Source organism: Paludisphaera sp., assembly GCF_037189885.1.
Lineage (GTDB): Bacteria > Planctomycetota > Planctomycetia > Isosphaerales > Isosphaeraceae > Paludisphaera.
On the sequence record NZ_JBBCIR010000022.1, the window covers coordinates 1 to 57,671 of the forward strand.

Here is a 57,671-nt window from a genome sequence, read left to right on the forward strand (position 1 = left end):
CACGCGCGAGCCCGGGCCGTGCAGGCGGGACGCCCGCACCACAACTGAAGAGGGTTGTCGGCCCCGCTCCTTCCCGTCTCTCCGCGGGAGAGGGGACGCCCATTGGGCAAGAGAAATCACTTCGAAAACGACGAACGAAGCCAACTTGTTGTGGGTGCAAGTTGACTGTCAGAAAAGGCTTATCGTAAGACTTCGGGAAACCGCGGCGCGCGAACGAAGCCAAGTCGCGGGGCTTCATTCACCCCGGGCGGCGACGCGGGCGCGGGCGTCGGCGAGCATGTCGGCGAGCGTCCGGTCGATGGGGATCTGGGGTTCCCAGCCGACGGCCTCGCGGAGCTTGGAGGCGTCGGCGACGAGGTAGGGGAGGTCCACCGCCCGCACCCGCGCGGGGTCGACCCGGACGTCGACCGGGCGGGTCGCCAGCGATCGGAACTTCTCCAAGGCGTCGGTCAGCCTGAGGCCCCGGCCCGTCCCCAGGTTGTAGACCTCGCCGGGCGTCCCCCCCTCGGCCAGCAGGCGGTAGGCGCGGGCCACGTCGCGGACGTCGGTGTAGTCGCGGACGACATCCAGGTCGCCGACCTCCACGGCATCCTTGAGCCCGGCTTCGACCTCCGCCACCTGCTCGGCCAGCGTCGCCAGGACGTAGCGCGGCGATTGCCGGGGGCCGGCGTGGTTGAACGGCCGGGCGATCACCACGTCCAGGCCGTCGGACAGGTGCATCTGGATGCCCAGCAGGTCGGCCGCCGCCTTGCTGGCCGCGTACGGGACGTTCGGCCGCAGCGGGCACGACTCGGAGACCGGGATCCGGTCCGGCGGCGGGTTCCCGTAGCTGACCCCGGAGCCCACCAGCACGACCCGGGGCGTCGGCGACAGGCCCGCGTCCCTCACGGCCGACAGCAGGTTCAGCGCCCCGCCGAGGTTCAGCGCCCACGTCCCGCGCGGGTCGTCGACGCTGGCCCGGGGGTTGGACTGGGCCGCCAGGTGGTAGACGGCCTCGGGCCGCTTGCGGCGGATCAGGTCGGCGAACGCCGCCGGGTCGGCGTCCGCCAGGTCCAGCCGCTCGATCCGCGCGGAGCGCGCCAGGTGGGAGAGGTCCGCGGGGAACCGGCCGGAGGCCGAGATCCCCACCACCTGGTCGCCGCTATCCAGCAGATGTTCCGTCAGGTGGCCGCCGACGAACCCGCTGATCCCGGTCACGAACGCTCGCACGGCGGCGGTCCTTTCAGCTCAACTCGACGGCGGCCGGGGAGGCTCCGGGTGCCTTCAGCCGGCCTTGCGGCGCCCGTCCGAGGGCCCCTGGCGATACTCGCCGGACTTCACGCGATCGACCCAGGCGGCGTTGGCCTTGTACCAGGCGACGGTCTCGGCCAGGCCCTGTTCGAAGGTGACGGTCGGCTTCCAGCCCAGCAGCCGCTCGACCTTGGAGCAGTCGACGGCGTAGCGGCGGTCGTGGCCGGGGCGGTCGGTGACGTACTTGATGAGGGCCTCGGTCTTGCCGGTCAGGCGGAGGACGGCGCGGGTGACGTCCATGTTGTACCGCTCGCTGAGGCCGCCGAAGTTGTAGACCTCGCCCGCCTCGCCCTTCCGCAGCGCGGCGTCGACGCCCCGACAATGGTCCAGGACGTGGATCCAGTCGCGGACCTGCATCCCGTCGCCGTAGACCGGGACGGGGACGTCGGCCAGGGCGTTGGTGATGAACAGCGGGATCAGCTTCTCGGGGAACTGGTACGGCCCGTAGTTGTTGGAGCAGCGCGTGATCACCACGTCCATCCCGTGGGTGTGGAACGCGGCGCGGGCGAGGAGGTCGGAGCCGGCCTTGCTCGCCGAGTAGGGGCTGTTGGGGGCCAGCGGGGTCTCCTCGGTGAACGCCGGGTCGTCCGGGGCGAGGGTGCCGTAGACCTCGTCGGTGGAGACGTGGACGAACCGGCGGATCCGCGCGTGCCGGGCGGCGTCCAGGAGGGTCTGGGTGCCGATGACGTTGGTCCGCAGGAACGGAGTGGCGTCGGTGATCGAGCGGTCGACGTGGCTCTCGGCCGCGAAGTGGACCACCGCGTCGAAGCCCCCCTCGTCGACCACCCGGGAGACCAGCGCGCGGTCGGCGATGTCGCCGTGGACGAACGTGTAACGCGGATCGTCGGCCAGGTCGGCGAGGTTGTCCGGGTTGCCGGCGTAGGTCAGGGCGTCCAGGTTCGTGATTTCAACGTCGGGTCGTTCCTGGAGTTGCATCCGGACGAAGTTCGACCCGATGAACCCGCAGCCGCCCGTCACGAGGATTCGCCCGTACGTGGATGCCATGATCGTCCCAGCCCCATCCCTAGAGCATATATGGTGGTCCCGTCCGACACGTTCGCGTCAGGGTAATCCGCCCGGGGCTTGACGGCAAGGCGAACCGACGATCCCACGAGAGCCCGGCGCCCCCCGGCCGCTCGCGCGGCCCGGCCACTTCCCCTCCCCGGCGGGAGCATTGCGAGCCTCCCGGCCGGCGGACCAGGCCCCATTGGAGGGCGGGGGATTCCCGACTTTTCGGCCAAGCCGCCGTGGTACGCTGGCGGGCCGGCGAGGCTCGAAGAGGCGCGATCTGGGAGGGGACCCCATGGGCGGGAAGGCGGCGGCCTGGGTCGTGCTGGTGCTGGCGTCCGCGACGGCGGCGGCGGCGGCGGAGGAGCTTCGGCTCCCCGGCGCGGTGGGGCCGTGCCCGGCCTGGCTGAAGGATGACGCCCCCTTCGACGTAGGGACGTTCTTCGCCCAGCCGAGGGCGGAGGAGGACGCGGCGCCGCTCTACCTGGAGGCCCTGGCCGAGTTCGGCCCCGACCTCGAGGCGACCCTGGAAGCCGCCGGCCGGGCCCCCGTGGCCGGGACGAAAGGGCGACAGGAGCGGATCCTTGCCCTCTTCGCGGCGATCGGCCGGGACGCCGACCCCGCCGACCCCGAGGCCGTCGACGCGCTCCTGGCGGAGCTGGACGAGGGCTTCCGCAAGCTGGCCGACGCGCAACGGCGGCCCGCCTGCGTCTTCAAGACGGGCCTGGGGTACGACGCATTGCTCCCGCACGCCCAGCAGGCGAGGCAGGTGGCCCGGGCGGCCACCCTGAGGGCGTGGCGCGGCGCCGACGCGGGGGAGATCGACCGGCCGATCGGCGACCTGGAGATGACGCTCCGGCTTGCCCGCGACCTCGGGCCGCGGGGCGGGGCCATCGTGCAACTCGTCAGCGCGGCGATGGACGGCCAGGTCTTCAACAACGCCGTGCCGCTCCTGCTCGATTCGAGGGGCCTGCGGGTGGAGCATTGCGATCGCCTGATCGCCGCGATGGGCCGGCACGAGGCGGCGGGCGTCGACCGCTTCCAGACCGGCGTCAAGGCGGAGTACGTCGCCCTGCGGACGACGCTCCGGCTGCTCCGCGAGAATCGACGGGCAGTGGCGGGGCCCGGGGGTCGCGCCGTCGACGAGAAGGTCACGCCCCTCCAGGCGGCCGAGGCGCTGGACGCGCTGATGTCGCCGGAGGACCGGAGGACGGATCCGAGGGGCCTCGCGGTCCTGATCCGCGCCCACGGACCCTGGTGGGACCGCGAGCGCGAGGTGATGGACGACTTCACGCGGACGATGCTCTCCCCCGCGGCGTCGCGGTACGCGGACCGGGCGCGGCTGCACGACGAGCTGATGGCGAAGCACCTGGGCGGCCGCTTCCCGAGATCACCCTGGGTGTGCCAGCTCCTCATCCCGGATTACAAGCTGCTCGCGCTGACGGCGGCGCGCGGCGAGTGCTACAACCGCGCCGCGCGGGCCCGGGTCGCGATCGCGCGGTGGCGGCTGACCCACGGCGGGGCCGACCCGGTCGACCTCGCCGCCGCCTGCCGCGAGGCCGGCCTCCCCGGAACCCCGGCCGACCCGTTCGGCGACGGGCCGCTCGGGACGGCTTCCGTCGACGGGACGCTCGTCGTCTACTCCGTCGGCCCCGACGGCGTCGACGACCGGGGCCTGAAGGACTCGAACCTCGGCCGGGAGCCCCTGGGCGACCTGATCTTCGCCGCCCCCGCCGCGCCGAGATGAGCGCCGCGTCCGACGCGGGGACCAGCCCGGAACGCGTTGGCCGATCGGCACTTAACGAGCGCCGTGGGCCCCGCCACGGCGTTGCGGGCGGGGGGCGGATTTGCTACAATCGGACGATTGGAACGGGCCTTGCGAAGACGTGCGCGCGTACGGGCGCGTCGGGCGGGCGTTGACGAGGGGAACGGGGACGCCGTGAGTACCGCCGAACTGCCGACCGAACAGCCGCTCCCGCCCGTGCCGCTGGACATCGAGGAGGAGCTGAAGGAGAGCTACCTCAACTACGCGATGTCCGTCATCATCAGCCGGGCGCTGCCGGACGTGCGCGACGGGCTCAAGCCGTCGCAGCGGCGGATCCTCGTGGCCATGCGGGATCTCGGCCTGGGGCCGAACTCGGCCACCAGCAAGTGCGCGGGCATCGTCGGCGAGACGATGAAGCGCTACCACCCCCACGGCGACAACTCCATCTATCCCACGCTGGCGCGCATGGCCCAGTGGTGGAACATGCGGCACCCGCTGATCACGGGGCAGGGGAACTTCGGCAGCATCCACGGCCTGCCGCCGGCGGCCATGCGGTACACCGAGGCGAAGCTCAACCCGGTCGCCGCCGAGATGCTGGAGGACATCAACTACGACACGGTCGACTTCCAGCCCAACTACGACGAGAAGTACCAGGAGCCCCGCGTCCTGCCGGGCAAGTTCCCGAACCTGCTGGTGAACGGCTCCGGGGGCATCGCCGTCGGCATGGCGACGTCGATCCCGCCGCACAACCTCGGCGAGGTCTGCGACGCGACGATCGCCTACATCGACGACCCGGCGATCGACCTCGACGAGATCATGGAGCACCTCCCCGCCCCGGACTTCCCGACCGGCGGCGTCATCTGCGGCCGGATGGGGGTGAAGGAGGCGTACCGCAGCGGCCGCGGCCGCGTGATCCTCCGCGCCGCCTCCACGATCGAGGAGCAGCCCGACGGCCGCTCGCGCATCGTCTTCACCAACATCCCGTACCAGCTCACCAAGGAGCCGCTCCTCAAGAAGCTGGCCGAGCTGGTCAACGGCGGCCGGATCACCGGCGTCTCCGACGTCGTCGACGAGAGCGACCGCAAGCAGCCCGTCCGGATCGTCGTGAAGCTGAAGAAGGGTGAGGACGCCAACGTCGTCCTCAACCAGCTCTACGAGTACTCGCCGCTCCAGGACACCTTCAGCGTCATCATGCTGGCCCTGGTCGACGGCCGGCCCCGGACGCTCCCGCTGAAGGAGTTCCTCCGGCTGTTCGTCGACCACCGCGTCAACGTCATCCGCCGCCGCACCCGGTACCTCCTCCGCCAGGCCCGCCAGCGCGCCCACATCGTCGAGGGCCTGCTGATCGCCCTGCACTACATCGACGAGATCATCCGGATCATCCGGAGCTCGCGCGACGACCAGGAGGCCCGCGCCCGGCTGATGGGCCTGGAGGTCTCCGCCCAGATCCTCCAGCGGGCGCTCGACGACCCCGAGGCCAAGGCCACCGCCAGCCTCACCCGCATGCAGGCCGACGCCATCCTCTCGATGCAGCTCCGCCGCCTCACCGGCCTGGAGGCCGACAAGCTGGCCCAGGAGTACGTCGGCCTCCGCGCCGACATCGCCGGCTACGAGGCCATCCTGGCCGACGAGCAGATCATCCTCGGCATGATCCGCGACGACCTGCGCGAGCTGAAGGCCAAGTACGCCGACCCCCGGCGCAGCGAGATCTCCGACGAGGAGATCGGCGACTACGACAAGGAGTCGCTGATCCGCGAGGAGTACATGGTCGTCACCATCACGCACGACGGCTACATCAAGCGCCAGCCCCCCAACACCTACCGCGCCCAGGGCCGCGGCGGCCGCGGCATCGCCGCCGCCAACACCCGCGAGGGGGACTTCCTGGAGCACATGTTCGTCGCGCTGACGCACGACTACCTGATGTTCTTCACCGACCGCGGTAAGGTCTACTGGCTGAAGGTGTACGACGTCCCCATGGCCACCCGCACCTCCGGCGGCCGGGCGATCGTCAACCTGCTGCAGCTCGCCGACGGCGAGAAGATCACGGGCATCGTCCCCGTCCGCGAGTTCCGCGACGACGAGAGCCTGATGATGGTGACCCGCCGCGGCACCGTGAAGAAGACCGACCTCACCGCCTTCAAGCGCCCCCTCGGCCGCGGCATCATCGCCCTGGGCCTGGACGAGGGCGACCAGCTCATCGGCGTGGCGCGGACGAAGGCCGGCGACCACGTCGTCCTGAGCACCCGCGGCGGCATGGCCGTCCGGTTCGACGAGTCCGACGTCCGGAGCATGGGGAGGCCGGCGCACGGCGTCCGCGGCATCAACCTGGAGGACGGGGACGAGGTCGTCGGCATGGTCGTCGCCAACGGCGCGGAGGACCCCGCCAGCCTCCTGACGGTCTGCGAGAACGGCTACGGCAAGCGCACCCCGCTGTCGGAGTACCGCTCGCAGAACCGCGGCGGAAAGGGGCTGATCGACATCAAGACCAGCGACCGCAACGGCGGCGTGGTGGCCGTCGCCAAGGTGACCGACGACGACGAGGTCATGATCACGACCACCCGCGGCATCCTGATCCGCACCCGCGTCGCCGACACCCGCTCCATCGGCCGCAACACCCAGGGCGTCCGCCTCATCCGCCTGGACGACGGCGACTCCGTCGGCGGCCTCGCCAAGCTCCCCGAGGAGGAGCTGGGCGGCGACGAGGAGATCGCCATCGTCAGCGAGGCCGAGGCCGCCGACCCCCGCCCGGCCCCCGACGACGGCCTCCCCACCGGCCCCCACATCCTCGACGACGGCGTCGCCGACGCCGACGCCGAAGCCCACATCGACGACGACCCGGAGGCCTGACCCGGACGCCGACCGGGGCGTCCTTTTCCCAGGACCTCGCGCCCTCGCCGGGGGCGCGAGGCCCGGGGCCGTCCGGCGCGCGGCCGTCAGGCCGGACGGTCGCGACGCATGGCGATCCAGGGATATCCCAGCTGGATGATCTCGAAGCCCAGTTCCTCCAGGCGTACCCGCAGCGCCTCGGGGGACTTGCCCTGCATCGGATGGACCTCCATCGCGATCTGATCGATCCGCCCGGCCGACTCGGGCGAGAGCGACTCGAAGATCCCGTACTCGCTCCCCTCGCAATCGATCTTGAGGAGGTTGATCCGGTCGATCCGATACTCCCGGAAGACCTGGTCCATCGTCCAGCAGGGGGACGTCGTCGTCCCCAGGGTCGGGCCGTCGAGCATGTACGCGGAGGCGCGGTCGTTCTTGTGGGTCCACCGCAACGTCAGCGTCCCTTCCTTCTCGTCGATCGCCACGCATCGGCCCTGGACGTTGCGCAGGTCGTTCAGCCTGGCGTTGGCGACCAGCCTCTCCAGCATCGGGGGCATGGGGTCAAACGCGATCACGCGCCCCGAGGGGCCGACCATCGAGCCGGCCAGGATGGAGAAGCATCCGATGTTCGAACCCACGTCGACGACCGTGTCCCCGGGCTTCAGGGTGACGCCGCCGCGAAAATAGTCGCGGTTGAGGACGATCTCGTAGAAAGTGAACGATTCCCCCCCGCCCGGCGAGATCTCCAGCTTGAGCCCATCCCGCGTGACGGCGACGAAAGGGCGCCGCTTCAGCCTCAGGACATCCAGCGACAGGGCGAGGGGGGTCGCCGAGTGTCGATAGAATGTGCGAATCTGCCGCAGTTTCCTGGAGATTCGACCCATCATCTTCGTCGTCCCGTCCACGAGGGGGCCCGGCGCGGGCGATGGCAACTCACCGGCGCGGAAGGGTTCATGAGAATCATATTACATGGGCGGTTGATGTGATGAAACAAAACGGCGGGCGCGGCTCGGCGGCCTCCATCGTCGTCATCCGGGGGGGCCGGCGAACCGAAACCCCGCGACGCTGGATCGGGCGACGTCGGGGCGAGCCCTGGACTCCGGGGCCCTCGCGAGCGAACATTTCGTGAGGTGGTTCATGGACCCGCGCCAAGTCGGGCCGAGGACGCCATCGCCCCCCGGGTCGTCCGAGAGGAGCCCCCGCCATGCCGCGATCGAAGGCCGCCAAGTCCGACGAGGCCGCGAGGAAGCCCGAGGATGGCTGGCGGGGGGTCCGCCGGGAGGATCTGGAGGACTGGGCGGGGGAGAAGGCTCTCAAGCGTGGGGAGGCGTACCGGGAGGAGGGGCGGGTCGAGGACCTGGCCGTCACTGATGACGGCGGCCTGCTGGCGACCGTCTCCGGGACCGAGGACTACGCCACCCACGCCTGGCTCGAAGGCGGGCGGCTCCCCGAGTCGATGTGCTCCTGCCCCGTCGGCCTCTCCTGCAAGCACGCCGTGGCGACGATCCTCGAATACCTCCACGCCCTGGCCGAGGGGCGCGAGGTCCCCCGGGCCGACGAGGACGACCCCCGCTGGCATGACCTCGACGAGCCCCGCGCGGAAGCCTACGACGACGAGTCCCGGCCGAGGCGATCGCGCCGCGCCACGAAGGCCTGGGACGACCGGATCCGCGAGCACCTCCGGGCCCTGTCCCAGGCGGAGCTGGCCGAGGCGGTCTGGTCGATCGCAAACTCCGTCCCCGAGGTCTACGACGCGCTCCGCCATGCCGTGGCCCTCCGCGAGCTGGACCCCGCCGGCCTCGTCTCCGAGGCCAGGCGCGAGATCAGGGCGGCGACTTCCGTCGACCCATGGCTGGACCACTGGGACGGCGACGGCGAGCTGCCCGACTACCGCCCCGTCGAGCGCGTCCTCCGCCGCCTGATGGAGCTGGGCCGCGCCGACGACGTCGTCGCGCTGGGCCGCGACCTGATCGCGAAGGGCTTCCCCCAGGTCGAGCGCGCCGGCGACGAGGGGGAGACCGGCTCTCGCCTCCGCCGCTGCCTGGCGATCGTCTTCGAGGCCGTCTCGAAGTCCTCGATGCCCGGCCCCGAGCGCCTGCTGTTCGCGATCGACGCCCACCTGGAAGACCCCGCCGAGGTCTTGGGCGACGCGGACGACCCCGTCTTCGAGCCCGAGCCCCCGCCGACCGACTGGGCGGCCGTCGCCGACTCGCTGCTCGCCCGCCTCCGGGCGCTCCCCCCGGCGAAGCCCCCGGCCGATTACGGCGCCCGGTACCGCCGCGACGCACTCGCCGATTGGGCCGCCGAGGCGCTGGAGAGGTCGGGCCGCGAGGACGAGCTGCCCGCGCTGGTGGAGTCCGAAGCCCGCGCCACCGGCGATCGCGGCCCGTTCATCCAGTACCTGATCGACGAGGGCCGGCTCGACGACGCCGAGCGCGAGGCCCGCGAGGCGCTGGCGGACGAGGACGGCGCCGACCTGGGCGCCGCGTCCCGCCTGGCGATGACGCTCGCCGACCTGGCGGGCCGCCGCGGGCGCCGCGACGTCGTGGCCGCCCACGCCGCGCGCCAGTTCTTCGACGACCCCGGCGTCTCGACCTTCGGCGCCCTGATGAAGGCTGCGGCGGGCGCGGGGGTCGAGCCGGCCGTCCGCGACGCCGCGATCCAGTTCCTCCGGTCCGGCCGCATGCCCTACGCATGGGGCGAATCGAAGCCCCGCGCGAAGTCCGGGGCCGGCAAGCGGGCCATCCCCGCGGCGCCCGCCGGTTTGAGGGTCGACCCGTCGTGGCCGCTGCCGGTCCCCGACGAGATCGTCGCGCTCCTGAAGCATGGGGACCGCTTCGGCGCCCCCCGCCCGCGCGTCGGCGTCCTGATCGAGATCGCCCTCGACGAGGGGGACGCGGATGCCGCCCTCGGCCTCTACGACGCGCTCAGGGCGGATGCCCGCAAGAAGTCGCCCATCCTTCACGAGAGCCCGGATCGCCACGCCGACCGGGTCGCCGCGGCCGTCGCCGCGACGCGTCCCGACCGCGCCCTGGAGATCTACAAGGCCCAGTTGGATCGCGCCCTCCCCATCGCCGAGGCTCGGGCCTACGAGCGTTCCGCCGGGCTGCTCGCCAGACTGCGGCCGATCCACGACGCGCTCGGCCGCCTCGGCGAGTGGGATGAACTCGTCGCCGCCGTCCGCGAGAGGTACCGCAACCGGCCGAAGTTCCTCCGGCAGCTCGATCGGACCCTCGGCCCCCCCTCGTGACGGCCCGCGCGAGGGGCGGATCGCGCGTCACCCCAGGTCGACCACGAAAGCGCCGGGGATCTCGGCGTCGACGATCAGGCGGGCGAGGTTCAGCCAGTCGCCGCATCGGCCGAGGATGCCCGAGTCCGCGGTGGCGACGGCGGGGCCGGGGAGGCGGAGCAGGGGGTCCGGGTCCGGGACGACCTCGGCGGTCCAACCCGGCGCCGCCTCGCGGACCATCGCGGCCAGCCGGCCGCTATTGGAGACGGGGGCGTCCAGCAGCCACGCGCACGGGCCGATCCCCCATCGCCCCAGCGCCCGGGCCGCCGCCTCCAGGGCGGGGCGGGTCTCCTCGACGCGGCGGTAGGTCCCGTGGACGCTCGCCAGGTCGCGATAGCAGCCGTCGCGGCCCCCCAGCACGACGGCCCCCCCGAGCGCCGACTCCAGCGTGAGGATCAGATTGAAGCCATCGATCCGGATCGGCCGGCCGCGAAGCGCCTCGGGCTCGATCCGTCGGCCGCGACGATCCGCCACCGCCTCGTCGGCCCCGGCGCAGCGGAGCACGGCGATTCTCTGCCGCTCGACCAGCCGGTGGCGGTCGCCGACCAGCTTCAGCGCCGAGGGCTCCGCGTAGCCCCGCGAGAGGAGCCATGACAGGTCGGCCACGGCCGCCGCCAGCGCCGGCCGGGCCTCGACCCCGAACCATTCGCGATCGCCGGGCGCCATGCCCCGATGGGTCCTCGAATCGGGCACGTTGAACCCCCTCGTCCGCGACGGCGTCCGGCGAAAGGTCCCAGGATATCGGCATGTTCGTCGCCGGTCTTGAGGTTGATTCGACATTCCGGGATTCGGGCGTTTTGTCGTCGCCCTCCCGACGCGGCCCACGATTCTCCCCTTGCGGGCGGCCCGCATCCACGTCATATCCACCCTCGACATCCGTCCCGCGCCGAGCCGCGACGATCGCGGCGCCCTCGCTCGCCGAGGAGACGCGGCAGGACGCCCGTCCCGACGGCGCGCGATCCCACGGAAGGAATGACGCGATGAATCAGAGACAGTACCGGCGCCCCTCCCGGCGGGCGACCTCCCCGACGCTCGCCGCGCTGGAGGACCGCCGGCTCATGACCGCCGGGCTCAACCCGGCCGCGCCGTTGGCCGCCCAGGCCCACGCCGGGGAGGTCACCATCCTCCCGGCCCACGACGCGACGCCCAGGACGCTCCCGGCGCGCGTCGGGGAAGCCACGTCCCTCCCGGCGCCCGACGCCGTCTCGGGCTCGGACTGGATCCCGATCGGGTCGGACGCCCAGTTCGGCCCCGAGGGGCTCTACGTCCTGTCCGGGGGCAACGCCTGGCCGATGCCGGCTTCCCCGGCCGGCTCCACGGCCGACGCCTCCACGCCCCAGGGCAAGCTGGACGCCGCCTTCGCCAAGCAGTCGGCCGACATCCAGGCCGTGCAGGACAGGTCCGAGGTCACGCCCAGGCTCCTGGCCTCGCTGCGAGCCGCGCGGGAGAAGGCGGCCTCGGAGGCCGGGACGCCCGACGCCGCCCAGCTCAAGGCGTTCCAGGACGGCGTCGAGGCCGTCCGGGCGTCCGGCACGTTCACCGAGGCCCAGCAGGCCCAGCTCCGCGCCGACTTCGCCGCGACGCTCAAGGGCGCCGGAGTCTCCGACGGCGCGATCGCCGAGCTGTTCGCCGCGCAGGACGCCGTGAGGGTCGCCAGCAACGTCACGGCCGACGACCTCAAGACCCTGGCCGACAACCAGGCCGCCGTCCGGGCGCTGCTCGACGCCATGCCCAACAACGTCGTCGCGTTCGACGGCGACGTGGCCGTCTCGTCCCGCGGCGCGGGCGGCCTCGCGGCCTACTCGCCCATGAACATGGCCACGACCTCGGTCGCGGCTCGGGGCGCCGGCGCGGGGATCGGGAAGATGACGCTAGGCGCCCCGACCCAGGGCCGCGAGCCGGTGATCACCTCGACGCAGGGCACGCCCATCGCGTCGCGGTCCACGGGCTTCGACCCCGAAATCCAGCTCGCCCGCCTCTCCGCCCGGATGACGAACTCGACCCCCGTCCGGGCCCGGAACGTGGCGGAGAACGCCGGGGCCAACGCGCGCCGGTTCGTCCTGAACGCGCGGCCGGTCGGCACGACGCTCGCCCGCAAGGCCCTGAACCTCCAGGGCATGCGGATGACCCCGACGTCCACGCGGCCCTGATCCGCCCGCCGCGCCGCCGGGGTCCATCCTCGGCGGCGCGGCGGATTCGCCGGGCTTCAGGCCCGGCGCCGCCTCGCGGCGACCAGGGCGCCGCAGCCGACGGCCAGGCCGGCCATCGCCAGGGCCGAGGGCTCGGGCACGGCCGCCGGCTGGTCCCCCACGACGAAGCGGAAGGTCGCCGTCGTAGTCAGCTCGGTCCCGCCGATGGGCATCCCGGTCGCGGTGAAGACCAGATCGTAGACCCCCGCCGCGGTGAAGCCCCAGTTGTAATGGTCGTGCCCGAGGGGATACACGCTGATGGTATCGTCCGAGAATCCGTCGGCGGAGTTCATGGCCGGGGAGGACCAGAAGCCGTTCTGGAACAGGACGAATTGGCCGCCGTCCGCCGTGGTGGAGAACCCCGTCAGCGAGATGCTCAGCTCGTCGCCGACGAACAGGCCAGGCCCGATGCCCTCGGCCCCGAAGCCCAGGAAGGGGCGGGTCGCCGAGCCCTGGGCGTTCTGGTTGATGAGGTAGAGCGGGGCACCGGCGAACGGTGAGGGTAGGGACGCGTGGCCGGTGCCCAGGGCCAGCTCGGGCACGACGACCGAGAGGTCGGCGGGCCCGAACTCGGCCCCGCTCCCCCCGACCGGCGAGCCGTTCACGCCGGCCGTCCCGGCGAGCTTGTAGGACAGCCCCAGCGAGGTGCCGTCGTAGCCCACCTGGATGTCGGCGTGGCCCCACTGGTACAGGTTGTCATCGAAGCCGGCCCGGGCCGACGGAGCGGCGGTCGCGACGGCGGCGGCCAGGGCGAAGGCCCCCGCGATTTTGGATAGATGGGTCTTCATGTCGGCGATTCCTTGCGTTATATCGCGGGCCGGGGGTCGGCCCGTCGTCGGGAGGGGCCACCGCGTACATCCGCGGCGGCCGGGGGGCGGGGGCCGTCGGGCCCTCGCGCCTGTCTCTACAGCGCCACGCGCTCGACGCTGGCGAACCAGCCGCGATCGGTGACGAGCTCGCGGACCTGGACCTCGGCCCCGTCCGGGAGCTTCCAGTGGCTGAAGCGGCAGCGAGGCTCCGCCGGCTCGCCCGGATCCAGGCCGGGAGTCCGAGAGCGGAGCACGCCGAGCAGCGCGGAGGGGGGCATGTCGTGGGACTCGACCTGGGGGGCCCCCTTGGCGCGGGGCCGTTCAGCCGGCAGGTCCAGCCAGGTCCCGCCGGGTCGTCGCAGGATCCAGATCCGGTAGTCACCGTCGGCGCGGGCCTCGTCCAGGCAAAGGACGGCGTCCTCGGGGACCAGATCGGCGACCTCTGGAGGGAGCCTCCGCAGGGCTTCCGCCCCCGACCGCTCCACGAACCCGCCCCCCTCGCCGCAGCCGCCGGCCGCCAGGGCCAGCGCCCAGGCTAGGGCCGCCAGCCGCGCCGGCATCCCGGGGTCAGAACGCATCGGAGCTTACCACCTCGCCGGTGCCGCGAGTCCCCAGGGCCCACCAGACCTGATGGGACGTCGAGGCCTTGACGAACCGGACAGAGCCGTCGCCGAACAGCACGTTCAAGCCCCCGCCGTGGGCGCTGCCGGGCGTGATCAGGATGTTGCCGTCCGTCTCGCCGCCGTAGATGTGGCAGCTCCGGCCGTTGATCGGCAGGACGTGCATGTAGATGCCGCCCGCGTGGCCCCAGCCAGAGATCCAGGCGCGCCCCGGGAAGACGGTCCAGGCCGGGTCGGGGAAGCTGACCGTCCCGCAATACCGCTGCCAACCCGTCAGGGTCCGCGAGACTCCGGCCCCCCCCGCGCAGAAGGACCGCGAGGACTCGGGCTCGGAGAGCATGGCCTCCACGTCGTTCGGATCGGTGCCGCGGGGTATCCGGCGCTCGGCGGCGGCGGCCGTGTTGCTGAGGCCGTCGGTCACCATGGCCACCGAGATGGGGCCGACGTGCCAGGACGCATGGCCGGCGGGGTCGGCCAGGCCGATGAACCCGTTGTGCCGCCCGATCCTGGCACCGGCGATCGCGCCCGACGTGTCGGGAGTCCAGCCGGCGTTGCCGGCGTAGCTCTGCGGGGCCGGCCGCGAGCTCCCCATGGTCTCCGAGATCTGATACGACTCCGACGGGCAGAGATAGGCCCCGACCACGGCCCGCGCCGCCGTCCCGTTCGGGTGGGACGCCGGGATGGTCGCGGCGTACATGCCGACGTTCGGGTCGGAGCAGTCGGCGGCGTTCCCCACCCAGAAATTGATGGAGTTGTACAGCGGCTGCCGCTCCATGCTCGGGAGGATCGTCGCGTGCCAGCTGAACAGCCCGTTGCGGCACGACCCATCGGGCGCGGCCTGGGCGGACGTCGTGCTCATGGGGAAGACGCCGTTGGCGTCGTGATAGTTGTGCATCGCCAGGCCGATCTGCTTCAGGTTGTTGGCGCACTGGGCCCGGCGGGCGGCCTCGCGGGCGGCCTGCACGGCCGGCAGCAGCAGCGCGATCAGCACGGCGATGATCGCGATCACCACCAGCAGCTCGATCAGCGTGAAGCCCCGCGGCCGCCGATGATTTAGCAGAGTTCTCATGAAATTTCCTCTGGATACATGAAGGTGGGCGGGGTCGGGCGCCCGGAGATGCGGGGTCAATCCCGCTCGCCGGGGCGGAGTTCCGGCAGCCGGCGGAGCAACTCCGCGCCCAGGGCGGCGCGGGCGCGGTGGAGTCGGGATCGGACGGTGCCGACGGGGACTCCGAGGGCCTCGGCGACCTCCTCGTAGCCGAGGCCCTCCACGTCGCGGAGGGCGAGGATCTCGCGATGATCGGGGCGGAGCCGGGCGAGCGCCTCGCGGACGGACAGGGCGAGGTCGCGGCGTTCCAGCCCCGCGGCGGGGTCGTCGCGCGAGGAGCGCTCGGGGCGGCCGAGGCGGGCCCGCTCCTCGTGGTCGCGGAGCCGCCTGCGACGGCGGGCCAGGTCGAGACTGCGGAGCGTCACGGCCCTTTGCAGCCACGCGCCGGGGTCCTCGGGGCGGACGTCGTGCCGCCATAGGGCGACGAGGGCCTCTTGCACGGCGTCGGCCGCCAGGTCGGCGTCGCGGAGGATGCGGCGGGCCGCTGAAGTCATCCGGGGCAGGTGGCGCCCGGCCTCCCGCGCGAACTCGTCGTCGTCCACGTCCGCCACCCTTCCGAGGGGCCGCGCCGGCGTGGATCGACCCGGGCCGTCGGAGGGCGAACCGGACCCTCGACGCGGCCTCCTTGTCATGGAAACCATCCCAACGCTCATCGGACTCCCCCTCCCCGGCGCGGGCGCGCCGGGACCTTCCCTTCAATCCGTGGGATCGCAAGCGACGCGGTCGGCGCGGGCTGCCGGGGCGGGCGCGCCGGCCCCTCGGAAGGGGGCGCGGGCGGCCTCGGTCAAGCGTGCGCGGGCGTCGGAAGCGGCGGGGCGCGGGGGCGGGAGGGGAGGGGGGCGACGGCGAGAGGTTCGACCGCGGCGCGGGGCTCGGGCGCGTGGGCGACGCGCCCGGCGTCCTCGGTCGGGGCCGCGTCGGGCGCGGCCTGGACCTGGGATAGGTAGGCGCAGACGGGGCAGTGCCCGTCGTCGTCCGCCGGGGCGACCTCGATGGAGGCGACCGACGAGGAGGGCTCGCCCCGCGTCGGCCCGCAATCGTCCGGGTGCCCGGCGGCGGAGACATGGCCGTGGTCGTCGCCCGTCAACTGGTGAAGGCCGGGGCCGCACAGCGTGATCGCCGTGTAGATGGCCAACCAGAGGATGATGGACGTGCGACGGAGCGGCATCGGCGCGAGTGATCCTGAGAAGCGGGCGGGTCCCGCGGATCCTACCGCGAGGGCCATCTATACGGTAGTTGCCGGCCGAGGCCGAAAAGTTCCCGGAGATCCGCGATCCGCCCCCGACCGGCGCGGGCGCCTCACCTCAACCGGATGGAGAAGTGGTGAAAGTCGTGGCCGGACGGGAACAGGGCGTCGACCACGTCGTCCTGGATCGACCCGTTCCTGGGCGACGAGATCGCGAGCCCGGCGTAGGACGGGTTCACGCCCGCGGCCAGCCGCTTCTCCGTCAGCAACTCATACTCCCGGCTGTCGGCGTCGACCGCCCCCCAGACCTGGATCCGGGCGGGGCCGTCGTAGGGCATCGCCGCGATGTGGTGCCGGCCCCCCTTCGACTGGAACATCCGCATCGACGCCCCCTCCTGGAACGAGAGCAACTCGTTCGAGACGACCCGGAGCCCCGGGTCCAGGACGGCGTGGCGATTGAAGCTCCCTTTCGTCCGATTGTTGTCGGACGATCGGTAGAGGACGTGCATGAACCCCCGCGCGTCGATGAACGTGTCGCCGCCGAAATTGTTCTGGACGTTCGGGTAGAGCCCGGCCGGCTTGTCGTAGACGGCGGCTTCCACGTCGACGGCCCGATGGTCGGGACGCCCGAGGTCCGGCACGTGGAAGGCGCGCAGCTCGTCCCAGACGTAATTCGCGTGGCCCCTCCAGCCGGGGTCCCCGGGTGAAATGCCGGCGGTCTCGACCTTGATGTCGCGCTCCGACACGATGACGGCCCCGCCGGCCCCGTCCGGGAAACCGTAGCTGTAGCAGTGGCGGAACGGCATCTCGGCCACGACCGCCGCGTCGGCCCACCGCCTCGCGTCCAGGTCGAACCGGACCCAGGCGAAGTAGCCGGGGGCGTCGCCGCCGCTGTACAGGGCGTAGGCCGCGCGGCGGGGGGCGTCGAGCAGGGCCACGCCGTAGCCGAAGCTACGCCCGCCCTCGAACGGGACCGTCGCCCGGTAATCCGTCGTCGCGCCGGTGTCCCGATCGACGTGGTACGCCGTCAGCGCGGCGCGCTCCTTCCCGTCGGCGTAAACCGTGCCGGGGGCGATGATGAACACCTCATCGTCGGCGTCGCGGACGACCTGGACGCTGTTGCTCCCCGCGAGGCTCGTGGGGAGCGAGGCGAGCCGCTCGGGCCGGCCGTCGCGAATCCGGACGACGTGGATGACGACCTTCCCGTCCTCGCCCTTCCCCAGGAAGGCCGCGTAGGTCCCGTGCGCCGTCCGACAGATCCGAGTCTGGGTCCCGCCGTGGCAGCCCTCCTCGCTCGACTTCGCGCCGCAGGCCGCGGCCAGGCTCACCGGCTCCGACACGTCGACCGTCGCCCCGTGCTGGGCGTGGGCCGCGCCCGCCAAGAGCCATGAACCGAGGAGGAGCGTCGCCGTGGACCGCGGGAGCCTATTCATGTTCCGTCCTCGATTTCGGCTCCCGCGCGGCGGTCGCGATCGGGAGGCGGGCGGATTTCAGCGACCGTCCGGCCTCCGCCGGGCCTCGCCTTCGCGCCCGTCCAGGCGTGCGGCGCGCATCGTCCGCAATCGCCCCAGGTAGGGGAGGAGCCAGATGATCATCCGGAACCGCGCCAGCAATTGCGTGATCGCGACCCCGCCCAGGAGGGCCAGCGCCCCGAGCAGGAGGAAGAGCCAGGCGATCACCCCCGGCCAGAACCAGTAAGCCCCGAAGGCGCAGGCCGTCGCCAGGACGAACAGGGCCCCGTAGACGAGCCGGATCGTCCGGAAGATGGAGGAGCCGGGCGTCTGGGGCATGGCCGGCTCCACGGACTCCGCGGTGTGGAACGCGATGGGCGGGATGCCCGATCGAGACGGCCTGTCGGCCCGGGGGCCGCAGCGATGGGGGGCCAGGGGCCCCGGAGTACACCCGATAGGATTCGAACCTATAACCTTCGGTTCCGTAGACCGATGCTCTATCCAATTGAGCTACGGGTGCGGGTGTGTGACCGACGGACACATGGTATCCCAGGCGGGTTCGCGAGGCAAGAGGCTGCCGACCCGATGCTCGCGATTCCGCCCGGGAGGGGCCTCACGCGCTCTCGCGGTGGTAGTGGATGTCGTGGAGGCGGCGGTAGAGGGGGCTGGTGCGCCTGAGCTCGGCGTCGGTGCCGACGGCGGCGACGCGGCCGTCGTCGATCAGGACGATGCGGTCGGCGAACTGGATGGCGCCCATGCTGTGCGAGATCAGGAACGTGGTCCGGCCCCGCGAGAACTCCTCGATGGCCTTGCGGATCAGCGCCTCGTCCTGGATGTCGACGGCGCTGGTGGCTTCGTCGAGAATCAGGATCGAGGGGTCGCGGAGCATGACCCGGGCCAGGGCGATCCGCTGGCGCTGGCCGCCGGAGAGGCCGTGCCCGCGCTCGCCGATGACGGTGTCGTAGCCGTCGGGCAGGGAGGAGATGAACTGGTGGGCGTACGACCGCTTCGCCGCCTCGATGATGGCGTCGCGGCCGGCGGTCGGGTCGCCGTAGGCGATGTTCCGCGCGATGGTGTCCTGGAACAGGATCGTCTCCTGCGGCACCACGCCGATCAGCCGACGCAGCCCGCGACCCCGGATCTCGCGGACGTCGACGCCGTCGATCCGGATCGCGCCGGAGTCGACGTCCCAGAACCTCGGCAGCAGGTTCATCAGGGTCGACTTGCCGCACCCGTTGGGCCCCACCAGGGCGATCGTCTCGCCGTGGCGGACCGTCAGGTCGATCCCCTTCAGCAGCGGGTCGCGCCCGGGGTAGGAGAAGTGGACGCCGTCGAACTCGATCGTCCGCCGGTGGGTCGGCTTCCGCTCGGCGCTCGGGGAGTCGGTCACCTGGGGCTCGCGGTCCATCAGGGCGCAGATCCGGTCCGACGCCGCCGAGGCCCGCTGGAGCTTCGAGTTCACGTTCGACAGCTTCCGGATCGGGTCGGACACGCCGGCCATGATCGCGTAGAGCGTCAGCAGATCCTCGATCGCCATCACCTGCGACGCCAGCTGGATCTTGAACAGGCCCAGATCCAGGAAGATCGACTGCTTCAGGACCAGGTACGACCCGGACAGCAGCGCGATCGCCACCGTGGCCAGCGTGAGCATCTCCAGAACGGGGTCGGACATCGAGTCGATCATGGCGACCCGTATGCTCTTCCTGTAGAAGTTCTTCGTCTCCAGGAAGAACCGCCTGCGCTCCACCCGCTCCATGCCGAACGCCTTGACGACCTTGATCCCCTGGAAGGTCTCCTGGAGGATCTTGTAGATCGACGACATGCTCTCCAGCGATCGCCGCACGGCCCGCTTCATCAGGCGGCCGACGCGATAGGTGGCGTACACGGAGATCGGCACCACGACCAGCGTCAGGCAGGTCAGCCGCCAGTTGAACCAGAACGCGCCGGAGAGGCAGATCACGGCCCGCAAGGGCTCGCGGATCAGCTTGCTCAGGATCGTGCTGAGCCCCTGCGCGAACGAGTCCATGTCGCTGGTGAACCGGGCCATCAGGTCGGACGAGCCCTGCTCGGAGAAGCTGGCCATGTCAAGGTTCGTGGTGCGCCGGAAGAAGCGGTTGCGGAGGTCGAACAGCGTGTGCTGCATCACGTCGGCGACCAGGACCTCCTGGCAGAACGTGAACACCCCCTTGATCATGACCGCGATCATGACCAGCCCCATCAGGGCGCAGAGCGTCTGGAACTGGTCGGACGGGAAATACTCGTAGACGGTCGGCTTGATCCTCAGGTAGAAGTCCCGCCACCAGGCCTCGGAGTCGCGCCTGCGGCCGACCTCGTCGACCCGACGGTCGAACGACCGGCGGTCGCCGTCGTGGAGCCATCGGCTGGCGCGGCTCAGCTCCTCCCAGCGGGCGTCGGCGATGCGCTCGGCGCGCTGGAGGCGCTGGATCTCGGCGGCCTCGTGGGCGAGGGACTGCGCGGCGAAGCCCGGCTGGTCGGGGAGGTCTACCCTGCGGCGGCGGTCGTCCAGCTCCGCGCGGAGTTCGGCGATATGGGCCTCAAGCTCGGCGAACCGCCCGGCGAGGGGCGACGCGACGGCCCCGCCGCCGTCGAAGGCGGCCGCCACGCGATCCAGTTCCTCGCGCTGGGCGGCGAGCTGGTCGAGATTCTCGGCGATGGAGTCGATCTTGGTGGAGATCCATCGCTGGGGGTTGTCGTTGTTGATGAGGATCTTCAGCACCGGCAGGACGGCCCCCAGCTCCAGGAAGGAGAGCAGGGCGACCATCAGGGCGCAGGCGATCGAGACGCCGAACCGATAGCGATAAGGCCAGGCCGTCTTCACCAGCCGGACGAAATTCTTCATGTCGATCCGCGCCCAAGAGACAGGACCTCGGCGAGCATCCATGCTTTAGCGACTTGTCGAGACATGGCCGCCAGAGCGCCGAAGGGCCCTCCTCTTACCATCTCCGCCGCGAGCCGACAACTCGAGTTCCCCCCGCTCCCCCCCGCGATCCATTTTCCTCGCCGGCTCCCCATTGCCCTCCACCCCATCCGCCGCTATGATGACCACGAATCGACGGGGTGGTGCCCACGGCCACCTCGCCACGCGGGCGTAATTCAGTGGTAGAATGCCAGCTTCCCAAGCTGGACGTCAGGGGTTCGAATCCCCTCGCCCGCTCTTGACCCAAACCCAGCCGAACGCAAGGTTTGCGTACCACCGGACGGACGGTGTGCGGCCCCGAAAGCTCCCCCCGACGTGGAATTTCCACGACGCGGGCAGCTCTGGAGGCTCGCATGCCCAGGTCGAACTCCCCCATCCCCGAGCTGAAGCTCCACCGATCGTCGGGTCACGGCTACGTCCGGATCGACGGCAAGCAGGTGTTCCTCGGCAAGTTCGGCACCCCCGAGTGCCGTTCGAAGTACGAACGCACGATCGCCGAATGGCTCGCCCGCGACAGGCGGCCGGCCGTCGTCCCGGCGTCATGCTCAGTATCCGAACTCGTCGCGGCGTTCATGCAGCGCGCGATCGGCTACTACCTCTCCTCGACCGGCGCCCCGACCGGGGAGGCCGACAACTTCAAGGACGCGCTCCGGCCCGTCCGACGCCTTTACGGCGACCTCCCCGCGGCGGAGTTTAGGCAGGACGAGTTGAAGGCCGTCCGCGCGGCGATGGTCGACTCGGGGTTGAGTCGGTCCACGATCAACGCCCGGATCAACCGGGTCCGGCGGGCGTGGAAATGGGCGGCCTCCGAGCGGCTCGTCCCGACCGCGACCCATGCCGACCTCATGACGATCGAACCGCTCCGACGCAACCGGACGACCGCCCCGGAGGCCCCCGGGATCGGGGCCGTCGCCCTCGCGGACGTGGAGGCGGCCCTGCCCCACATGTCCCGGGCGGTCGCCGCGATGGTCCGGGTCCAGCTCCTCTCGGGGTGCCGAGTCGGGGAGGTGCTGACCATGCGGGGCGCGGATCTGAACCGGTCGTCGGACCCCTGGGAGTACCGGCCGGCCGGACACAAGGGCTCGCACCGGGGTGCCGACCGCGTGATCGCGATCGGGCCCAAGGCCCGGGCCGTTCTCGAGCCACTCCTCGGCCGCGACGCCGCGGCGTACCTGTTCGACCCCCGCGAGTCGGCCCGTCCCGGCGCGAGGAAGGTCCGCGACCGTTATGACCGTCGGGCATACGCCCAGGCGATCGCGAGGGCCTGCGACCGGGCCTTCCCACACCCGACTCTGTCAGGGGCCAGGTCCAGCCGGACGCGACGGCCGACCCGAATGGAGGCCGAGGAGTTGAAGGCGTGGAGGAAAAGGCACCGCTGGTCACCCCTCCAGCTTCGGCACGCGGCGGCGTCGATGGTCCGCCGGGAGTTCGGCCTGGAGGCCGCGCAGGCCGTGCTCGGCCATGCCAAGGCGGACACGACCCAACTTTACGCCGAACGGCTCGAAGGACTGGCCCGCGAGGTGGCGCGGGCCGTGGGGTGACCGCCGCTCAGAGGCCGATGGCGTCCAGGTAGGCCTCGGCCTTGGCGTGGGAGGACGTCCGGGACGGGCGGGCCTCCCCGCCGGACCTCACGGTGCAGGCCGCTCGGAACCGCTCGATGGCCTCGAGAGTGGTCGTCCACCTCCCCCCCATCCTGGAGGCCTCGAGCTTGACGACGCCCTGCGGCGTCCGGACGCCCCGGGTGATGTGCCGGATGATCGTGCCGGTGTGGGTGCCGCCAGGATAGAACCTGGCGGCCTGGGCGACGGTGAGGGGCTGTTGCGATTCGGTCACGACGGCGTCTCCTCGGTGCGGCCCCCTGCGATCCGCGGTGGCCATACACGAGTTGTAAGCGGACGCCTCGAATTGCACGTAGCCCAACCTGGCGCGACCACGTTCGGCGGCGGGACGGGTGGTGGAATTAGATTGTCATGATTCAAAATTATGTACACTAATTTCGCACTCAGCGTACCAAGGCCCACGCGCGGCAGGTTTGGATCCGCCTGATCGAAATGGAGTCGGCTCCGTAATCGAGGGCGATCGCCCGGTAGGTCTCGCGACGCGGCGACAGTCAGCGGCGGATCGCACGGACGTCGTCCTCGGAGAGCTTGGCGTCGCGGTGGCGGGCCCCCGCGTGAGCAGCCCCAGGGCCGAGGCCCGGCGGATGTTCTCGCAGTGCGAGACCCACTCCAAATTCGACGGGGCGTTGATGGTCTTGACCCCGTCGAGGTGATCGACCCCGGGGCGAATCGTCGGGGCGGGACCGTGGAAGGCTTTGGCGATCAGTCGACACGCGAGGAAGCCGCGACCGCTGCAGGCGACCTGCCGGTAGCCGGAGGAGTCGTGCCGACCACGGAGCATCCGTCCGTCACGGGACCTACGGAGCCTGCCATCGGACTGGCCTCGATCTGAGGAACAGAGAGGGCCGGCCGCCGGTATTCGACGGTCGCGGGCCAGGAGGTCGACGAGGAGGGCCCTGGCGGCGGCCGTCGGGCAAATCAAGATCCAGATCGACCGACGCGAGGACCCTGTAAGGTTCGAAGCGCGCCAACTTCAGGGCGACCACGGGGACCGAGAGGGCATTCGCTGACATCGAAATTGCGTACCCCTCGCAGCCCTCTGCCGCGTCGAGTCAGGCGGCGACGTCGGCCCGGATGCGATGGCGATGCAGGCCCGCGAGATCTCCAACCCCAGCGTCCAACGGTCCTGGTCGGGTCCCAGCTCGACGAGGGTCGCGTTGAACTCGTCCCCCGCCGCCGCGATGATTGCCCGGAACAGGGGATCGGGGTCGTCGACGATCTCGCCGGTGAGACAGACGTCCTCGGGATCTTTGTTGTCTCGGACGGCCCAGGCGGCGGCGGCCCGGAAGTCCTCGACGGCCCCGCGGAGGAAAGCGTCGGCGACGATCTCGGCGCGGCGGCGGTCGGCGGCGGGATCGAGAATGTCGTCGAGACGGGATATGGTTGGGTTCCTGTTCTGATAAGGAAGCCAGGGAGGCCCCGCCCGACGCGGGCGGGGCGATGGAAGGGGGCGTCAGAAGGACTGGTCGTAGTGTGGGGCGGCGGCGGCCTCGGCCTCGCGTCGATCCCGCTCGCGGGTCACGGCGGAGGGCTCGGGGAACAGCGGGCCCCGGCCGCCGACCAGGCCGATCCCCTGGTATTTGGCGGCCGGGCGGCCGTTCCTCGTCGACTGTCGCTTCTTGACCTTGGGCTCGGCGGCGCGGATGAGCTTGCCGAGGTTGGCCGACGACCCCGGCTCGTGGCCGTGCGACTCGCACCAGCCGCACCATTCGCGGTACAGTTCGTCGACGAAGACGGTGTGCTCGGGCCCGACGTTGCAGCACCCGGCGGCGAACGTCTTGATCGGCGACCCGAGCTCGTCGAGGCCGTCGAGGAGGTCGAGCCCGGACTCGGGCTGGCCCAGCTCGGCCCCGGCCTCGATCTCCCGGAGGCCCTGGGCGGACCAGCAGAGGATGGCCGGCAGTTCGGCCATGAGCCGGGCCTCGAGGCCGCGGTCCTCGCGGCCGACGTGCGACTCGGTCAGCCGGAGCACGACGAAGCGGGCGACCAGGGCCCCCGAGGCGTCCGGGAGCCGGGGCATCTCGTTGGAGACGATCATCAGCCTGGCCCCGATCGGCTCCTTCCTGGACGCCTTGTACTTGCGCTCGACGTCCTGGGGATCCTCTCCGGAGATCCCGTTCAGCCGCTCGACGACGACGGCCGAATCGGTCCTCCCCGAGACGCGGGCGTCGCCGACGATCGCAAGCGACTTGCCGACCAGGGAGGCGAGGCCGAACTGGCCGGCGAGCCCGCCGAGCGTAGGCGAGCAGACGTTGGCCTCGCCCAGCATCCTGGTCAGGACCCGGCAGATCGTCCCGCGGCCCGACCGCGGTGGGCCCAGGAAGACGAGGATCTTCTGGAGGTGCGTCTTGCCGGACAGGATGTAGCCGAACCACCGCTTGAGGGTCTCGATCGACTCCGGCTCGTCGGGCCAGAGGGAATTCAGGAATTTGAACCACTCGGTCGGCTCGCCGACCGCGGCCGGGATCTCGTAGTCGACGGCCGTCCGGGTGAAGTGCCGGGGCGTCGGGGGGAGGACGACGGGGGCCCTGGCGACGAGGCTGGCGATCGGGACCAGGCCGTTCGGGGCGGCAATCAGGGAGTCGGCCGGGTGGTCGTATCCTGGGGCGACCCAGGTCGGGATCGGCTCGGTCCCGACGGCGACCTCCCGACGGAGCACGACCTTGGAGGCGGCGAGGTCGGCCATCAGGAACCTCCGCGGCGCGGGGGGTTTGTCGATGGTGAGGGCGGCCTCAAGGTTGAGGCACCTGATGCGTGTGTGGATCGCCCCGATCAGGTCGTCGTCGACCGACTGCTCGTCGAGCTCCCGCCAGGTCCCCCCCGAGTAGGCGAGGAAGTCGCCGTGGTGGTAGCGGATGGTAGGGACGCCGTCCAGCATGCGGGCGGCTAGGTGGTCGCGGACGAACTGGAACGGGTCGTCGGGGGCCACGCCGGCGAAGTCATCGACGGCGGGCTGGGGGGAGGAAGGTGCGGCCGACTGGCCGTCGCCGCCGAGCTGCGAGGAGGGCTGGCCCATCGCGTGGGCGACAAGGGCGTGGAGGGTGGCGACGGCGTCGGCCGTCTTGGCGCCGGCGGCCGGGGCGACGGCCGGGATCTCTTTGGCATTCTCGTGGGTCTGACTCGACCCGTTGTACGGCGGCATGTTATCCTGATGCACGTCTAGCCTCACCAAGCCCGCGTCCGAGGTGACATCTCGGCCGGGCCCTTTTTATGCGCGTCCTGCGCTTCAGTTGGATCTGCCGCGGGGCGTCGCTCCCGCGGCACGACCTCCGACGCTATCCGAGACCGGCGATCCGGCCGGCCCCGCGCGGCCCGATTCAGGCGGCCTCCTCCTCCTTCCGGGCCTTCCGGCCCTTCTTCTTCCCACCCGGCCACCAGTCCCGGAGCTTCGCCAGCGGGGCGAATCCGGCGGGGTCGGCGGTCACGGTTGCCAAGGCATCGTCCAACTTGTGCTCGAGCTCGGCGGCCGACCAGGTCGGGCTGGCCTTCCGGAGGTTGTAGAGCTGCAGCAGCAGGAGGGCGGTCGGGCGGTCCACGATCCCGCGGGCCGTGATGACGCAGGCGGCCCGGAACAGGGCGTCCGAGCCCCGGCAGCCTTCGATCGAGGCCGGCAGCGCGAGCACGTACTTCGCGACCTTGGCGAGCCTCCAGGCCTCGAAGTCGTCCTTCTTGGCGGGGTCGTCCTCGAAGATCGACTCGTCGAAGGCGGCGAGGGCGGCCTCGGCGGCGGTCATCTTCGCCTTCCGCGCGGCGTCGGCCATGGCGAGCAGGCGGTCGATCGCGGGCTGCGGCAGCGGGGTGATCTGGTCCCCGCCGATCCAGTACCGCCTGAAGCCGGCCCGGACGGTCGGCGCGACCGTCGAGCAGACCTGCTTCGGGAGCCTCGCCAGCCCCTCCGGGGCCGGATCGAGGCCCCCGAGGCGGATCTCGAGGCCGGGGTGGTCGGCCGGATGGACGACGCTCTTGAGGGCGCCGTCGACGATCGCGAGCCAGGTCCTGCTGTCGATCGAAAAGAGGGACCGGATGCCCCGGCGCGACTGGACGGCGAGCGTCGAGCGGACGTCGAGGGGCTCGCCCAGGAAGCGGTCGCGGGAGTCGTCGCCCAGGGCGGGCCCGGCCGGGTCGTCGTCGACCTCGAAGTCGACCAGACAACGCCCGCCGGGGGCCCGGCCGATCCCGATCCCCAGGGCCGCGCCGGCGGACGGGTTCCGGCGGAAGGTCTCGGAGAGGTCGGCCGGCGTGTGGCGGGCCCGCCCCCAACCCAGCCCGATCGGCCGGCCGGAGAGGGGCCGCTCGTAGGCGTCCAGGCCGGCGTCCTCCCCATAGATGGGGATCGGCCAGTAGCCCATCTCGAGCAGGGCGAGGGTCGTGTCGCGGGCGTCCAGGCCCTTCAGGAATTCGGACTCGGGGTGAGTCAAAGGACACCCCCTTCCGCGGCGGCGGCGGCAGAGGCGGCGCGGGCCCGACGGTAGCTGGGCAGCCACCAGGAGTTGTTTTCGAGCGTCGTGGGTCCGCTACCGCGAGCCCACCGAGTCGCGGCGAGGACGGCGGCCGACTGGGCCTCGGAGAGTCTCGCCACCTTGGCGACGAGCTCGGCGCCCCCCCCCTCAGTCAAGACGGCGTACCACTCGGCGGAGGCACCCGCGACGTCGAGCGTCGAGATCACGAGGGTGGTTTTGGGGGTGATCTTCGTCCCGAGGTCGCCGGTGACGGCCTTGGCGAGGGCCCGCCACTCCGCCTCGCTGAACACCTGGGCGACCTCGCGGGCGGCGGCCTCGACTACTTGGGCGTACTCGAGGAGGACGGCCCGGACCTCCGGCGAACCGATCGTCTCGGGGTCATGGCCGAGTGTGGCGGCGGGGTCCGGGTCGATGCTCAACATGATGCGGCGAGGGCTGGTGATCGGGCGGGGTGCCATCGGGGTTCCTCGGCTGAGCGTGGTTCGAGGCGTTGGGGCCGCCATCCTCGCGTCCCCTCTACTCTAGATAGTACCGGAGCCGTGGCATCGGTTGACACTGATGTTTCACTATGTTGAATTTATCAGCATGGCCCAGCCTCCCCCTCCCCCGGACCCCCACCCCTGCGGCCTGCGGCCTGTAGGCCAATTTTGGAAGGGGAACAGTCCGGCCAACCATGTAGACCATGTAGGACCATGCGGCAGACCATATGGTGGATTCAGGCCCACGAATTACCGCAACCATCTGTTGGAAAGCACCTTGCGATTTCAATCATGTGGGCCATGTGGGAATGCTCTAAACTACTTCTTCGTACATGGGAACAAAAAGGAGAGAGGAGTGCCTCCAGGGGAGTAACAAATGGGAATTTGCCGCATGGACCGCATGGTTAGCGATGTAACCAACCCGCGGGCATTGGCTTGCGGAAAAACAATCCACCACATGGTTAGCGGGGGCCGCCACATGGTTGGGGTGATTGAGGCCGACGGGCTGACCTCCCATCCCACCGGATCACCCATGGTTCGCCACCACGGCCCGACTCATCAGACCCCGCATGCCACCACCCCATCTTCTTCAGCGACCTCCCGCGGCAGGTGCCCCCCTCTCCTCCGTCCCTACCCCGGCACCGCCCGTCCCACCACCGTGGGCTGTGTAGTCCGTACACGCCTTACATTCCGGCTCCCTTGTCTCCACTCGCAGCGTCCGGCGTGCTACGATGCTCCCAACTGACCACTAGGTCGCTCCCCTCAGAGTCCCTCGATGTTCGGAGCATCCTGCCAGTCCTGTTCCGCGATCTTGAACGTCAAGGACGACGCCGCGAAGGGTCGCCGCGTCAGGTGCCCCCGGTGCGGTGAGGTCACCCGCCTCGATTCCCTGGTCGACGGCCCGGCCCCCGACGACTTGGGCCTCGCCGCTTCCCGCGAACCGGAACCCGGGCATCGCGGGATATTCGGCGTCGAGCTCCCGAGCGGCGGGGCGGTGTTTCCCCTGCTCATGCAGTCCGCCGCCTCGACGGGCAACTCGAATCCCTCCCCCTCGCTTCGGGCCGTTCCGCGCCCCCGGATTAAGATTGAGCCATGACGACGTGGCCGCTTGATCACGTCGGCCGTACCGCGATGTGAATAACATTATTCATGTTAATCCCCCCGATTCGAGAAAGGCCCCGCATGGCGACCGCCATTAGCTTCATCAAGGCCAACCGGGTGACCTCCGCCGGCGAGGAACGGGTGACGACGCCGAGCCGGGGCCCCAGGGTCGTCTCGGCCGAGGAGCGAGGCGACGCTTACGGTGGCGTTCGCCCCGCCCCCGACGCCTCCCCGCCGTTTGACGCGCGAAGCGCGGAAACGTCGCGGGACGCCGCCAAGGCGACCGCGTCCGCGGCCGAGCAGGTCAGCGACCACTTCGCCGCCCAGCTGGCCGAGACGAGCGGCGCCATATTCATGTTCGCGAGCATGGCGTCGGTGCTGCGCCAGCCCGACCTCGCGGCCTACAAGAAATTCCGTGACAAGCTCCTGGCCGATTGTGGAGGGCCGACGGACCCGGTCGAGGTGATGCTGGTCGAGCAGCTCGCTCTCGCCCACCTCAACGTGGGGCGGCTCCACTACAGGTCGGCTACCGCCGAGGGCCTGGAGGAGGCGAAGGTCTGCGGCGGGCTGGCGGTGCTGCTGATGGGCGAATTTCGTCGATCAGCTCTGGCGCTGCGGACCTATCGCGCCCCGGCCAGGGGTCAGGCCGCCTCGGCCGGCGAGGCGGCGATGGACCCCAGGGCCATCGCGCCGCACGGGGCGAACTGCAAAGGCCTCGACAGCGAACAAGGAAGTAACCCGGGAGGCGACGAGCATGGCGACAGCACGATCCCTTTGCCCGAACCCGCTGCGGGTGGAGGCGGGCCGCAGGAATCGCGAGAAGCGGCTCGGGCTCAGCGACGCCGGGCGTGAGCGGTTGCGCCAGGCGGCCCTGGCCGGGAGGGCGTGGGAGCACTCCACCGGGCCGAGGACGGCCGAGGGCAAGGCCCGATCGGCCGCCAACGGCAAGCTCCGCCAAAAAGGACCGAGGTCGGTGCGCGAACGGAGGGCCGAGGTGGCTGGGTTCCGGGCCCTGATCGGGATCATGCAAGCCGGCCGCAAGGCGTTGGTGACACGCCCGGAGTCCTGCCCGTCGACGGCGGGGTGATCGTCCTGGAGGGTGGTGGAGATGGCCGCCACGAGACGTCGCAGCACGGAAGACACGGACCGATTTTCGATACCGGTCGACGACGCGACAAGCATCCAGGCATAAGTGTCGACGATCGCGCGAGAATGGTTCTCCCGCGGTTTTGATGATCCGGTCGGTTGGAACGTCGGGCCGACGCCTCGACCTCGCCGACCCCGAAGGTACTAGGTCATAAACGGGCCCGACCTCGACGGACTCGCCATCCGCTCCGTCGACGTCGCCCCGGACCGCGACGCCTTCATCATCGCTTCGACCGTTTCGCAAGCCGCATGCCCGCGATGCGGCCACCCATCCGGCCACATCCACCGATCAACCCTCGGGAGGTCGTCGAGGCCCCGGCCCCCGGGGCGGAGACGAACTGAGTCCCCGTACGAGCGGAAAAGCGGGACGAATCCTGCTCCCGAAGATCCACGCCCTGCTCGCCGACCCCGGCCGCGGGAGGGAGATGGCCCTCCGCTGCGGATCGTCGGCCGAGTGGCTCCGGAGGGCGCTCGGGCCGGGGGGGCACCTCCTCGCCCGGGAGGCGATCCTGGAAGAGCATCGACGGGGTCCGCATCGACATGGAAGGTGAGGACGCGACGGCGATCGAGCGGCTCTCGGCGGAGCGGGCGTCGATCTGATGGCACCTCGTCAGCTGGCTCGAACTCGCCACCGTCGAGGCCAGGGACCAGACCGCCAGGCAGGCGGACTACGCCCGACGCAAGATCGATCGCGCCCACCGCAGGTCCTCCTAGGCGGTGGAAACCCTGGCCCGCGTCCGCAGGTTGGGCCTGCCGATGGTCCAGGTGAACCTGGCGAGGAGCCAGCAGATCAACACGGTGGCCGTCAATTCCGAGACGTAGGAGCCGGTCGTGACACGTGTGGCGCGGGGCCGACGCACGACGCATGCGAGCCCTCCGCCCCGTCGAGCTGTACGGACGAGGGCCCTGGCAGTGCCGACGATCGTCGCGACGCGAGCCGACGCCCTCCGGTGGAGGTCGCAAATGCTCCACAACGCCTCGCCCATCCTTGCTGCGTTGAGTTCGCAACACCATGTAACGGCGGCCGCTGACGCCAGCCTCCGGTTCGCCTGCTTCCCGGTGTGTGCGATCCGCATGGGAGAGAGCAGTCGCCAAGGTGACTGGGGCCGTGACGAGCAGTGCGCCGGTCGACCACACCGAAGCAGGTTACGCCGATTGGCGGTGCGCGAGAAGGTGGGGCGCGGGACCTCGTCGCGCTGCTCAACATCCTGCGAGCGCCCAGGCTCGTCGATCTCCCGGCCGCGCCGGCGCCCCGCCCGTCGACGCGGAAAAGGGGATGTCCGCCGGGGCGAGGCGGTGCCTCGGAGAGCCGGGTCCCCCGAGCCCGTCGTTCGTGCACATCTCCCCGGCTCCCGTAACTCGAAGGCTCGCGGCGGTCACGCCCACTGTCGGGTGCTACCGGGGCATCGTCGTGAGGCCCCGGAGAAAAAAACTACGGCGGCAAAGCCGGCTTGATCGGCGATTCGGTATCGGTTAACTTTTGGGCGGGAGCGTGCCCTCGGAGGTGACCGATGCCGAGACGGACCGCTCAACCCCAGCCGACTCGGTAGATCGACCTGATGGCCGCGACCCGGACCTGCCCGGCCTGCTGTGGGCCGTCTACACCAGCCACCGGGTGGTCGTCACCCTGGAGGGGCCCATCCGGCTCGCCGTCCAGGTGCGCCGCTGCCGCGACGCCGACTGCCCCAGATACCGCTCCCCGCTGCGGGCCGAGCAGGAGGGCCGCCTCGCTCTGCCGCAGCACGAGTTCGGCCTGGACATCATCGCCCTGGTCGGCCGCCTGCGGCATGCCGAGCACCGCAGCGTCCCCGAGGTCCACGCCGAGCTGGTCCGCCGCGGCGTGGTGATCTGCCCGCGCAGCGTCGGCAACCTCCTGGCTCGCTACGACGAGCTGCTCGCCCTATCGCTGACCGACCCGACGCGCATCGGCCGCCTGACCGAGCCGGCCGGCCGGGTGATCCTGGCCATCGACGGGCTCCAGCCCGACGTCGGCCACGAGGTCCTCTGCGTCGTCCGCGACGTGCTCACCGGCGCGGTGCTGCTGGCCCGAAGCCTCCTGTCCGGCACGCGGGACGACTTGGCCGGGTTGCTCGGCGAGGTGAAGCATGCCCTGTGCGTGCCCGTCGCCGGCGTCGTCTCCGACGGCCAGCGGTCGCTGGTGCAGGCGATCGCCGAGACGTTCCCGGGTGTGCCCCACCAGCGATGTCAATTCCACTACCTTCGCGAGGCGGCCCGGCCGATCTACGGGGCCGACCGCCACGCCAAGGTGACGCTCAGGGCGCACGTCCGCGGGGTACGGCCGATCGAGCGGTCGCTGGAGGGGCGCGACGACCCCGAGGCGGCCGCGGCGCGGGGCTACTGCGCCGCCCGTCGGCATTTCGCTGATCCGCATGGGGATTACCGGACTGAACGAGACCGGCCTCTACTACGCCGCGACCGTCATGACCGCCTTCACCGACAACGCCGCGCTCACGTACCTCGGATCGCAGATACCGCTCAGCGACGCGATGAGGTGCTCGCTCGTGGCCGGAAGCGTCACCGGCGGCGGCCTGACGGTCATCGCGAACGCGCCGAACCCGGCGGGGGCGGCGATTCTGCAACCGTCTTTCAAGGGGCAGCGGATAGCGCCGCTCACCTTGTTCTTCGCCGCCGCCGTCCCGACCGTCGTGGCCGCACTCTGCTTCAGACTGCTCCCCGACCTTTGACGGAACAGAGTGCGCGGCGGCCGTTCCGGCTGCCGTGCCGTCACCCGGTCAGTAGAATGTTGGTCCAAGTCGGCGCGATCAGAGTGGCCGTGATCCGTCACCCGGCCATCGCACAGGTTGTTTCCCATACCCCGAGGACCCCCATGCGCCCGCAACGCACCGCCCCGCCCGGTCGTCTGCACGCCATCCTGCTTCTGCTCCCCGGCCTCGCCCTCGCCGCCGGAGGCGCCCGGGGGGCCGATGACGACTTCAAGGTTGCCCGCGGCCAGCTAACCTTCGACGCGGAAGGGACCGAGGGAGGGGCGTTCCACAGTCGCAAGCCGCACGTCCCGACCGACTCGTCCGGCCTCACCATCGGTCGCGGGTACGACATGAAGGAGCGGACGGCCGAGCAGGTCGTAAAGCACCTCACGGTGGCAGGCCTCACGGAGGCCGACGCGAAGCTCTACGCCGGCGGGGCGAAGCTTTCCGGGGCGAAGGCGCGGGAGTATATTAAGGCCTCCAAGCTGCCAGAGATCACGGCCGCCCAGCAGAAGAAGTTGTTCGAGACGAGTTACGTGGAAGCGGAGGCGGACGTCCGGCGGATCTGCGAGAAGGACGACGTGGTGAAAAAGTACGGCAAGACCGACTGGGATAAGCTCAGCCCGGCCATTAAAGACATCCTGGTCGACCTCCGGTTCCGCGGCGACTACACCCCGAAGTCCCGCGAGGAGGTGCAGAAGTTGGTGGCCGCGAACGACCTCGCCGGGCTCGCGAAGGTCATCGCCGACAAGGAGAAGTGGCCCGGCGTTCCGGACGACCGGTTCAAGCGCCGCCGCCAGTACGCCGAGTCTGCCGCCAAGGGCAAGTAGCGGAACCAGGAACGGGTGGGCGGTCGAGGGCGCGGCCGTCGGGAGGGGGCAAACGACTCGGGCTCACCCCGGTCTCCCGACCCGGGTAGGCTGTCACCTACCTCGCCTCCCCGTGTAGGACCACGGGCCCACCCCTGGTTGGTGCCCAGCAGCCCGGCCGGTTCTCGAACGCTCGCGGGCTAGCCGGCTGAGCGGGGCCCGCATCGACTCCGACGGTGCCGAACTATTTTTCGACGAAGAGATAACGACAGCGGGCGCGTCGCCCTCCGTGGTCGCTCGGCTTCGGTCTTTGGGACGCGAGAGCATCCGGTACCCCCGGCGACTCCCGCTGACTGAAGGCACAGTTCTCGTCCTCAGCGAGAGATGCACACCATGAGTGACGCCCGCCGCTTCGACGAAGAATTGCCCCGGGGAGCGAAAGCGACGAGCCGCCGGTCGCTCCGCCTCGCCGGCGTGGTGGTGGCTCTCCTCGCGGTGGGAGTCGCACTTTACTTCGCCCTGAGGAATTCCCCGCCGACAATCTCCGACCTGCCGGACGTCGTTCTCGGGGAGGGCGGGAAGCCCGTCACGTTCACGGTCGCAGCCGACTCAACGCCGCCCGGAAAGCTCAAGGTCAGCGCGGCGACCGACAACCCGGCCCTGATCCCGGACGGCGGCTTGGACCTGTCCAGGGAAGGCGGGGTCTGGACGCTCCGCATCTCCCCGACACCCGGGGCGGTCGGCACCGCCGTGATCACGATCACCGTGGTAGACGGGTGGGACAAGTGGGCAACTCGCTCGTTCAAAGCGACCGTGCCGGAGGCCCCGAACCTTCCCCCGACCGTCCGCTCGATCCCCGAGCAGTTCGTCCTTACCCGCGGCGGGGGGCCGCTCACCTTCGAGGTCGGGGACGACAAAACTCCCCCGGGCGAACTCCGGGTCGCAGCCACGAGTTCGCTTCAGACGGTTGTCCCGGACGCCGGCCTCACAGTCCGCGGGGAAGGGAGCACGCGGTCGCTGGAGATTCTCCCGGGCCGGGGGGCGAGCGGGACGGTGGTGGTGACGGTGGCGGTTACTGACCACCACGGGGCAACAACGCGGCAGTCGTTCAAAGCGATCGTCCCCGAGCAACCGGTCAGCGTGACGGACAGCCGCCCCGTCGCCGAGCGCGTGGTCTCCGCGGCCGCTCCCGGCGTGGATGCGAGGCCGGGCGACCGGACGCAGTTCGACCGCGTTCAAGCCGAGGTCGAGGGGGTGCGGCGCGACTTCGAACCCCCGGGCCTAAGGCCCGCGGCAGAACGGTTCCTTAGAGACGTGCATCCGGACGGGAATGCCCCGCTGACCTGGCCGCGGGTGCGGACCCTACGGGGCGTAACCGGCGCCACTGCCGTAGCGAGGATGGACGGCTGGCGGCGCAGCGTCGAAAGGGCCGAGGCCGAACTCGCACGCCTCGAGGCGGAGCAGGCTGAGGTGTCCGACGCCGGCTTGGCCGCCAAGTTGGCTGCGGTGGAGAGTCCGCCGCTCTCCAAGGACGTCGCCACCGCCCTCGCTGCCGACCCCGCGACCGACGACCTGGACCTGATTCTCGGCACGCTCGCCGTCTCACAGTTCGAGAACCCGAACATCCTGAACCACGTCCTGGCGAACCGGGTCATCGAGCTCTACAAGTCGAAGACCCTGGGGTGGGGCCGTGACGCGTTCCTCGCAAAGATCCGGGAGGACGACGCCGACCACCGCGAGACGGTTTTGAAGTTCCAACTCCGCGCCGTAAAGGACGAGGCGGCGAAGGAGACGGTTCGCCGGGCGGTTATGCAGTCTCGCCAACCCTTTACCCTGGGGAACTTCTGTGCGGAAGTCGGCAAGGCGGCGGCCCAGCCCGGGGCGCGGCACCGGCATGCCGTCTTCGCCCGACTCGGTCGGGCCGCGTGGGCGAAGCTGAAAGACCTCCCGATCATCGACCTATTCGACTCGCCGAACCAGTACTGCACGCTATTCGACAGGAACGACCATGTCTTGATGGCACCGCTCGCGTCCGAAGCCATGCACGCTCGCTTTGCGAGCGTCCGTGCCGACATCGAGAAGCGGTCGGACCAGGCGAAGGCACCGTCCCCCGACGGCAGCCCCCTCGAATACTGGTGGCAGGAGTTCAGGCGTAGCGCACCGGCCGAGCAGCCGGACATCGCATCGTTCCGGGCCTTCATCCAGGGGCTGAAGGGGTGGTACCGGACTGACGCGCAGGCCGCCGGCGGGGACTCGCCCGCGACAAACCCGTTCAACGTTGCGGCGAACTACCCGCCCCTGCTGGACGCGGTCGCGAGCGCGGTCGCGGCCGCCGAGGCCGACCCAATTGCCGCTGGCGTCAAGCCGGAGCTCGTTGCGATCCGCCGCAGGGCTGAGTCGAGCCCGACGCCGACCACCGACGTCCCGCCCGAACTCGCGGTTCCCGCCGACCCCCTCGACGCCCGCAGGCTGGACGTGTTCTGGGACGAGCTCGCCTGGCGGCTTGCGAAGCAATCCGCCGCGTGGACGGAGGCGAACCCAACGGCCGCGTCCGGGAAGGGCTACTTGGGCGCGCTCCGGAAGAAATACGCGGACCTCGGTCAGGTGGCGCCAGCTCTGGTAGAGATGTTCCCCGATCAACTCCGCCCGGACGGATGGGCCGACGAAGGCGGGGCAACGGTCGGCTCGCTCGACTCCCTGCGTCATCTCGTCAACGATTACGGCAACCTGCTCGCCGTCGCGGGGGCGATTGGGACCGAGCCCTTCTACCTGGGCACCGACGCGCTCCTCCCGATCCCGGCGACGATCAAGCTCGCCTCGGCTAAGCCGGGTGACGTGGTCCCCGGTGGGGCCGGGGTGTCGGGAAGGGCTCTCGTGGTGCAGGCGGAGATCGCCGCAGTTGTGCGGGTCACCGACGGTGGTCGGGTACGCGAAGAAGTGGTTGGGACCGGCGTCGTCGTTGACACCTACGTCGCCCTCTACCAAACGCCCACGCCGTCCTCAGTGGCGGACTCCGGCCGATTGTTCCTGTGGGCCGTCCGCTTCCCTGCCGACCAGAAAGCGACGCGTGATCAACTCGTCGCGCTGGCTACGGGCGCGGCCTCGCGAAAGTCTGCCGGGGGCGGCCGCGAACCCGTCCCAGCACCCACCTCGGCCCGGTTCCACACGGCCCAGTGGCCCGCCGGTGCCCCAGCGGGTGAGGCGGGGAACGAGAGCGGGTTATCCGTCCGGTGGGAGTTCCTCAAAGAGGTCAGTGCCCCGCCAGTCCTCTTCGATGCCAAGGCGAGACTCGCCGAAGGCCGCTGGGCGCTCGGCGGGACGGTTAACGGCAAGGACTGGGTGGTGTCGGAGCGGTGGCTGGCCGAGGTCGATGCGGCCATCGCGGTTCGCACCGCCGTTGCGGACGTGCGGTCGCGGATCGAGGAGCTTGCGCGGGGGAGCCTGAAAGCCGCCGGCCTCCCCGACGGGGGCGACATAACCTGGGAGTCGGATCGGGTGCTCACTGTCGCGGTCGGGACCGCGCCGCGCCGCGCCGCGCTGAGGCTCCGGGTCGGATCCGACGGCGTCCCGGGCTTTCTGCCGGTAACACTTACGGGTGCAGATGCCGACCCGGTCGTCCGCTCGCTGCTCCCTACGCTACCGACAGCTGTCCACGCCCGCCTCTCCTCGGCGGCGCGGTGGGCCGATGGGAGGTGGGAGGTGCAGCTCAACTTCTCGGCCCCCGTTCGCCCCGCCCGGGCGGGACCGGCCGAGGTTACGCTCGGGACCGGGTGGTTTAACCCGCGAGACATCGCGACCGCGCAGCCCGGTCCGACGGCCCTACTTCCGGGAGATGTGCCGACCGCGCTGACCCCGGTAGGGTTTGGACCGGACGGTGCCGTATTCACGGCCGCCGGAGAGATCGAGGGGAAACGCTTCACGCTCGGGTCGTTCACACTCGCCGAGTCGGGCGTGTCGTTCGCGCCCGCGCCGGAGTTTGAGGCCGTGGGCAAGCACCTGCTCGCGTCCACCAAGGCGGCGCTCCCGGCGCTGTTGCGGACCGCCGTTGGCGGCGCGCTCGAACTCCCCGCCGGGCTGAAACTCGTCCCCGACGGACTCGACGCGGGGTGGAAAGTCTCTTACGCGATCGATAGCGGGTTTGCCCTACCGGAGGTCCCGCTCCCGCCCTCCGGCGGCACCATCAAGCTCCGCCTCATCGAGGGCCGCCTCGCTCTCAGTGGCCCGCTCGACGGGTTGAACGCGGAGACCTTCACGGCGCTCCGGGACCGGGCAGCCCAACACAAGAAGCAGATTGACGACCTCCTGTCGGGGCCAGTCGTCACCGAGGTCGCGGGGCTCAAACTCACCTGGAGGCCGCAACAGGGCCACCGGCCGATCGACTGGGAGCGGGGCCTCGACCGTGTAGAGCTGAAGGGCACGGCCGAACTCGCCCCTGTGAACGGGACGGGCTCGAAGGTGGCCGTCGATGTATTGCGCTGGGTGGTACGGGTCGCCGACTTGCCGGACAGGCTTCCCACTGCGGAGCTCGCCTTCCGCCTTCCCAAGCCCGAGCAAGTACTGGACCTCGTGGGAGTGAACGCGGAATCGGTTCGCGCCGCGCTCGGGCTGCGGATGATCCGCGCCGGCTGGGACAGCGGACGCTGGGGGATCGAGGGAACGCTTCAGCCGCCCGGGTTTCCGGCACCGATCGCCTTCCAGGTTGGCCCAACCGCGTCCGTCGACGCCACCGCGCTGTTGAACACGGTCCTCACGGCGGCGATGAACGCGATCGTTGACTGCGGCACGGTGGAAGGGGACGTCCTCCGGCTTCGGCTCGTGCCGGCGAAGAACCCGCCGGACGGCCGGTCGTTCATCGCTGAGCTTGAGGTCCGTCAGCCGGTGCCGTTCGTCGCGGAGGTCACCGGCCTTGAGCTCGGCGTTCGGGACGGGAACCTCGGTTGGGGCTCCCCCGCCGTCCGCCTTCACCCGTCGGCCCACAAGCAGCTCTCGGATGAAGTTCTCGCACGGCTCCGGGCCGCCGGGCTCGACGCCTTAGTGCCGGCCGACCACCCGCTCGGCGTCCGCGTGACAGTCGAGAGTTGGACGGTCGACCCGAAGGCCGCGAGCTGGGGGGTGAGCCTGGCTGGGAAGCTGTACCTGACCGGGCAGAACAAGTCTCGGCTCGCGGACGCGGTCCTGTCACACCTGGAGAAGCGGCTGCCGAAGGACTTCCCGGAGCGGGACGAGGCGATCCGCGGGGTCGCGGATCGGGTCGAGAAGGCCGTCGGAGCAGGCCTGCCTTACAGGCTGTCCCCGAGCGGCTTGGAACTGTCAACCGAGTGGCTGACGGGCCTTGCGAAGGACGCGACCGGATTCCTGCTCGTGACCGCGGCTGGTGTGGCCGAGGCGCAGGCGGGCGAGGCGGTCCGCGCTTGGCTCGGTGACGCACTCCGCGGACTAAAGATGGCCGAGCTGGCGGACATGAGCTCGGGCGGCACGACGAGCGGGCTTGTCTACGACCTGTCGGCCGTTCAGGCTCACCTCGCTGGCAAGCCGATGTTCTGGGGGGACGCGTCGGTCGCACGGGTGGTCGTCCACCGCGTCACCAGCTTCCGGTTCTACCATTTCAAGTCCGTCGCGAGCGGCTCAACCGAAGTAAACTTCGCCCCGCGCCCGCCCGTGCGCGAGGAGATCGACAAGCAGCGGCAGCTCGAGGGCAGGCCGAAACTCGACGATGTAGCCTTCGGTAAGCTCGTTGACGATCACAAGCGGCTCACGGCCGTGCTCAAGCCGCGGCTCGACGCCGGGGAGTACGGGTTCGAGTTCGACGTGACCGTGGACTTCGCCGGGGGGCTGCGGGTCCTACTCACCGGCGAGGCCGTCGCGACCCCGAGCGAGATCGCCGAGGCCGAGCGGAAGGGCACGCCGCTGCCCCCGCCGGCGCGGGGCGCGTTCAGGCTTGACCACAATGGGCTGCGTGTCCGCAAGCCCTTCGTCACCCCCCTCGTGGTGGCTCCCGGCGGGGACTCGTCGCTCGCCTTTCTGTCGGCCGCCGGCGACGAGTTCCTGCGCGCGGTCGGCACGGTACTCCCGGTCGAAGTTCGGCGGGCGGGCGGGTCGCAGGGGCGGGCGACCGGATTGCCCGCCCCGGACGGCGACAACTGGGTGTCGGTCGCAGACCTCAAGCGGCTGGACGTGGGCGTCGAGCTCGAACTTATTCTCGACAAGGCCAAGCTGGCGAAGAGGCTCGGCGTCCAACCGGGGGGCGACTCCGGCGAGGTCGTGCTGGGCACGCTCGCGGTAACGCCGGCCAAAGTCGAGCTGAAGGCCGGGAAGCTCGACCCGGCTGCCGTCCTCAAGCAGGTTCTGTCGGCCGTGTGCCCGAACGGCGCGGCCGTCCAGGTCGGGGGTCTGAAGCTGACCCTCGAGCGCCCCGAGTGGAAGGGCGGGGAGGTCGTTCTCGCCGGGTCGATTACGGGCCTGTTCGCTTCTGCGGACGCGCCGCTCGCGACCGGCCTGGTGGCGGTGAAGTTCTCCAACCTCCGCCTTACCGCCCGCGGCCCGGACTTCTCCCGGGTCACGCTCGACAATCCCGACGAGCTCAAAAAGATCCTGGAAACCGCCGTCCGCGAGAAGGTGCTACGCGAGATCGGACTCCCCGGAGTCGGCCTGACAATCGTCGAGCCGATTCGGCTGTCCCCCGCGGAACTCGCGTTCGGCTTCGAGGTGACCGTGAGCCTCTTCGGCGAGCAGGTGAGCGTACGGGTCGCCGAGGTCCGGCTCACCCACGAGGGCGGAAAGGTCGTGGTCCGGCTAAACGGCGTCTCCACCGACGTTGCCAAGGTTCTGGGAGACACGGTGAAGGAGGCGCTCGCGAGCGAACTCACCAAACGAGTTGCGAAGCTTCCGCCGTTCGAGGCGGGCCCGCTCGTTGCCAGCATCGGCGGTGCCCGTTGGGCGGACGGGAAGCTCGTGCTGTCGGGCACGGCCGAGGTCAAGGGGTGGCTTCCGCCGGGCCCATGGGCGGTCACGGTCGGGGCCGACGGACGGGTCGAGCTCGACGTGAAGCAGCTGCTCGGCGATCAGGCCCTCGGGGCGCTCGCGGATCGGGTCGGGGCGAGGCTGCTCGCCGAGTCCGACCCGTTCTGGGTGAAACTCAGCGCGGGCGGCGTGCCGGTGAGGCCGACCATGCCGGTGGTCCAAGGGCTGACCGTCGCGCTTCAACTGGTGATCAACAACCCCGATTACGGCAAGGACCCGAAAAGCCCCACCTCACCACAGCTATCGCTGATGCGCAAGATCCCGCTCCCCTCCGCGCACGGCACGCCGGTCGCCGAGGCGTCGCTCGACCTCCGCTCCGGCGCGCTCAAAGTCACGCCAGCGAAGCCGTTCGTAGACGCCCTCAAAAACGCGGGCCTGGAGGAGTTGAGGAAGTTCGCCGAGACCGAATTCGGCACGGCCGAGATCGAGCTCAAAGACATCGACCTGCTCGGCGACAAGATTACCGTAAAGGTGAAGCCGTATCCGGACGGGACAAAAGGGGAGACGTACGCCGACCTGACGCTAGTCGTCGGCGGGAACAAGCTCTCCGGCGCGACCGCCGGAGCGGCGCAAGACCAATCGTGCGTCCTCCGGCGCGTGCAGCTCACGGGCACCAAGCTCAAGCCCGAGCTGAGACTCGACCAGTGCCGGCTAGAACGCGGACACGTCCTGGCACGCTGGCTCGCTGCGAAGTCCGGGGTGGATAGCTTCCTGACCATCTCGCGGCTCGACATCGCGGACAACCGGATGACCCTCTCGGCCGCGCTGGACATCCCGGGTGCGTTCCGGGCGGCCGTGGAGGGCGTCTCGGTTCCCCTTAACAAGGGGGCGGACGCCGCCCTCGTCGTCCTCGCGAACGCGCTGCTGTCCCAGATCGACAAGCAGGAGGTCAAGTTCGGCGACGGGCAGAGCCTGACCGTAAACGGCTACGCCGTGAATTTCGTTAACGGCCGACTCGGCGTCGATGCGACGGTCACGGTCAAGCTCCTGGAGTCCCCGATCGCCGTCGCCGTGCCGGGGAAAATCGGCCTGAAGGACGGGAACCCGTACGTAGACTTCGCCGGCGCGAAGGAGGTGGTCCGGCAAGTCGTGAGCGGGCTGCTCGGGGAGGCGGCGAAGGAACTCAGCAAGGCAGTCGGCGGCCTGAGCATCGACCAGACGGACCTCATGTTCCGCGGGGACATTCCCGTGGGCTTCAAGGCCGGCGGGCGGTTCAAGCTCGACGTGCTGGGAGCGGACTTCGCCGACCTCGAGGTCGGGTTCGCTGACTTGGAGGTGTCGGCCAACAAGCTCAAGGCGCCGACGAAGTGGACCCTCACCATCCCGGCCACGATCACCGTCCCGCCGGCGATCGACATTTTCGAGCCCGGCGGGTCGTTCGACACGCGGTCGAAGGACCTCCAGATGAAGGCCAAGGTCGGCATCACCGCGTCCTCGGCGACGAAGAACCTGATCTATATGGACAACTCGCTCACCATCCCGCTCGCCAAGCCGACGCGGATCCGGACGGCGGGAAGTCTAATCGTGTTCCACATGCTCCCGCTGGGCACCATCACCGGAGAGGTCAACTTCGAGCAGGGAAGCGTCGTGGTCGACCTGCAAACGCTGCCGGCCATAAAGCGCATCATCGAGATCAAGGGGCACGTGGGCCTGTACTGCGCCACCCGCCGGTTCGAAGGGGACCTGATGGTGCGGGTCATCGGGTGCGAGATCGGCCGGGCGGTGATCCTGCTCGACTTCCGCGAGGGCAAGGTTCGGATCGCCGGCCACGTGAACCTGATCTTCATGAAGGTGGAGGCGGCGTTCACCATCGACTCGGGTTGGTCGAACCCCCACCTCTTCGCGAAGAGCTCGATCTGCATCGGGAGCCTGGAGATCGTCTGGATCGAGGCCGACGTGACCGCCCGGCGGGTGAAGGTTCACGCCGGCGTCGCGATCGTGTCGGTGAAGATCATGTTCCCCACCCCGTGGGCGGTGGACACGCGGATGATCGAAGAGCAACTCCTCAACCTCCTCAACCCGGTCCGCTGGGCCGAGGCGCTGGCGTACCTGCTCTCCGGGAACACCAACATCAGCTTCGGCTCGCCCCCCGGCCCCGGCGGCGGCGGGTCGGGCGGGGGCAACGGCGGCGAGGAGGGGGGCGACGGGACAGACGGCGGGGACGGCGGGAACGGCCAGCAGCAAGGCGGGGACAAGCCGAAGGACCCGGACGGCGGGCAACCCGGTCCGCCGCCGACCGCCCCGCTGCCGCCGCCGAACCAGCCGAACACGACCAAGGAGCCCGACAAGACCAAGGACAACCCGAACCCGCCCGGGGACGACTGGGGCTCCGGGACGGGCGGGACCACCGGCAGCTACCGCTGGGTGATGGAGACGGTCGCCGACAACCAGGCGTTCTTGATGCGGTATCACTGGCGGCAGAACCACCAGTACCAGGGGATCCGCGACGACTACGCCATGTTCCCCTTCATCCGAGAGCGGGCGCGGTGGGACGCGCTAGCGAAGAAGGTGAACCCGGGCGGTGCCGACCCGCCGGGGGTGACGCTGCTCCCGTGGGGCCAGCTGATCGTCCGGACCGACGAACTGTCAGGCAGCGGCTTCCGCCGCGGCGTGTACCATACTGCCCCGAACTACCAGTTCGAGATGAAAGACAACAAGCCGCGGTGGGTGACCAAGGGGACCGACTACACCTTCATCGCCTTCCCGAAGAACTTCCCCACCTACATCGCCGACGAGTTGGGGAAGGGGAACCAGTGGCTGCCCGGCGAGGCGAGCAACGTGTGCTGGGTACAGCATTGGCTGGTAACGCAGGTCCTCCCGCCCGACAGCGGATGGCTCGGCAGGTACCGCGTGACCGGGGACAACGGCAGCCACCCGACAGGGGTGGAGAAGGTCATCGACGCGAGGATGATCGACGCCGGAACCCCGCTCCTGACAATGCTGCCCGGCGAGGGCGACCGACGCCCGGTGGTGGTCACGATCGACCGCAATCTCACCGACACCGCGGGGCGTAACGTTCTGAGGACGTACCTCGACTCCCCGAGGACCAGGGACTACCCGTTTTGGGTGTTCCACCCGAAGGGGTACTTAGTTTCCATCTTCAGCAAGGATCTGGAGAAGCTCGACAAGGACACCCGGGAGCGGCTCCTGAACCCGGAGGCGGCGGCCAACCACCCCCTCTACTACTACGAGCTCGCCAACCTCGCGAGCGAGCACAGGCTGAGTGTGGGCGGCGGGGGGCGCGCCGACGGCCGGGAGCAGGGCTCGTACACCCCGCAACTCCAACCGCTCAGCAGAACCCCCGATATCGGCCAGGCCTGGAAGGGGATGTTCGCCAACCACAACTACACCGAGATACAGGTTCTGGTCGAACCGGAAATCGGCAAGAAGCCGATGCACACCCGTTACACCCTTCCCGGCGACCTGGCCGGGTTCCTGCGGGGGAACGTCGAGAAGATCACCAACGGGCTCGACTTCGACCCCGTGCCGCGGCCGGGCGGCCAGGAGGTCGACCTCATCATCACCGTGAACAAGGACGACGTTCCCAAAGTCTTCGCGCCGGCCGCCGCGGCGATCGACTACCCGCTCTGGCTGGCCCCGGCGGGCACGCCGCCGGGCGACGCCCGACCGTCACTCCTGTTCCGGCTGAGCAAAGCCGGGTGGGAAAAGTTCAAGGACACCACGGACAAGAAGGGTCTGCTGAATATCGACCAGCTCAAGGCCCGGCCGGAGTTCCTGCGGAGGCTCCTCGAGCTGGTCCGGGAGGTCAAGGCCCCGTTACAGCCGCTCCAGCTGCACGAGGACGGCAAACTCTGGACCGCGTACTTCCTCCAGAGTGACGGCACGACCCACCGCCTGGTCGCGGCGAGGGAGGTGGCTGCGGCCGCCGGCACGACGGTTCAGGCGGTCGGGTTCCGCATTTCGAAGGGGTTCGCCGACGAGTTGGATCAGCGGGCCGCCACCGTCGTGTGCCAGCCGGTCGACGACCTCAAAGCGGCGGACGCGCTCACCCGGCTTGTGGTGGGCCTGGACGAGCCGACGGCGCTGGAGCGGATCAAGGCCGGGGAGGCCGAGTCCCCGCTGCCGCTCTGGGTCCTTACCTCGGCCGCCGGGCTCGAGGTCGCCCCCCTCGGCCAGCCGTGGCTGCCGGCGGAGGCAGTCGCGGCGGACGAACTGCTCCGACCGGTGAACTGGGCGAAGCGGCCCCACGTCCTGGACCAACTCGCGGCGGTCGGGCCGCCGGACCGGGGCCTACTCGTCCCGCTTCCGTACAGGGAGGGTAAGGCGGCGGAGCCGGCTTGGTGCCGGTACTTCGCGCGGCTCGCGACGAAAGACCACCCGGCCGCGGTCGTCCGGGTCGCCGAGGGTAAATCCCCCAAGGTGACGACCGACGTGGTCGGGCTCCCGGAAACGCTCCTCACGGCGCTGAAGCAGTTCCCGACGAAGACCCAGTTCCGCAGGGTCGAACAGGCCGGCGGGGCGGTGGCGATCGTCGCGAAATGCGACGACGACGCCACGGACAAGCTCACCGCTTCCGCGGGCCCGACCGACACCTACCCGCTCTGGGTGCTCGCGAAGGACGGGGGGACGGCGCCGTTCCTCGCACTCAGGCCCGCGAAGCTCGCGGCGGGCCAGGGGAGGCTCGCGCCGGGCCATCTTGCGAAGAGCGCGTTCGACTTCGACGCCCTAGCCGCCCGCCCCGACCGGGTCGCCCTGCTTCGAGCCATGTCCGCCCGCGGACCGGTCCGGCCGCTCGCAATCGGGCCGGTTCACGACACGGCGAAAGCTGGGAACACCGACTGGCGGGACGCCAAGGTGGACTGGCGATGGGTGTGCCTTTCGGGGGACCACCAAGCCCTTCTGTCGGTCGAGGAGGGGCTGGAGAAGCCGGGCGCCGTGCCCGCAGAACCGCTGTCCGTTCCCTGCCCTCAGCCGCTCCGTACCTTCCTCGAGTCTCAGCGGACGCCGCCGGAGGCGATCGACATCCGGACCCGGGTCAGCGGGGGCCGTCGCCGGGGAGTCGTCTGGGTCGTTCCTGACGCGAAGACGCTCGAGGAAAAGCCGGCGGATCTCCGGACCGCGTACCCGGAGATCGCGGGGCGGGAGGAAGAGTACCCACTCTGGGCGCTTTCCGGCCCGGCGGACCGTGGGACCCCCGCTCCGCTCGCGATCTATTCCGCGCTCCGGGCCGGGAGTGTGCCGGCGTTCGAACCGGGCGCGCCGGCACCCACGCCCCTCAGCCCCTCGCTGCTCGACCGGCCCGATCTGATTGATGAACTGATTGGCGGGGCCGCGGCCACCGGCCGCGTGTTCCACCTGGCTCGACACGACGACGGCCCGGATGGGCGGGACTGGTTCACCGTCCTCTACACCCGCCCGTCGGGTCCCGACCACGGCCAGTTGCTCGTGGTCGAAGGCGGCACCCACCCCGCGACCGGGAAGAGTTGCCGCACCGTCCCCGTCGCGGGGCGGGTCAGCCTTGAGGCGTTCATGCTCAAGGTCGCCGACCGAGACCCGAGGGCCGGCTCGCTCGCCGCGGCCTTCTGGGCGGATCTGAAGGGGCTGCCCCCCGGGCACAGTGTTCTCTGGGCCGGCCCGAAGCCCGACGCCGCCGGCCCCCCGACCGGGCTCGACGCCGAGAAGGCTGCCGCGCTGCCGACCGCCGGCGGGTACGTGGTCGGACCGGTGGCTCCGGCCGCCGCCCCCTCGGGCGAAGCGGCGGAGAAGGCGTGGTGGGCGGCCGCCGGAGCGTTCAAGGTCCGCTACTCGAACCGCGGCCCACGCCCGGCGAAGGACATCGACTTGAAATGGGAAGCGACCGGCGACCAGGCGATCAAGCGGATCACCAACCAGAACCAGCGGGAGCAGGCCCCGACCTCGCTCCGCGTCCGAGACCGGCAGGACATGAACTTACTCGAAGAGTACGACCTCGTACTCGTGCTCGCCCGCGCGGTGCTGGACTTGGGGGGGCGTGACAGTCCCGAATGGAAGACCCACCCGCGGGAGTTGTTCCAGCCTTGAGGACGGGTGATGGCGAAAGAGATCGACGTGACGAACCTGTCGTTCATCGACCTGCTCTCCTGCGGGCTCGGCGGCATTTTGCTCATGCTGCTCCTGTTCGCGGCGCTGATCCGGACCAACCTATCCCGCGACCTCCACGCGGAGCAGGCGGCCGGGGGGAACCAGCCGGTACCGAAGCTGGCCTCGGGGGAGCAACTGCCGCCCCCGGACCCGCTCTCGGTGCAAGTGTTTTGGTCGCCGGAAGCGCGGTACCCGCTCCGGCTGCGCGCTTACCCGCCGCGCGCGGAGAACGGCACCTTTAAACGCTTCGGGGACGAGCCGGCGTTGACCGAAGAGGAGGTAAACCTCCGGGTGCTGACCGAAGAGAAACCCTCCGCCGCTGTGGGCGGCGACCGCTACCACGGGCTGTTCGCTCGCTTCGACCTGCCCGGCCGCCGCTCGGTGATCGACCTTCTGGTCCCCAAAGGGCGGTCGGCCGTGTTGGACCTCAGGCTGCTTGAGCTGACAGGCGACACGCCTCAAGTCGAGGCCGACCGGAAGCGGCTCGCCAAGGTTCGTCACGGGGCGTACTGGGAGTTCGAGGTGGTCTACCCGAACGATTACACCGAGCGCCAGCGGCAACTCCGCCGCCAACTCGACGAGCACTGGGCGGCGGCGTTGAGGCTGCGGCTTCAGGCGGTCCGCGCCGTTCACCCGGCCGCAGCGGACGGCACCCGGAGCGTGCAGCCTCGCGAGTTCAGAGACAGGGAGGTGGAAGGGGCCACGCTCGCTGCGCTGTTGGGAAAGCAGACGGCCGCGAGCGGCTTGCTCGAGGCGATCGCCGATGCCGGTGAGGACGAGAAGCCCGGGCCCGCCGGGCGGCCACGGGCCGGGTGGGCGCCGGCCGACGGCGCGCCGGGGGTGGCGTTCGACACCCCGGGGGGGCAGCGGGTGTCGGCTTGGCTACGCGGGTGGGAGGTGGGGTGGGGCCACGAGCCGTCTAGGAAGAAAACCCAGAGGCTAGCGAAACTCTTGAACGAGGTGGTCTGGCCCGGGCTGTTTAAGCTCAAAGCTGCTAAAGACGACCCGGCTCGCTTCCACCGGGAGGCCCTGGACCTCCACGCGAACGTGGGGAGGAGATTGGATCAGCAGTCCCGCTCACCGAAGAAGCGGGGCGAAGCAGGCGTCGAGCCGGTGACATGGCAGACCGACATGAACTCGGGCCTGATCGCCGGCGCGTTCGCCCAGGGCGACCTTACCCTCGGGTCATTCTTCCAAACCCTCGAAGCGTATGCCGACCAGTTCATCGGCACGGCACCCGATGCGGCGAACGAAGGCAGGGTAACGGTGCGCCTCGAGGTGCGCTCGCAGACACACGGCCCGCTCAAGTTCAAGGTTATGGGAAAGGACACCACGTCGGTCGAGCTTCGGTACGACAAGGACTCACCGGCCCAAGCGCGGTTCCACTGCCCCAACCCGGGAGCGGCCGATGCCCCGCGAAATTAAAGTCTTCAGCATGTCGTTTCTCGACCTGCTCTGCTGCGCGCTGGGCGGCGTGATTCTCCTCAGCCTGCTGATGATCCTCTCCATGCAGCAGGTCGCCTCCGAGGCGGTCAAGCAGACCTACTTCGACTGCAGCGCGGTCGTCTGGGTCGATTTCAGCGCGAGCCAAGATAGGTTCGTAAAGAAGGGGAAAACGCTCGTCGAAGGGCAGAAATTGAATTTGGACGCGGTCGATTCGGACGGGCTGCGTGAAGAGGTCCGCCAACTCGACTTCGGGATCCAGATCTTGTACCACCCGCTGTTCGGTGGGAACTCGGGTATCGAAGTGAGGGAGTTGGGCCGGCGGAACAGTAAGCTCGACGTCCACCTCGTCGAAGCGGGAAATGGCGGGCTGGTCCGGGTTCCCGGCCTCCACGGGGCGGAGGTGTTCGGCGAGGTCAAGCCGTTCTCGGTCGGGAACCTCATTCTCGGCCCGCCACCCGACGACCCCGAAGACAGCAGGCCGGTCTACTACAAGTACGAGCTCATGACGTTCGCCCGCCGCATCCCGCACGGGTACTACTTCTTCGTCGTCCGGGCCAAGCGGCGGCCGGCCGGGCAACAGGACTTGGCCGAGCGGACGGTCGCCTGGATGGACATGAGCGGGAGCGGAGTCGCGGGAAGGCTCATCCTGCAGACCCACCCGTCCCTCCCGGAGCGCGGTGTAGCCGAGGCCGCCCCCCCTGCGGACGGCTCGGCCCGGGCCCTTGAGATCTTCCGGAAGAAGCACCAACCGCAGCCCGGCGGAACCACCCCGGACCAGCAGGCGAAGGCCCTGACCGCCCGCAAGCGGCTCCGCCTGCCCGACAGGTACGACCCCGCCTGGCAGGACGCACCCGAGGGTGCCGGCAGGTTCGTGTTCATGGACCGCGAGCGGCAGGAGGTCGCGCCCGGGCTGCCGGCCGTCGACCAGCCGGACAGAGTGTACTCCGCGTACTTTGCCGTCAGGCACCGGAGGGGGGTCGAATGGCCCTTCGCCTCCGGCTTCCCGATCCCGTACCCAAAGGGAAAGCAGGCGAGCGAGAAAGGTCCAGGTCCGGACGAGGTCCGCTGGGGGCGGCTCGAGTCGTATGGTGTTCTCGGCGGCATGGGGACCGACGACTACTACCCGCCCGGGTTGTGCGTGACGGTCCGCCATCCTTGACTTCGGAGTTGGCTGCCAATGGAAGTCGGAATCTGGGCGAGCTCGGGCCTGCAGCGGTTGAGGATTCGGCCCCCGCAAGGTGCGCCCGAGCCTGCCCCGCCTCCCGCGCGGCAGTTCGGCACGTGGCTGCAGGTCAAGCCCGCGCGGGACCGCACCTCCGGCTTTACGCTCGAGATCAACACCGGGTCGGGAGAGATGCGGCGGGAGTTCTGGTGGCAGGCGGCCGACCGCGCCTCCGTCGTGTACCTCCCCGCCGATCGGTTCTGGCGCGACACCGTGCTGGCCTATCTCGCGCGGACCGAGTCCGAGGAACTCGAACGGCTGCTCCCGGCCCTCACCTTGGATCCCGATTCGAGCCCCGATGCGCAAGAACGAGTCCGGATGGCGATACGCGAGACAATATCGCGATTTCGTGCATCTGCCCCCTCCGACCCGGCCTACGACGCCCAGCTTGTGGGGTTGGAGCGGGAACTGGGCGAGCCGCTCTCCGCCGGTACCCCTGCGAACCCGTCCGGCGGGACGGCCCGAGAGACCGTCCGACGGCTGCAATCGGTGCTACTTTGCGAGCCCACCGAGGAGAGCGACAGGGCGGTACGGTCCGGCTTCCTCTACCTGAGAGAGTTCGAGTGGCCGCCGGGGCAGAACTGGGTCAACTTCCGGCTCAACGACCCGGCCCGGGCCGAGGCGGCCGAGTTGCGGGTCGCAGTCAACCTTGACCGGTGGCCGCCGGGTTGTGCCTTCTCCGTACTCTCTGGAACCTCGTCCCCGCTCCCGCGTGACGGGGCACGACCAGTCGCGGACCGTTCCTTTTACGGGTCTCTAACCGCTGTGCCAGGCGCGGCCGGCCGGTGGGCGTTTACTGTGGCCCGCCGTGAAGCCACGAGGTCTCAAGCAAGAGGCGCGGTCGGACCCGTCGCCCGACTCCGCTTCATCTTCCACGAGCTCAACCGGGTGCTTCACCGGTGCCGCGAGCGGCAAGCCGGGCAGCGTTCGACCCGCTTCAGGGTCAAAGAGTTGCTTGTCGCCCGGGGCGTTGACTGGGGCTGGGCGGACGCCAACATCTGTTACCAGGCACTCGCGGGTGACCCCGAACTCATCCCCGAACTCCTGCGGCCCGAGCCGGGGACCCTGGAACTGAGCGTCTGCGAGGATCCGCTCATTGCGGCGGCGACCTACCTGCTCCCCCGGGTTGCAAGCGGCGAGAACCGCGGGAAGCCGTTCGCGGTCGTGGACCTTGGCGGTGCGAACACGTCCGTCGGGGCGTTTGAGGCCACCGAGGAGTTCGTTCGGCACCGCGGGACGGACCTCGTCCCGGTCGGTGAGCCGGAGTTGACCCGGAGGGCGCGCGCGTTGGTGTTGGACGCCGTGCTCGCCCAGGCCAACCTGCGGCAGAACGGCGGCCGCGATCCCGATGTGTCCGCCCACGTCCGTGGCTGGACGGCCCGGACCACCGAGCGCCTCTTACGGCAAGGAGACACTGCCGTCAGCGTTTTCGATCTGTTGGGCCGCTCGGCCGGGCGTGGCGTCGTGGCTCGCCACTTCGGCCGGATGCCCGCACTCCCGGTGTCCGTCCCCACCCTGGCCCTCAACCCGGCGGCAGCCGACGACGTGCAAGCAGACCGCCTCCGAGTGCTGCGCGGCGGATACCAGCCCCACCGGCCGGCGGGCCGGCCGGCGGGTCGGCCGGCGGCGATCGCACCGTTTAACCTGGGCCCCGAGACCGTACTCACCCGCTTACCACTTCTGCGGCGAGACAACGGGGATGGCCTCGACATGGGCGCCTGGGTGCGGGGGCTCACGGGTCGTGCCCTCGCCGGAGTGGGGACGGTCTTCCTCATCGGCGCCGCCGCGAACCGGCCCGCCCTGTTCCGGTTGCTAGGGCCGAACGGAGACGTCGTCGCCGCCGAATGGGCGGCGGAGTTAAGCCTTCTGGACGACCAACGCGCGGCGGCGGGTTTTTCGCGAAACCTGCGCTGGGTGGCCGCCGAAGCGAACGACGATCAACGCCGCCCGGAGTTGCTCGCCACAGACTGGCCTGACGTCTGGAGGGCGGCCCCGGCGGCGGTGGGACCGGCCGGGGCGGGGTCGGCGAGAACGCCTCTGGCCGATCGGCTCCTAAGCCGCGCGAGCATACTCGAGGCCCGACTAAACCTTTTCGCGAACGGCGTCCCCGACGACCTCAGCAGGGCGTTCCGGAACCCGCTCTCGCACGACGCCTTCAGTCGCTGGCGGCCTCTTGGGGAGGACCCGGCGAGCGGTTGGTTGGTCGACCCCGACGGGGTGCAACAACTCATCGCCGGATGCCGTAACGGCTCGATCCCTTGGTTCGAACACACCTTTTCGCACGAAGGGGCAGTCTACTTCGGCACTTGCACATCACACGACGCGGCCGAGGCGGTGGGTCCCTTGCTCTGCACCGTGACGCCCGCCGGGGATGTTAGGCTCCCCCTCACCGTCCGTTTCGTCGTGCCTTGGCCGGGCCTTGTGGTCCCCGTTCCCTCAGCCGGTGACGGGGATGAGGCCGCCGAAGCGAGTCACCTGTTTACGGCTCTCCAAGTTCAGTGGCACGGGCCGGTCGTCGGCGGAGGACCGAGATGAGTTGGCGCGAGGTGACGGGCACCGAGGTTGCGCTCGCCGTGGCTGGCCTCTGCGCGCTGGTCGCGCTGGCCACCGCCCACGTCGGCGCGGGGGTTGCCATCCGCCGACTCCGCCGGTCGAGGCTCGCGGTCACCGACAACGCGGGGGCGGCGTTGGCCCAGTCGCTTGTCAGCAACTGGGACGTCGGACACGACTTGGTCGTGACCCGCGAGTTCGCCCGACAGGTCGGCGTCGACTTGGTGCCAGTCCTCCTTCGGCACCCTGACAGGGACGCGAGGCTCTACACCCACGGCTCGTCGGGGGGCGCCCCGGCTCACGCCAGTGACCGCCTCATTCCGTTCTGTAACCCCTCATCGGGCGACCCTTCCCTCACACTCCTCGCGCTCGTTTTCGGCGAGTTGGGCTTCCTGAGGGACCCCGGTGGGCAGGCGTCCCCCACGAGGGCCGAGTGCGTGGTCGCGGTCGCGAACGTCGCCGCGATCGCGCTGGCCGCGCGGGCGGCGTTAGCGAACGACGCGGGCACCGACGGGGACCGCCGTAAGGTCTTCCACCTCGCCGAGGTGGCGAGGGATGTCATGAGGGAGCTCGTGCCGGCGACAGACCCCCGCCTGCCGGTCGAGGGTCAAGAGGTGCATTCGACGGACAGGGCGGCCGCGCCCGTGCAGGTGGTCCCGGACGAAGGGTATCACCGCGCGAGGCACCTTGCGCGCATCGAGACGGCACTCGGCATCGCCTACCGGCCGCCGACGGCGAACGGTGGACAGGAGTTCTTACCGGCTCTCGTGAGCATAGCCCCTCGACCGGCACCGACCCCCGAGGGTCGCGCTCGGACGGTGCTCGGGTGGCTCAACCCGGTCCTGAATTCGGAGGGCCTCGTGACGAGCCCCGCGTCCGTGTGGCGGATGGCAGTCCTCCCCGTCGCGTGCCTCGCCGTTTACCTCATTACCTTACTCGTGTGGTCACTCGCAAAGTGATCCGTCCCGGAGGCCTCCGTGACCGCATCTCCGTTGCCCGATGGGCCCCCGGTCCCCCCGCCGGCCAGGAACACGCTCCGGAACGTGTTGGGCTTTGCGGTCGTCATCGGCGTACTGCTCTATTTCCTGTTCGGAGTTCTTTCGACCGGCGTGGGCTGGATCACATCTCTCGTCGGCCTCGCCTCGCTGGTCGCCACACCTCTGTTCCTCCTGTTTACCTCGGTCGATCGGCGGGGCGGATGGAAGCCGCTCAGGGTGTTAGGTAGGCTCCTGTTTCTGCTATTCTTCGGCGGCTACCTCCCGTCCGTTTGCACCCTGTCGATGATCAACGCCGAGGCTCGGGTGCGCGCCGAGTCGTGGGTGAAGGCCGAACTACAATGGAACCCGCTCGGCGTGCCCACCACCTCGCAACAACTCGCGGAGCCTGCCGATGACGGGCAACCCCGGGAGCTCGACCCGGCGAGAGTCGGAGTGGAAGCGGACGACATGCCGGTACCGTTCCTGAAAGCGCCTCCGCCCGGCGGCAACTATTGGAGTGCCGACGCGTCGGGCGAGTATTGGAAGCCGGGCTCCCCGCGCCAGGCCGAGAACGTCTCGAGCCAGCGCCGCGCCGACCGGTTCGTTGCGCTCCTGTTCTCGGACGGCGACCTGCCGCCGATCGACCGTGTCTTCCGAGACGCGTACCAGAACGTTCCGGTCGTTAGACGGGTGCTCGGCGACGTGCCAGCGGTCCCGTTCCAAGGGTTGAGGAAGGAGAAGAAGCTCCGCGAGGAGTTGTTCCAGCAGACGCGGTTCGAGAAGGAGAGCAAGCAGTCCGACCTGGCCGCTGCCGTGGGTGAAGACCAGGCCGTTCAGTCGGCCGTGAACCGGCACTTCGCGAACGTCTACGGCACTGTCATGCAAGACCTACGCATTCGCGTCATCCGGTGGTGCAACGGCTGGGTCCAGTTCCTCACCTTCATGGCGTTCTGGCTCGCCGTCGTGCTGCTGGCCCGGAACTATTTGGCAAACGTGACCCTCGAGACCCTGGTCGCCGAACGTTACCAGTGGCCGGAGTCGAGCCTCGGCCGGTTCTTGGTAAACCTTATCCGAGGCCGATCCACCGGCCCTGCGGGCTACTACCCGTTCGCGCCGCTCCGCCCCGACGACAGGCCGTTTACGAGGACCTGGCTCACCACGACCGGGGAGCTCGATAGGGTGTTCGGGGAACGGGTGGACCACGGAATCCCGCCAGGCCGGCCGACCGGGAACCCCAACCCGTTCCGCGATCGCCTCGTGGTCCGGATGCTCCGCGCGGTGTACGAGGCCTTCTTGATCGCCGACGTCCTCCCCGAGGCGCGGGAGCGGGGCACTCTCTACGACGTGCTGGACAAGATCACGCAGAACCGGTTGAAGCGGCTGGAGTCGGAAATGGCCTCGATCGTTTACCTGGCCTGGGCAATTCCCTCGTTGGGGTTCATCGGCACCGTGCTCGGCATCGGCGACGCCCTGCTGAACGCGGGCGACATGCTGACGCCCAACACCGATCTGCAAAAGGACGCCATTCAAGCGATCACGCTCAGCCTCGGCTTCGCGTTCGACACCACCCTGATCGCGCTCGTGCTGAGCCTCGTCCTGATGCTCTCGATTTACCTCTGCCGGCGCGCAGAAGAGCGGGTGGTACTCACCTTCCAGAGCCGCATCATGGACGAGCTCATCAGCCGCCTGAGGGCATAGCTGCTTGCCCGCGGCGGGCCGAGCGGCCTGGGGGCCCGGCCCGCCGTCTCACTTGGCAACGGCTACGAGGCATACGGCAGCGGTCACGAGGGCCATTCCGATCCACCACAGCGGCACGGTGTGCGGCACCAGCCCGGACCGAATCGATTCCGCGGTTACAAGGCCCCGACCCCAGAACGTAACAGGTGTGACCGGAACCGGCGCGGGACCGCACCAGCCCTTCGCCCGAACCTTGACTTCTGCGTCAACGGTTTCAACTAACGGGTACCGGTACACGAGGGTCCGCACATCGCTCTCGGAGGTGCCGAAAGTGGCCCATCTGCTCGAGTCCGTCGGCCGGGCGTCGGACGGCGGGGCGTCAAAGCGGACAGCCTTGTTCGACTCGAACGTGTTGAATTGGCCGGCGAAGTCGCGGGCTGCGGCGCGGATCGCAGCCGCCTCCAGCGGGTCGGTTAAGGCGGCGACGAAGAGGCTCACGGACACCAGTTCGTGCGCCGACTCTGTCGCGTGCGGCTGCCCGGCGGGGCGCAGTGCGTCGAGCGCCGCCCAATACTCCCCTGCGAGAGATCGGTCGCTTCGGCCGGTCGCGGCGTGTTGCGGGCGAAGGTCCAACCCTTGGTACGACGGGAGCACCGACGGCACCACCCTGCCGGACAGGGGGGTGGCGAGCCCGCGGGCCGTCGATACCACGAGCCGCACGAGGGCCGTGTTCAGCCCGCCGTTCGCCGGGGCGGGGTAACAGACGTCGGCCACCTGCTCCGCGAGAGCGCGGACGGACGACTGCCACACCTGGTCCCGCCGGGCGGCCACCGACCAGAAGGCGAAGAGGCAGGCGACCCCCGATATCAGGAGCAGGACGCCAAAGGTTATCGCCACAGCTCACCCCCTCGGGTCTGGGACGGACTCCCGCGCTCAGGCCACCCGGCCACGTGGACGCACCCTGGGTAGAGTTCGGCCGGACGTTCGGGAACCGGCGAGAGCGGATACGGCTCTCGACACACTTCCAGCACTGTGACGAGAGTCGGGAGCGGGGCGGCCACCAGAACCGCGCTCTTGGAGCGGTGCGGGAGCCGCAACCTGGCCCGCCCCATGAACCCGAGCAGGTCGGGTTCGCCGTCCGTCGCACGGGCTGCACAGAGGGCGAGCGTATCGGCGTCTTCCCCGACCTCTCGCCAAGCGTACGGCACGAGGTTCAACGCCGCGGCCCCGAGTAGCAGCCGCCACGTTCCGAGGTCGAACTCTTCCAGGCTTCGGTCGGCCAGCGGGGGGAAGAGGAGCGGCAGCCGCCTGGAGAAGCGGCCTGCGTCACCAGAGTCCAGCAACTCGAGAAGGTCGCGCAACGCCGCTGCCTGCCCGGGACCAAATTTGACGGCCATAAGCCGCTCCTCCAACTCCCCGTCGGACAGCCGCCTGAAGGCCGACACCTCGGCCCGCGTCGCGGCAAAGGCCGACTCTTGGAACACGACGGCCGAGTCACCTTGTTTCGGCTGCCCGGAGACGGCGTTCGCGAGTCGGATTTCGACGCCCGGCCCACCGCCCAGCCCGGTGTCGAGGGAGGTGTTGCCCCACCGCTGGTCGAGTAGCGCCAAGCCCCGAACCGTCATCTCCTTGGCGGCCGTGAGGAGCCGTTCCGGGGACGCGTCCGGCCCGAGCGCGCCGAGGGCGGTGAGCGCGGTAGCGTCAGCACCGCCCGAGGCGTCCTGAAAAATAGCGAGCAGACGGTTGCGGACCCCCGTGATGCGGGTCCCGCCGCCGGCGAACACGATCCGAAGTGGGTTGTCGGGGCTGACGGCTCTGGAAGGGCCCGCGGCGAGCTTCCGTATGCTCGCAGCCACGGCGACGGTGACCTGCCGGAGCGGGCCCAACAGTTCGGCCATCATTTCCTCGAACCGAGCGTCCACCCCGGGGGCAGCCGGTACGGCGGGGGTCTCGAGGATCCGAGCGAAGTCCGGGGCGGTCAGCCGACATTGAATTGTCTCGGCGCAACGCCGAGACGTGCGACGTCCGTTGCTGTCGGGCCCGGCCGCCCGCAGGAGGAGCCCCGCCGGAGACAGGGTAATCCCGGAATCGAGCTCCGTGATCAGGGGAAAGATGTCCCGCAGCGCGGTCGCGGCCGCAGATTTGCGCTCGGCGGCGGTGCCGAGCACGGTGCTGAAGTCAAACTCGGGATACGTTTCGCCCTTCGTCCGCACGAGCCGGTAGCCGTACCCGAGCGCGGCCTGGACGACCGCCTGCCGCAACTCGGCTGGCGCAGACGCGTCCACCGGTCTCCACCCCCGCAGCCGGTCGTTCGCGAGGTAGCAGTGCCGGGCCCATTTCTGCACCGCGACGGGAACCGGGCTCGTCATGTCCAGTTGGTCTTGTGCGCCCACGGCGAGCAGGGACCGGGCGTCAATTCGCACCCCGGGCGTCTCCCAAACCCTCTGCAGTGTCAACCCGATCACGGCCCAGAGGAGTTCGTTTCCGGCACAGACGACCGACCCGTCGAACCACCGCTCGACCTGGAAAGTGGCCTGCCGGCCGGGCACGTTGGGGTCCTGGACCCAGGTCGTGAGACTTACGTCAGTTGTCGAACCTCCGCAGTCGAACACGAGCAGCGGTAACCCGCCGACAGGTACCAGTTCCGCCGGCGGGGCGGGTGGGTTCGCCGGGGGCGGAGCGTCGGACCCGCCGTTCCGCCGCCTCGTCGGCTTTGCTGGTGCGGGCGGGGGTGGCGGGGACTTCACCACCGGCTCAGGCGGGCGTGAGGGCCTCCTCGTGGGAATCTCGTCGCGAATTGCCGGCTGTTCGGCAGCCCAGTAGGCGATGCACGTGGCTTCGTCGGCGAGTACCTCGACCTGGACCGGTACCTCGCGTAACGGGTCGGGTGCCGCGAGACGAATCGCGTCCGCAGCGGCGGCGTACAAGTCCCTCCTCACCCAATCGTTGAACGCCGCCGGCACCGTGAGGACGACCCGGCTGATGAACGGCAGCGTCGGGGGGGGCGACGGGCTCGAGGTCTGCTGGGAGAAGAGCTCGTGGTAGACCGCGCGGAAGAGCCCCCGAAGGGCGAGAGCGGCCCAGGTTCGCCCGAGCTGGGCGTGGGGGCCGCCGTGTCCGGCTACGGTCCTCACTGCGGGGATGAGCGAAAGGTTGCCGAACGGCCCCCTTGTGGTGAACGTGACGTCTCTCGTACCCAAGTCACCAAGGCCCAGTTTCGGGGCGTGGTAGCGGCTCTGCGGGTCTACCCCCTCGAGGGACTGCCCCGGCGTGAGCGGGTAAGGCTCGTAATCCGCCACGCTCGCGGGCGGTCCGAGCCTCACTTCCGACTCCTCGACCGCCGGCTCGAATCGGTACCGCCATCGGTTCGGCGTGAGCAGAAAGCCGCTTGGGATGAGCGGAGAGGAATAGTCGCCCCAGTCGGCGCGCCCGCTTTGGCGGAATAGTTCACCGTGCCAAAGGTCGGCCGCCCCAGTGCGGCCATACAAGCAGGTCGTGATCGTGTGCCCGAAGTCCACGTAAACGTGGTGTGCGGCGGTCGCCAGAGCCCTCACCTCGGCCTCGCCCATTAGGAGGACGGCAGGTCTCGTCACAAACTCCACGCGGAACAGGTGCGTGAGGTCGAGAACCGTTCCCTCAGACCACAGGTTCCCCGCCCTCGCCGACTCGCTGGACGTGTTCACCCAGCACCGCAACCGCCCACTCCGCGGGTCACGCGAAGCCTCGGTGAGCTCGAACTCCACCGGCAGGGAGAGCGCCTGGCCGTTCGGCATTAGAGCAGCCTTTCGGCACCGCGGGTGCCAACGCCTGCCGGCTTGAGCGTAGTCGTCCCACCAACTTTCCGCGACCGGGTTGCGCGCGCAGATTACCTCCCATTCGACC

General features: G+C 70.1%; 30 protein-coding genes, 2 tRNA genes and 1 pseudogene (1 of these 33 running past the window's edge). 14 read left to right on the forward strand and 19 right to left on the reverse strand.

What is annotated here, in order from left to right; all coding sequences use genetic code 11:
• Positions 1 to 234: 234 nt before the first annotated feature.
• Together WG209_RS08685 and rfbB are read right to left on the reverse strand one after the other, a co-directional pair.
• Complete coding sequence (locus WG209_RS08685; RefSeq protein WP_337174637.1) at positions 235 to 1,209, reverse strand: GDP-mannose 4,6-dehydratase; 975 nt, start codon at positions 1,207 to 1,209, stop codon at positions 235 to 237.
• 54 nt (positions 1,210 to 1,263) lie between these two features.
• Positions 1,264 to 2,295, reverse strand: coding sequence for a dTDP-glucose 4,6-dehydratase (rfbB, locus tag WG209_RS08690; protein ID WP_337174638.1), 1,032 nt, complete (start codon positions 2,293 to 2,295; stop codon positions 1,264 to 1,266).
• A 298-nt stretch (positions 2,296 to 2,593) separates the two neighbouring features.
• Here rfbB and WG209_RS08695 point away from each other — a divergent pair, with 298 nt between their 5' ends.
• Positions 2,594 to 4,045, forward strand: a complete 1,452-nt coding sequence (locus WG209_RS08695; RefSeq protein WP_337174639.1) for a hypothetical protein — start codon at positions 2,594 to 2,596, stop codon at positions 4,043 to 4,045.
• 192 nt (positions 4,046 to 4,237) lie between these two features.
• Positions 4,238 to 6,910, forward strand: coding sequence for a DNA gyrase subunit A (gene gyrA, locus WG209_RS08700; RefSeq protein WP_337174640.1), 2,673 nt, complete (start codon positions 4,238 to 4,240; stop codon positions 6,908 to 6,910).
• Positions 6,911 to 6,996: 86 nt separating this feature from the next.
• On the opposite strand, the gene WG209_RS08705 is transcribed toward gyrA, so the two are convergent.
• Entirely contained in the window at positions 6,997 to 7,773 is a 777-nt protein-coding gene (locus WG209_RS08705) for an FkbM family methyltransferase (protein WP_337174641.1), read from the reverse strand.
• Between the two features lie 317 nt (positions 7,774 to 8,090).
• Here WG209_RS08705 and WG209_RS08710 point away from each other — a divergent pair, with 317 nt between their 5' ends.
• A complete protein-coding gene (locus tag WG209_RS08710) occupies positions 8,091 to 10,136 on the forward strand; it encodes a hypothetical protein (protein WP_337174642.1) in 2,046 nt (681 codons plus the stop codon).
• A 27-nt stretch (positions 10,137 to 10,163) separates the two neighbouring features.
• Here the strand turns inward: WG209_RS08710 and WG209_RS08715 are convergent, their stop codons facing one another.
• Positions 10,164 to 10,868 (reverse strand): DUF434 domain-containing protein, encoded by a 705-nt coding sequence (locus tag WG209_RS08715; RefSeq protein ID WP_337174643.1) that lies wholly within the window; start codon positions 10,866 to 10,868, stop codon positions 10,164 to 10,166.
• A gap of 287 nt (positions 10,869 to 11,155) precedes the next feature.
• On the opposite strand from WG209_RS08715, the gene WG209_RS08720 reads away from it, so the two are divergent.
• A complete protein-coding gene (locus WG209_RS08720) occupies positions 11,156 to 12,325 on the forward strand; it encodes a hypothetical protein (RefSeq protein ID WP_337174644.1) in 1,170 nt (389 codons plus the stop codon).
• A gap of 56 nt (positions 12,326 to 12,381) precedes the next feature.
• Here WG209_RS08720 and WG209_RS08725 read toward each other — a convergent pair whose 3' ends face one another.
• The 9 genes from WG209_RS08725 to WG209_RS08765 all read right to left on the reverse strand — a co-directional run bounded on the left by WG209_RS08725 (position 12,382) and on the right by WG209_RS08765 (position 20,398).
• Positions 12,382 to 13,152, reverse strand: coding sequence for a choice-of-anchor M domain-containing protein (locus WG209_RS08725; RefSeq protein WP_337174645.1), 771 nt, complete (start codon positions 13,150 to 13,152; stop codon positions 12,382 to 12,384).
• A 116-nt stretch (positions 13,153 to 13,268) separates the two neighbouring features.
• The gene (locus WG209_RS08730; RefSeq protein ID WP_337174646.1) at positions 13,269 to 13,751 is read right to left on the reverse strand and encodes a hypothetical protein; all 483 of its coding nucleotides are present in this window, start codon (positions 13,749 to 13,751) and stop codon (positions 13,269 to 13,271) included.
• Positions 13,741 to 14,862, reverse strand: a complete 1,122-nt coding sequence (locus tag WG209_RS08735) for a DUF1559 domain-containing protein (RefSeq protein WP_337174647.1) — start codon at positions 14,860 to 14,862, stop codon at positions 13,741 to 13,743. Before WG209_RS08735 ends, WG209_RS08730 begins: the two co-directional genes overlap by 11 nt.
• 56 nt (positions 14,863 to 14,918) lie before the next feature.
• Complete coding sequence (locus WG209_RS08740) at positions 14,919 to 15,443, reverse strand: sigma-70 family RNA polymerase sigma factor (RefSeq protein WP_337174648.1); 525 nt, start codon at positions 15,441 to 15,443, stop codon at positions 14,919 to 14,921.
• A gap of 242 nt (positions 15,444 to 15,685) precedes the next feature.
• Positions 15,686 to 16,069, reverse strand: coding sequence for a DUF2946 family protein (locus tag WG209_RS08745; protein WP_337174649.1), 384 nt, complete (start codon positions 16,067 to 16,069; stop codon positions 15,686 to 15,688).
• Positions 16,070 to 16,200: 131 nt separating this feature from the next.
• On the reverse strand, positions 16,201 to 17,520 hold the full coding sequence (locus WG209_RS08750) for a hypothetical protein (RefSeq protein WP_337174650.1): 1,320 nt from the start codon (positions 17,518 to 17,520) through the stop codon (positions 16,201 to 16,203).
• Between the two features lie 57 nt (positions 17,521 to 17,577).
• Complete coding sequence (locus tag WG209_RS08755; protein ID WP_337174651.1) at positions 17,578 to 17,877, reverse strand: hypothetical protein; 300 nt, start codon at positions 17,875 to 17,877, stop codon at positions 17,578 to 17,580.
• A 107-nt stretch (positions 17,878 to 17,984) separates the two neighbouring features.
• Positions 17,985 to 18,058: transfer RNA gene (locus WG209_RS08760), tRNA-Arg, on the reverse strand.
• Between the two features lie 93 nt (positions 18,059 to 18,151).
• Positions 18,152 to 20,398 (reverse strand): ABC transporter ATP-binding protein, encoded by a 2,247-nt coding sequence (locus WG209_RS08765; RefSeq protein WP_337174652.1) that lies wholly within the window; start codon positions 20,396 to 20,398, stop codon positions 18,152 to 18,154.
• Positions 20,399 to 20,641: 243 nt separating this feature from the next.
• Between WG209_RS08765 and WG209_RS08770 the strand changes: the two genes are divergently transcribed.
• Both WG209_RS08770 and WG209_RS08775 read left to right on the forward strand, forming a co-directional pair.
• Positions 20,642 to 20,713 (forward strand) — tRNA-Gly (locus WG209_RS08770).
• Positions 20,714 to 20,829: 116 nt separating this feature from the next.
• Positions 20,830 to 22,017 (forward strand): site-specific integrase, encoded by a 1,188-nt coding sequence (locus WG209_RS08775; RefSeq protein WP_337174653.1) that lies wholly within the window; start codon positions 20,830 to 20,832, stop codon positions 22,015 to 22,017.
• 7 nt (positions 22,018 to 22,024) lie between these two features.
• Here WG209_RS08775 and WG209_RS08780 read toward each other — a convergent pair whose 3' ends face one another.
• The 4 genes from WG209_RS08780 to WG209_RS08795 all read right to left on the reverse strand — a co-directional run bounded on the left by WG209_RS08780 (position 22,025) and on the right by WG209_RS08795 (position 27,013).
• On the reverse strand, positions 22,025 to 22,309 hold the full coding sequence (locus WG209_RS08780; RefSeq protein ID WP_337174654.1) for a DUF1580 domain-containing protein: 285 nt from the start codon (positions 22,307 to 22,309) through the stop codon (positions 22,025 to 22,027).
• A 1,239-nt stretch (positions 22,310 to 23,548) separates the two neighbouring features.
• Positions 23,549 to 25,252 (reverse strand): phage/plasmid primase, P4 family, encoded by a 1,704-nt coding sequence (locus WG209_RS08785; RefSeq protein ID WP_337174655.1) that lies wholly within the window; start codon positions 25,250 to 25,252, stop codon positions 23,549 to 23,551.
• Between the two features lie 160 nt (positions 25,253 to 25,412).
• Entirely contained in the window at positions 25,413 to 26,513 is a 1,101-nt protein-coding gene (locus WG209_RS08790; RefSeq protein WP_337174656.1) for a hypothetical protein, read from the reverse strand.
• Entirely contained in the window at positions 26,510 to 27,013 is a 504-nt protein-coding gene (locus WG209_RS08795) for a hypothetical protein (RefSeq protein ID WP_337174657.1), read from the reverse strand. The genes WG209_RS08790 and WG209_RS08795 overlap by 4 nt, the downstream gene beginning before the upstream one ends.
• 1,203 nt (positions 27,014 to 28,216) lie before the next feature.
• On the opposite strand from WG209_RS08795, the gene WG209_RS08800 reads away from it, so the two are divergent.
• The 8 genes and pseudogenes from WG209_RS08800 to WG209_RS08835 all read left to right on the forward strand — a co-directional run bounded on the left by WG209_RS08800 (position 28,217) and on the right by WG209_RS08835 (position 53,810).
• Complete coding sequence (locus WG209_RS08800; RefSeq protein ID WP_337174658.1) at positions 28,217 to 28,987, forward strand: hypothetical protein; 771 nt, start codon at positions 28,217 to 28,219, stop codon at positions 28,985 to 28,987.
• Between the two features lie 1,882 nt (positions 28,988 to 30,869).
• Positions 30,870 to 31,655 (forward strand): annotated as a pseudogene (locus WG209_RS08805) (transposase); the annotation flags it as partial.
• Between the two features lie 1,554 nt (positions 31,656 to 33,209).
• A complete protein-coding gene (locus WG209_RS08810; protein WP_337174659.1) occupies positions 33,210 to 45,857 on the forward strand; it encodes a hypothetical protein in 12,648 nt (4,215 codons plus the stop codon).
• Positions 45,858 to 45,866: 9 nt separating this feature from the next.
• On the forward strand, positions 45,867 to 47,342 hold the full coding sequence (locus tag WG209_RS08815; protein WP_337174660.1) for a hypothetical protein: 1,476 nt from the start codon (positions 45,867 to 45,869) through the stop codon (positions 47,340 to 47,342).
• Positions 47,326 to 48,522 (forward strand): hypothetical protein, encoded by a 1,197-nt coding sequence (locus WG209_RS08820; RefSeq protein WP_337174661.1) that lies wholly within the window; start codon positions 47,326 to 47,328, stop codon positions 48,520 to 48,522. The genes WG209_RS08815 and WG209_RS08820 overlap by 17 nt, the downstream gene beginning before the upstream one ends.
• An 18-nt stretch (positions 48,523 to 48,540) precedes the next feature.
• Positions 48,541 to 51,120, forward strand: a complete 2,580-nt coding sequence (locus WG209_RS08825; RefSeq protein ID WP_337174662.1) for a hypothetical protein — start codon at positions 48,541 to 48,543, stop codon at positions 51,118 to 51,120.
• Positions 51,117 to 52,094, forward strand: a complete 978-nt coding sequence (locus WG209_RS08830) for a hypothetical protein (RefSeq protein ID WP_337174663.1) — start codon at positions 51,117 to 51,119, stop codon at positions 52,092 to 52,094. Before WG209_RS08825 ends, WG209_RS08830 begins: the two co-directional genes overlap by 4 nt.
• An 84-nt stretch (positions 52,095 to 52,178) precedes the next feature.
• A complete protein-coding gene (locus WG209_RS08835) occupies positions 52,179 to 53,810 on the forward strand; it encodes a MotA/TolQ/ExbB proton channel family protein (protein ID WP_337174664.1) in 1,632 nt (543 codons plus the stop codon).
• 48 nt (positions 53,811 to 53,858) lie between these two features.
• Here WG209_RS08835 and WG209_RS08840 read toward each other — a convergent pair whose 3' ends face one another.
• Positions 53,859 to 54,686 carry a hypothetical protein gene (locus tag WG209_RS08840; protein WP_337174665.1) on the reverse strand — a complete coding sequence of 276 codons (828 nt, stop codon included), beginning with the start codon at positions 54,684 to 54,686 and terminating at the stop codon, positions 53,859 to 53,861.
• On the reverse strand, positions 54,677 to 57,671 hold the 3' portion of the coding sequence (locus WG209_RS08845) for a hypothetical protein (RefSeq protein WP_337174666.1). Its footprint extends 44 nt past the window's final position; only the last 2,995 of its 3,039 coding nucleotides appear in the window; its start codon lies beyond the right edge, outside the window — the gene reads right to left on this strand; it ends in the stop codon at positions 54,677 to 54,679. The genes WG209_RS08840 and WG209_RS08845 overlap by 10 nt, the downstream gene beginning before the upstream one ends.

Coding starts and splice junctions, on each gene's coding strand:
- rfbB (WP_337174638.1), bottom strand. CDS start 2,295: ATGGCATCCACGTACGGGCGAATCCTCGTGACGGGCGGCTGCGGGTTC.
- WG209_RS08695 (WP_337174639.1), top strand. CDS start 2,594: ATGGGCGGGAAGGCGGCGGCCTGGGTCGTGCTGGTGCTGGCGTCCGCG.
- WG209_RS08705 (WP_337174641.1), bottom strand. CDS start 7,773: ATGATGGGTCGAATCTCCAGGAAACTGCGGCAGATTCGCACATTCTAT.
- WG209_RS08710 (WP_337174642.1), top strand. CDS start 8,091: ATGCCGCGATCGAAGGCCGCCAAGTCCGACGAGGCCGCGAGGAAGCCC.
- WG209_RS08720 (WP_337174644.1), top strand. CDS start 11,156: ATGAATCAGAGACAGTACCGGCGCCCCTCCCGGCGGGCGACCTCCCCG.
- WG209_RS08725 (WP_337174645.1), bottom strand. CDS start 13,152: ATGAAGACCCATCTATCCAAAATCGCGGGGGCCTTCGCCCTGGCCGCC.
- WG209_RS08730 (WP_337174646.1), bottom strand. CDS start 13,751: ATGCGTTCTGACCCCGGGATGCCGGCGCGGCTGGCGGCCCTAGCCTGG.
- WG209_RS08735 (WP_337174647.1), bottom strand. CDS start 14,862: ATGAGAACTCTGCTAAATCATCGGCGGCCGCGGGGCTTCACGCTGATC.
- WG209_RS08745 (WP_337174649.1), bottom strand. CDS start 16,069: ATGCCGCTCCGTCGCACGTCCATCATCCTCTGGTTGGCCATCTACACG.
- WG209_RS08750 (WP_337174650.1), bottom strand. CDS start 17,520: ATGAATAGGCTCCCGCGGTCCACGGCGACGCTCCTCCTCGGTTCATGG.
- WG209_RS08755 (WP_337174651.1), bottom strand. CDS start 17,877: ATGCCCCAGACGCCCGGCTCCTCCATCTTCCGGACGATCCGGCTCGTC.
- WG209_RS08765 (WP_337174652.1), bottom strand. CDS start 20,398: ATGAAGAATTTCGTCCGGCTGGTGAAGACGGCCTGGCCTTATCGCTAT.
- WG209_RS08775 (WP_337174653.1), top strand. CDS start 20,830: ATGCCCAGGTCGAACTCCCCCATCCCCGAGCTGAAGCTCCACCGATCG.
- WG209_RS08795 (WP_337174657.1), bottom strand. CDS start 27,013: ATGGCACCCCGCCCGATCACCAGCCCTCGCCGCATCATGTTGAGCATC.
- WG209_RS08800 (WP_337174658.1), top strand. CDS start 28,217: ATGGCGACCGCCATTAGCTTCATCAAGGCCAACCGGGTGACCTCCGCC.
- WG209_RS08810 (WP_337174659.1), top strand. CDS start 33,210: ATGAGTGACGCCCGCCGCTTCGACGAAGAATTGCCCCGGGGAGCGAAA.
- WG209_RS08815 (WP_337174660.1), top strand. CDS start 45,867: ATGGCGAAAGAGATCGACGTGACGAACCTGTCGTTCATCGACCTGCTC.
- WG209_RS08820 (WP_337174661.1), top strand. CDS start 47,326: ATGCCCCGCGAAATTAAAGTCTTCAGCATGTCGTTTCTCGACCTGCTC.
- WG209_RS08825 (WP_337174662.1), top strand. CDS start 48,541: ATGGAAGTCGGAATCTGGGCGAGCTCGGGCCTGCAGCGGTTGAGGATT.
- WG209_RS08830 (WP_337174663.1), top strand. CDS start 51,117: ATGAGTTGGCGCGAGGTGACGGGCACCGAGGTTGCGCTCGCCGTGGCT.